At 60.0% G+C, this 57,671-nt stretch carries 48 protein-coding genes, 2 tRNA genes, 2 pseudogenes and 1 riboswitch (2 of these 53 cut by a window edge); of the genes and pseudogenes, 40 read left to right on the plus strand and 12 right to left on the minus strand.

The annotated features are described in order from the left end of the window. Together FQ182_RS05615 and waaA are read left to right on the plus strand one after the other, a co-directional pair. A protein-coding gene (locus tag FQ182_RS05615) for a LysR family transcriptional regulator (RefSeq protein WP_149411183.1) crosses the window boundary here: on the plus strand, nt 1-769 show its 3' portion. 122 nt of this gene lie to the left of the window's left edge; 769 of the gene's 891 nt are visible here — the last part of the coding sequence; its start codon lies off the left edge, out of view; it ends in the stop codon at nt 767-769. Nucleotides 770-792: 23 nt separating this feature from the next. Further along, complete coding sequence (gene waaA / locus FQ182_RS05620; RefSeq protein ID WP_149411182.1) at nt 793-2,070, plus strand: lipid IV(A) 3-deoxy-D-manno-octulosonic acid transferase; 1,278 nt, start codon at nt 793-795, stop codon at nt 2,068-2,070. A gap of 111 nt (nt 2,071-2,181) precedes the next feature. Here the strand turns inward: waaA and FQ182_RS05625 are convergent, their stop codons facing one another. Next, nucleotides 2,182-3,621, minus strand: a complete 1,440-nt coding sequence (locus FQ182_RS05625) for a TolC family outer membrane protein (RefSeq protein ID WP_149411181.1) — start codon at nt 3,619-3,621, stop codon at nt 2,182-2,184. A gap of 197 nt (nt 3,622-3,818) precedes the next feature. Beyond that, nucleotides 3,819-3,924, plus strand: a riboswitch (TPP riboswitch). A 151-nt stretch (nt 3,925-4,075) separates the two neighbouring features. Here FQ182_RS05625 and thiC point away from each other — a divergent pair. Together thiC and cytX are read left to right on the plus strand one after the other, a co-directional pair. After that, entirely contained in the window at nt 4,076-5,965 is a 1,890-nt protein-coding gene (gene thiC / locus FQ182_RS05630) for a phosphomethylpyrimidine synthase ThiC (protein ID WP_149411180.1), read from the plus strand. Nucleotides 5,966-6,060: 95 nt separating this feature from the next. Beyond that, entirely contained in the window at nt 6,061-7,350 is a 1,290-nt protein-coding gene (gene cytX, locus FQ182_RS05635; RefSeq protein ID WP_149411179.1) for a putative hydroxymethylpyrimidine transporter CytX, read from the plus strand. On the opposite strand, the gene FQ182_RS05640 is transcribed toward cytX, so the two are convergent. Beyond that, a complete protein-coding gene (locus tag FQ182_RS05640) occupies nt 7,319-8,065 on the minus strand; it encodes an RsiV family protein (RefSeq protein WP_149411178.1) in 747 nt (248 codons plus the stop codon). The genes cytX and FQ182_RS05640 overlap by 32 nt on opposite strands. A gap of 213 nt (nt 8,066-8,278) precedes the next feature. Between FQ182_RS05640 and FQ182_RS05645 the strand changes: the two genes are divergently transcribed. The 9 genes from FQ182_RS05645 (at nt 8,279) to FQ182_RS05685 (ending at nt 17,531) form a co-directional block, all read left to right on the plus strand. Continuing rightward, nucleotides 8,279-8,896, plus strand: coding sequence for an NUDIX domain-containing protein (locus tag FQ182_RS05645; protein ID WP_149411177.1), 618 nt, complete (start codon nt 8,279-8,281; stop codon nt 8,894-8,896). Further along, nucleotides 8,887-9,336, plus strand: a complete 450-nt coding sequence (locus tag FQ182_RS05650) for a DUF1249 domain-containing protein (RefSeq protein WP_133101399.1) — start codon at nt 8,887-8,889, stop codon at nt 9,334-9,336. The genes FQ182_RS05645 and FQ182_RS05650 overlap by 10 nt, the downstream gene beginning before the upstream one ends. Before the next feature lie 99 nt (nt 9,337-9,435). Further along, entirely contained in the window at nt 9,436-10,251 is an 816-nt protein-coding gene (gene cpdA / locus FQ182_RS05655) for a 3',5'-cyclic-AMP phosphodiesterase (RefSeq protein WP_149411176.1), read from the plus strand. Between the two features lie 49 nt (nt 10,252-10,300). Continuing rightward, nucleotides 10,301-10,909, plus strand: coding sequence for a YqiA/YcfP family alpha/beta fold hydrolase (locus FQ182_RS05660; protein ID WP_149411175.1), 609 nt, complete (start codon nt 10,301-10,303; stop codon nt 10,907-10,909). A 44-nt stretch (nt 10,910-10,953) separates the two neighbouring features. Next, complete coding sequence (parE, locus tag FQ182_RS05665) at nt 10,954-12,858, plus strand: DNA topoisomerase IV subunit B (protein WP_149411174.1); 1,905 nt, start codon at nt 10,954-10,956, stop codon at nt 12,856-12,858. Then, the gene (locus FQ182_RS05670) at nt 12,858-13,853 is read left to right on the plus strand and encodes an esterase-like activity of phytase family protein (protein WP_149411173.1); all 996 of its coding nucleotides are present in this window, start codon (nt 12,858-12,860) and stop codon (nt 13,851-13,853) included. Before parE ends, FQ182_RS05670 begins: the two co-directional genes overlap by 1 nt. After that, nucleotides 13,850-14,371: a TIGR02281 family clan AA aspartic protease gene (locus FQ182_RS05675; protein ID WP_149411172.1), complete on the plus strand. Its 522-nt coding sequence runs from the start codon at nt 13,850-13,852 to the stop codon at nt 14,369-14,371. The genes FQ182_RS05670 and FQ182_RS05675 overlap by 4 nt, the downstream gene beginning before the upstream one ends. 10 nt (nt 14,372-14,381) lie before the next feature. Continuing rightward, nucleotides 14,382-16,646: a DNA topoisomerase IV subunit A gene (parC, locus tag FQ182_RS05680; RefSeq protein ID WP_149411171.1), complete on the plus strand. Its 2,265-nt coding sequence runs from the start codon at nt 14,382-14,384 to the stop codon at nt 16,644-16,646. A gap of 177 nt (nt 16,647-16,823) precedes the next feature. Next, nucleotides 16,824-17,531 (plus strand): membrane integrity-associated transporter subunit PqiC, encoded by a 708-nt coding sequence (locus FQ182_RS05685; RefSeq protein WP_149411170.1) that lies wholly within the window; start codon nt 16,824-16,826, stop codon nt 17,529-17,531. A gap of 216 nt (nt 17,532-17,747) precedes the next feature. On the opposite strand, the gene FQ182_RS05690 is transcribed toward FQ182_RS05685, so the two are convergent. Further along, complete coding sequence (locus tag FQ182_RS05690) at nt 17,748-19,274, minus strand: AhpA/YtjB family protein (RefSeq protein WP_149411169.1); 1,527 nt, start codon at nt 19,272-19,274, stop codon at nt 17,748-17,750. A gap of 134 nt (nt 19,275-19,408) precedes the next feature. Here FQ182_RS05690 and serB point away from each other — a divergent pair, with 134 nt between their 5' ends. Continuing rightward, nucleotides 19,409-20,623 (plus strand): phosphoserine phosphatase SerB, encoded by a 1,215-nt coding sequence (gene serB, locus FQ182_RS05695; RefSeq protein ID WP_149411168.1) that lies wholly within the window; start codon nt 19,409-19,411, stop codon nt 20,621-20,623. Between the two features lie 67 nt (nt 20,624-20,690). On the opposite strand, the gene asd is transcribed toward serB, so the two are convergent. From asd to FQ182_RS05710, 3 genes are read right to left on the minus strand one after another with little or no spacing between them, the layout of a single operon-like run. Continuing rightward, a complete protein-coding gene (asd, locus tag FQ182_RS05700; RefSeq protein WP_149411167.1) occupies nt 20,691-21,551 on the minus strand; it encodes an archaetidylserine decarboxylase in 861 nt (286 codons plus the stop codon). A gap of 17 nt (nt 21,552-21,568) precedes the next feature. Continuing rightward, on the minus strand, nt 21,569-22,384 hold the full coding sequence (locus tag FQ182_RS05705) for a rhodanese-like domain-containing protein (protein ID WP_149411166.1): 816 nt from the start codon (nt 22,382-22,384) through the stop codon (nt 21,569-21,571). 58 nt (nt 22,385-22,442) lie between these two features. Beyond that, entirely contained in the window at nt 22,443-23,978 is a 1,536-nt protein-coding gene (locus FQ182_RS05710; RefSeq protein ID WP_149411165.1) for an HDOD domain-containing protein, read from the minus strand. Between the two features lie 166 nt (nt 23,979-24,144). Here FQ182_RS05710 and motA point away from each other — a divergent pair, with 166 nt between their 5' ends. Next, the gene (motA, locus tag FQ182_RS05715; RefSeq protein ID WP_057724293.1) at nt 24,145-24,996 is read left to right on the plus strand and encodes a flagellar motor stator protein MotA; all 852 of its coding nucleotides are present in this window, start codon (nt 24,145-24,147) and stop codon (nt 24,994-24,996) included. Between the two features lie 3 nt (nt 24,997-24,999). Next, nucleotides 25,000-26,025, plus strand: a complete 1,026-nt coding sequence (gene motB, locus FQ182_RS05720) for a flagellar motor protein MotB (RefSeq protein WP_149411164.1) — start codon at nt 25,000-25,002, stop codon at nt 26,023-26,025. Nucleotides 26,026-26,082: 57 nt separating this feature from the next. Here motB and rsgA read toward each other — a convergent pair whose 3' ends face one another. Further along, nucleotides 26,083-27,114: a small ribosomal subunit biogenesis GTPase RsgA gene (rsgA, locus tag FQ182_RS05725; RefSeq protein ID WP_149411163.1), complete on the minus strand. Its 1,032-nt coding sequence runs from the start codon at nt 27,112-27,114 to the stop codon at nt 26,083-26,085. Between the two features lie 106 nt (nt 27,115-27,220). On the opposite strand from rsgA, the gene orn reads away from it, so the two are divergent. Both orn and FQ182_RS05735 read left to right on the plus strand, forming a co-directional pair. Beyond that, a complete protein-coding gene (gene orn / locus FQ182_RS05730) occupies nt 27,221-27,763 on the plus strand; it encodes an oligoribonuclease (protein ID WP_149411162.1) in 543 nt (180 codons plus the stop codon). Between the two features lie 175 nt (nt 27,764-27,938). Further along, complete coding sequence (locus FQ182_RS05735; protein WP_149411161.1) at nt 27,939-28,550, plus strand: trimeric intracellular cation channel family protein; 612 nt, start codon at nt 27,939-27,941, stop codon at nt 28,548-28,550. Here FQ182_RS05735 and queG read toward each other — a convergent pair. Further along, nucleotides 28,532-29,611: a tRNA epoxyqueuosine(34) reductase QueG gene (queG, locus tag FQ182_RS05740; RefSeq protein WP_149411160.1), complete on the minus strand. Its 1,080-nt coding sequence runs from the start codon at nt 29,609-29,611 to the stop codon at nt 28,532-28,534. The genes FQ182_RS05735 and queG overlap by 19 nt on opposite strands. Nucleotides 29,612-29,673: 62 nt before the next feature. Between queG and FQ182_RS05745 the strand changes: the two genes are divergently transcribed. The 13 genes and pseudogenes from FQ182_RS05745 to FQ182_RS30855 all read left to right on the plus strand — a co-directional run. Next, nucleotides 29,674-30,534 (plus strand): NAD(P)H-hydrate dehydratase, encoded by an 861-nt coding sequence (locus FQ182_RS05745; protein ID WP_149411159.1) that lies wholly within the window; start codon nt 29,674-29,676, stop codon nt 30,532-30,534. Then, nucleotides 30,522-30,992, plus strand: coding sequence for a tRNA (adenosine(37)-N6)-threonylcarbamoyltransferase complex ATPase subunit type 1 TsaE (gene tsaE / locus FQ182_RS05750; protein ID WP_149411158.1), 471 nt, complete (start codon nt 30,522-30,524; stop codon nt 30,990-30,992). Before FQ182_RS05745 ends, tsaE begins: the two co-directional genes overlap by 13 nt. Nucleotides 30,993-30,995: 3 nt before the next feature. Continuing rightward, nucleotides 30,996-32,429, plus strand: a complete 1,434-nt coding sequence (locus FQ182_RS05755) for an N-acetylmuramoyl-L-alanine amidase (protein WP_218575085.1) — start codon at nt 30,996-30,998, stop codon at nt 32,427-32,429. A gap of 14 nt (nt 32,430-32,443) precedes the next feature. Next, nucleotides 32,444-34,336: a DNA mismatch repair endonuclease MutL gene (gene mutL / locus FQ182_RS05760; RefSeq protein ID WP_178114396.1), complete on the plus strand. Its 1,893-nt coding sequence runs from the start codon at nt 32,444-32,446 to the stop codon at nt 34,334-34,336. Continuing rightward, nucleotides 34,336-35,307, plus strand: coding sequence for a tRNA (adenosine(37)-N6)-dimethylallyltransferase MiaA (gene miaA, locus FQ182_RS05765; RefSeq protein WP_149411155.1), 972 nt, complete (start codon nt 34,336-34,338; stop codon nt 35,305-35,307). The genes mutL and miaA overlap by 1 nt, the downstream gene beginning before the upstream one ends. A 94-nt stretch (nt 35,308-35,401) precedes the next feature. Further along, nucleotides 35,402-35,662 carry an RNA chaperone Hfq gene (gene hfq, locus FQ182_RS05770; protein ID WP_133101422.1) on the plus strand — a complete coding sequence of 87 codons (261 nt, stop codon included), beginning with the start codon at nt 35,402-35,404 and terminating at the stop codon, nt 35,660-35,662. Between the two features lie 12 nt (nt 35,663-35,674). Beyond that, nucleotides 35,675-36,976, plus strand: a complete 1,302-nt coding sequence (hflX, locus tag FQ182_RS05775; protein WP_149411154.1) for a ribosome rescue GTPase HflX — start codon at nt 35,675-35,677, stop codon at nt 36,974-36,976. Between the two features lie 96 nt (nt 36,977-37,072). Then, entirely contained in the window at nt 37,073-38,248 is a 1,176-nt protein-coding gene (hflK, locus tag FQ182_RS05780) for an FtsH protease activity modulator HflK (RefSeq protein WP_149411153.1), read from the plus strand. After that, a complete protein-coding gene (gene hflC / locus FQ182_RS05785) occupies nt 38,248-39,117 on the plus strand; it encodes a protease modulator HflC (RefSeq protein ID WP_133101425.1) in 870 nt (289 codons plus the stop codon). Before hflK ends, hflC begins: the two co-directional genes overlap by 1 nt. Nucleotides 39,118-39,416: 299 nt before the next feature. Then, the gene (locus tag FQ182_RS05790; protein ID WP_149411152.1) at nt 39,417-40,604 is read left to right on the plus strand and encodes an ATP phosphoribosyltransferase regulatory subunit; all 1,188 of its coding nucleotides are present in this window, start codon (nt 39,417-39,419) and stop codon (nt 40,602-40,604) included. A 54-nt stretch (nt 40,605-40,658) separates the two neighbouring features. Beyond that, entirely contained in the window at nt 40,659-41,948 is a 1,290-nt protein-coding gene (locus tag FQ182_RS05795) for an adenylosuccinate synthase (protein ID WP_010213605.1), read from the plus strand. Nucleotides 41,949-43,062: 1,114 nt separating this feature from the next. Continuing rightward, nucleotides 43,063-43,116 (plus strand): annotated as a pseudogene (locus FQ182_RS30850) (hypothetical protein); the annotation flags it as partial. Between the two features lie 390 nt (nt 43,117-43,506). Beyond that, nucleotides 43,507-44,022 (plus strand): annotated as a pseudogene (locus tag FQ182_RS30855) (methyl-accepting chemotaxis protein); the annotation flags it as partial. Nucleotides 44,023-44,055: 33 nt separating this feature from the next. On the opposite strand, the gene FQ182_RS05805 reads toward FQ182_RS30855, so the two are convergent. The 4 genes from FQ182_RS05805 to FQ182_RS05820 all read right to left on the minus strand — a co-directional run bounded on the left by FQ182_RS05805 (nt 44,056) and on the right by FQ182_RS05820 (nt 47,207). Next, nucleotides 44,056-45,621, minus strand: a complete 1,566-nt coding sequence (locus tag FQ182_RS05805) for an iron ABC transporter permease (RefSeq protein WP_149411150.1) — start codon at nt 45,619-45,621, stop codon at nt 44,056-44,058. Further along, nucleotides 45,621-46,646: an extracellular solute-binding protein gene (locus FQ182_RS05810; protein ID WP_149411149.1), complete on the minus strand. Its 1,026-nt coding sequence runs from the start codon at nt 46,644-46,646 to the stop codon at nt 45,621-45,623. Before FQ182_RS05810 ends, FQ182_RS05805 begins: the two co-directional genes overlap by 1 nt. Before the next feature lie 204 nt (nt 46,647-46,850). Beyond that, nucleotides 46,851-46,937 (minus strand) — tRNA-Leu (locus FQ182_RS05815). Nucleotides 46,938-47,120: 183 nt separating this feature from the next. Beyond that, nucleotides 47,121-47,207 (minus strand) — tRNA-Leu (locus FQ182_RS05820). A 224-nt stretch (nt 47,208-47,431) separates the two neighbouring features. Between FQ182_RS05820 and rnr the strand changes: the two genes are divergently transcribed. The 9 genes from rnr to FQ182_RS05865 form a co-directional block, all read left to right on the plus strand. Further along, nucleotides 47,432-50,062, plus strand: coding sequence for a ribonuclease R (gene rnr / locus FQ182_RS05825; RefSeq protein ID WP_149411148.1), 2,631 nt, complete (start codon nt 47,432-47,434; stop codon nt 50,060-50,062). After that, nucleotides 50,059-50,817: a 23S rRNA (guanosine(2251)-2'-O)-methyltransferase RlmB gene (rlmB, locus tag FQ182_RS05830; protein ID WP_149411147.1), complete on the plus strand. Its 759-nt coding sequence runs from the start codon at nt 50,059-50,061 to the stop codon at nt 50,815-50,817. The genes rnr and rlmB overlap by 4 nt, the downstream gene beginning before the upstream one ends. Nucleotides 50,818-51,073: 256 nt before the next feature. Next, complete coding sequence (gene rpsF / locus FQ182_RS05835) at nt 51,074-51,499, plus strand: 30S ribosomal protein S6 (RefSeq protein WP_131428048.1); 426 nt, start codon at nt 51,074-51,076, stop codon at nt 51,497-51,499. Between the two features lie 28 nt (nt 51,500-51,527). Then, nucleotides 51,528-51,758, plus strand: coding sequence for a 30S ribosomal protein S18 (gene rpsR / locus FQ182_RS05840; RefSeq protein WP_003171373.1), 231 nt, complete (start codon nt 51,528-51,530; stop codon nt 51,756-51,758). A 36-nt stretch (nt 51,759-51,794) separates the two neighbouring features. Then, nucleotides 51,795-52,688 carry a hypothetical protein gene (locus tag FQ182_RS05845; RefSeq protein WP_133101433.1) on the plus strand — a complete coding sequence of 298 codons (894 nt, stop codon included), beginning with the start codon at nt 51,795-51,797 and terminating at the stop codon, nt 52,686-52,688. 18 nt (nt 52,689-52,706) lie between these two features. Next, nucleotides 52,707-53,153, plus strand: a complete 447-nt coding sequence (gene rplI, locus FQ182_RS05850) for a 50S ribosomal protein L9 (RefSeq protein WP_133101434.1) — start codon at nt 52,707-52,709, stop codon at nt 53,151-53,153. A gap of 110 nt (nt 53,154-53,263) precedes the next feature. Further along, nucleotides 53,264-54,658, plus strand: coding sequence for a replicative DNA helicase (dnaB, locus tag FQ182_RS05855; protein ID WP_149411146.1), 1,395 nt, complete (start codon nt 53,264-53,266; stop codon nt 54,656-54,658). Between the two features lie 130 nt (nt 54,659-54,788). Beyond that, on the plus strand, nt 54,789-57,092 hold the full coding sequence (locus FQ182_RS05860; protein WP_149411145.1) for a YgiQ family radical SAM protein: 2,304 nt from the start codon (nt 54,789-54,791) through the stop codon (nt 57,090-57,092). 394 nt (nt 57,093-57,486) lie between these two features. Continuing rightward, nucleotides 57,487-57,671, plus strand: partial view of a DUF2126 domain-containing protein gene (locus FQ182_RS05865; RefSeq protein ID WP_149411144.1) — the 5' end (the start) only. Its footprint extends 3,097 nt past the window's final position; 185 of the gene's 3,282 nt are visible here — the first part of the coding sequence; its start codon is at nt 57,487-57,489; its stop codon lies off the right edge, out of view.

Here is a 57,671-nt window from a genome sequence, read left to right on the forward strand (position 1 = left end):
GCTGTTGGAGGCGGACCTGGGGGTCAGTCTGTTCGATCGCAGCAGTGGTCGCCAGCCCCGGTTGACCGAAGCCGGAACGGTGTTGCTTGAAGAAGCGCGGGAAGTGTTGCGCCAGTGCGAACGCCTCAATGGTCGTGCCATGTCGTTAATGCGCGGGGAAGAAGCGTGCCTGCGCCTGGCTCAGGACGAGGCCATGCTCTATCAACCGGTACTGGATAGCCTTGAAATCCTGGCGGGAAAATTTCCCAACCTGGAAGTGCAATTGTCCAGCGTCGCCCAAGGTGACGTGGCGCGAAAGTTGGTTGAGCGCAAGGCGGATCTGGGTCTGCTGTTCTACCACGACCAAATCCCCGAAGCCCTTGAGCGGCGAGTAGTAGGCCGCGTGGAAATGGTCACTGTATGCGGCGTCGGACATCCTCTGGCGACGCAAAAGCATGTGCTTTGCCAGCATCTGGCGCAGTTTCGCCAGTTGCTGATGTCCACGCAAACCAGTGTCTACCCCGGCAGTGAGGCCGCAAGTCCTCAAGTGTGGCGCGCCGACAGCTTCTACGTCCTCGCCGAATGGCTGGTGCGTGGCCTGGGTTGGGCCTGGCTACCCCGGCATGTGGTGCAGTATCCGACGTATCAGGACCAGATGGTCGAACTGGACGGCGAATGGACCCCTCCGGCGCTGGTTGTGGAGCTTGTATGGCGCCGCGACGAGCCCCTTGGCCCCGCCGCACGCTTTCTCGCCGAACGTTTTACCGAGTGCTTGCAGGCGATCGACTGAAAAAGCCGATAAACTCCGCCGCCATGAATAGAACTCTCTACAGCTGTCTGTTTTACCTGGCGCTGCCGTTGGTGGCTTTACGTCTTTGGCTGCGGGCGCGCAAGGCCCCGGCCTATGCCAAGCGCGTCAGTGAACGCTTTTCCTATGGGTTGCCGGCGATGCAACCCGGTGGGATCTGGGTGCACGCGGTGTCGGTGGGCGAGAGCATCGCCGCTGCGCCAATGATCCGTGGCCTGCTGCAACGTTATCCACAGCTGCCGATCACCGTCACCTGCATGACGCCCACCGGTTCCGAGCGGATCCAGGCACTGTTTGCCAATGAGCCGCGCATCCAGCATTGCTATCTTCCCTATGACTTGCCGTGCGCCGCAAAGCGGTTTCTGGATCGGGTCCAGCCCAAGCTGGCAGTCATCATGGAAACCGAGTTGTGGCCCAACCATATCCACCAGTGTGCCAAGCGCGGTATCCCCGTGGCATTGGCCAATGCGCGGCTATCGGCCCGTTCGGCCAAGGGCTACGGGCGATTCGCCAAGTTGACTGCGCCGATGCTGGCAGAAATGAGCCTGTTCGCCGTACAGACCGAAACCGAGGCCGAGCGCTTTCGCAGCCTCGGCGCGCGGCCGCAAACCGTCGAAGTCACCGGCTCGATCAAGTTTGACCTGACCATCGATCCACAGCTGTTATTTCGCGCCGCAGAACTGCGCCAGCAATGGCAAACCAGCGAGCGCCCGGTATGGATTGCCGCCAGTACCCACGAAGGCGAGGATGAAGTGGTGCTCGCCGCCCATCGCCAATTGCTTGCCAGCCACCCCGATGCGCTGCTGATCCTGGTGCCGCGCCATCCGGAGCGCTTCAACGCGATGTTCGAGTTGTGCCAGCAGCAAGGCTTAGCCACGGTGCGTCGCTCCAGCGATCAGCCTGTTACGGCAGCCACTTCAGTGTTGCTCGGCGACACCATGGGGGAGTTGCTGTTTCTTTACGCGTTGGCCGATAGCGCTTTTGTCGGCGGTAGCCTGATGCCCAACGGCGGCCACAATCTGCTGGAACCGGCGGCGCTGGGCAAGCCTGTGATCTGTGGCCCGCACCTGTTCAACTTCCTTGAAATCGGGGCAATGATGCGCGAGGCCGGAGCGTTGCAGGAAGTGGATGATGCCGACGGTTTGGCGGTGGCGGTGCAGCGGCTGTTTGAGTTGCCGCGAGATTCACAGAGGATGGCGGAAGCGGGACTCAAGGTGATGCAGGCTAACCAAGGGGCTTTGAAGCGGTTGCTCGATGGGCTTGATCGACTGATCAATCGCTGACCTTGCAGGAGCGAGTTTGCTCGCGATAAACGTTAACGATTACGCGTTCAGTCTGAATAAACGCGGCGTCCTTAAGTTCTTCGCGAGCAAGCTCGCTCCAGGGGCAGTTGCTCAATAACCGGGATTAGCCTTCAATTGCTCGGCAGCCGCCTTGGCCAGATCCGGCGGCAAGAAGTCCTTGTCCGGGTTGTAGTCAGCCTTCAGATACCGCGCCAGGTCCTGCAAGTCCCCCGGATTCAACGTCCCTGCCGCCTGTTTCAGGCGCAGGTTGTCGAGGATGTAGTCATAGCGGCTGTTGTTGTAGTTGCGCACCGAGGTGTACAGCTGGCGCTGGGCATCCAGCACATCAACGATATTGCGCGTGCCCACCTGGTAACCGATTTCCGTAGCTTGCACCGCGCTCTGGTTGGAGATGATCGACTGGCGGCGTGCCTGTACCTGCTCCACATCGGTGTTCACCGCACGGTGCAGGTTGCGGGTGTTTTCTACTACCTGGCGGCGCAGGCCTTCGCGTTGTTGCTCGGTCTGGCCAAGGCGCGAATAGGATTCGCGCACTTGCGAGCTGGTGAGGCCGCCGCTGTACAACGGGATGCTCAGGCGCAGGCCGATGGTGCGTTGCGAGACATCGCCGCCGTAGGCAGTCGGCAGGTTGTTTGGGTTGCTCAGGCCCAGGGCGTCGTTGTCACCCTTCTCGTATTGCGCCACGGCATCGAGGGTCGGCGCGTGGCCGGCCTTGCGTTGCTTGAGGGTTTCTTCAGCGGCGGTGACTGCATAGTTGCTGGCCAGCAAATTCAGGTTCTGTCGGCCTGCGGTGTCGACCCAGGCTTTGGCGTCGTTGGGCAGCGGCGGTAACACCGGCAGCGTATGGACGATGCCCTGAATGGCGTTGTACTGACGGTTGGTCAGGGTGATCAGCGCTTCAAAGGCGTCGTCCACCTGGCGCTGGGCCAGAATCCGGTTGGCCCGCGCCGTGTCGTAGCTGGCCTGGGATTGCAGCACGTCGGTCTTGTCCGACAGGCCGACATCGAAGCGCTCGTTGGACTGGTCCAGTTGACGTTTGAAGGCGGCTTCTTCGGCCTTGGTCGAGGCCAGGTTGTCCTGGGCCCGCAGCACGGCGAAGTAGTTTTCGGCGCTTTGCAGGATCAGGTTCTGTTCGGTGGCCGAGAGTTGCAGCGCCGCCTGTTCGTTGACCGCTTCGGCGGCTTGCAGCTGGAACCAGCGGTCGGCACGGAACAGCGGCTGACTTAGGGTTGCCCGCCAGGAGTGGGCATCGCGATTGGCGGTGGTCGCAGGCTGGTCGATCTGGGTGCGCACATTATTGATGTCGGCGCCGGCCGACAGGTTCGGCAGCAAACCGGCACGGGCCTGGGGCACCACTTCTTTCTGCGCGCCGTATTGGGCGCGGGCGGCGGCCAGGTCGGCGTTGTTGTCCACTGCTTCCTGATAGACGCTGACCAGGTCGGTTTTGGTCGACAAGGGCGCTTCAGCTGCCCAGACCATTCCATTGGTCGCACAAGACACGGCAAGAGCCAGTGAGAGTTTGCGCAGCATGAGGCGATCCCTAGAGTAAATATTACGGCGATAATTTTGAGCCCAAGGCTACGACGAGCGATTCGCAGCGTCAAGGCGTTGAGACAGTAGCCGAGTGTAGTGGTCGCAACACCACGCAACAATCCTGTAATTGCGCCATTCATCACGCTGAATGCACCGCTATTGGTAATTTGCCTGCTCCATGGTCTAGACTGGCCGCGTTCTTGTCGGGGTGCCTTGCTATGAGGCTGAGATCGGTAAATACCGGATCCCGTTGAACCTGATCAGGTTAGCGCCTGCGTAGGGAACAAGATTTCTCGTCACCCGGCGAGTCCTCTTGTGCTTCGTCCGGGATGTTGTTCGACAATCGAACAGCCCTCGTGCGCCAAGCACAGCACTTATTTACAGTGCGCCCATCCGTCACAGGTTCACTCCGACAAAAATCCACTGCCTGGATGTGTCTGGAGAGCCCGTGATGAGTACAAAACTAAAAAACACCGTGCATTTGAGTGAATCGGCCAAGGTCGATCAGCAATCAGTACAGCCGTTTACCCGCTCGCAAAAAATCTACGTCCAGGGCACACGCCCGGACATTCGCGTGCCGATGCGCGAAGTCAGCCTCGACGTGACCCCCACCGACCTCGGCGGCGAAATCAATGCCCCCGTGGTGGTCTACGACACCTCCGGCCCCTACACCGACCCCAACGTCATCATCGATGTGCGCAAAGGCCTGTGCGACGTGCGCTCACCGTGGATCGAATCCCGTGGCGACACCGAGCGCCTGGCCGGCCTGAGTTCCAACTTCGGCCAGCAGCGCCTGAGCGATGCCGAGCTGACTGCCCTGCGCTTCGCCCACGTGAAGAACCCGCGCCGGGCCAAGGCCGGGGCCAATGTCACGCAGATGCACTACGCCCGCCAAGGCATCATCACCGCCGAGATGGAATACGTCGCCATCCGCGAAAACATGAAGCTGGAAGAAGCCCGTGCCGCAGGCCTTTTGGACCAGCAACACGCCGGCCACAGCTTCGGCGCCAGCGTGCCGAAAATCATCACACCTGAATTTGTGTGCGAAGAAATCGCCCGTGGCCGGGCAATTATTCCGGCGAACATCAATCACACTGAACTGGAACCGATGATCATCGGCCGTAACTTCCTGGTGAAGATCAACGGCAACATCGGCAACAGCGCTCTGGGTTCGTCAATCGAAGAAGAAGTGGCGAAATTGACCTGGGGCATTCGCTGGGGTTCGGACACGGTGATGGACCTGTCCACCGGCAAGCACATCCACGAAACCCGCGAGTGGATCATCCGCAACTCGCCGGTGCCGATCGGTACTGTGCCGATCTACCAGGCCCTGGAAAAAGTCGGCGGCGCGGCTGAAGACCTGACCTGGGAGCTGTTTCGCGACACCCTGATCGAACAGGCCGAGCAGGGCGTCGACTACTTCACCATCCACGCAGGCGTCTTGTTGCGCTATGTACCGCTGACCGCCAAACGCGTTACTGGCATTGTTTCCCGTGGCGGTTCGATCATGGCCAAGTGGTGTCTGGCCCACCACAAAGAGAACTTCACCTACACCCATTTCGACGAAATCTGCGAAATCATGAAGGCCTACGACGTCAGCTTCTCCCTCGGGGATGGCCTGCGTCCGGGCTCGATTGCCGACGCCAACGACGCCGCGCAATTTGGCGAGCTGGAAACCCTAGGCGAGCTGACCAAGATCGCCTGGAAGCACGACGTGCAAACCATGATCGAAGGCCCCGGCCACGTGCCGATGCAACTGATCAAGGAGAACATGGACAAGCAGCTGGAGTGCTGCGACGAGGCGCCGTTCTACACCCTCGGCCCGCTGACCACCGACATTGCACCGGGTTATGACCACATCACCTCCGGCATTGGTGCGGCGATGATCGGCTGGTTCGGTTGCGCCATGCTCTGCTACGTCACGCCCAAGGAACACCTGGGTTTGCCGAACAAGGATGACGTCAAGACAGGGATCATCACCTACAAGATCGCGGCCCACGCGGCGGACTTGGCCAAGGGGCATCCGGGAGCGCAGATCCGCGATAACGCGTTGAGCAAGGCGCGCTTCGAGTTCCGCTGGGAAGACCAGTTCAACCTGGGCCTGGACCCGGACACCGCGCGTTCGTACCACGATGAAACCCTGCCGAAGGATTCGGCCAAGGTCGCGCATTTCTGCTCGATGTGTGGGCCGAAATTCTGCTCGATGAAGATCACCCAGGAAGTGCGTGAGTACGCAGCTAACCAACTGATCGAGGCAGTGGATGTGGATGTCGCCAAAGGGTTGGCGGAGCAGGCGGAGCGGTTCAAGCAGGAAGGTAGTCAGCTGTACAAAAAGGTTTAAGCGCCAAGCTGCAAGTTAGAAGCAGGTGCAAACCCGTTTTTGCTTGCAGCTTAAGGCTTGCAGCTTGTAGCTATCATCCCTCTGAGATAACACCCTTGAGCATTCAACCCAGCACCTATTCCCCAGACATCGCAGTGCCGGCTGACAAGCGCGTCTTCGGTGCCCGCGATCTCTTTTCCCTATGGTTCTCCCTCGGCATCGGCCTGATGGTTCTGCAAACTGGCGCGCTGTTGGCGCCGGGCCTGGGATTGTCCGGTTCGCTGCTGGCCATTTTCCTCGGCACTCTGGTTGGCGTGCTGTTGCTGGCCGCCGTCGGCGTGATCGGCAGCGACACCGGCCTGTCCTCCATGGCCGCTCTCAAACTCAGCCTGGGCACAAAAGGCGCAAGCCTTCCGGCGCTGTTGAACCTGCTACAGCTGATCGGCTGGGGCTCGTTTGAAATTATCGTGATGCGCGATGCTGCGAGTCTGTTAGGCACTCGGGCGTTCAGCGAAGGCAGCCTGTTGGCTAGCCCGTTGCTCTGGACTCTATTCTTTGGCGGGCTCGCCACCTTGCTGGCCGTCTGCGGTCCGCTGACCTTCGTGCGGCAGATCCTGCGCAAGTGGGGCATCTGGCTACTGTTGGCCGCCTGCCTGTGGCTGACCTGGAACCTGTTCGCCAAAGCTGACCTGGCCACACTTTGGGCCCAGGTCGGCGACGGTTCGCTGCCGTTTGCCGTGGGCTTTGATATTGCCATCGCCATGCCGTTGTCCTGGCTGCCGCTGATCGCCGATTACTCGCGTTTCGGCAAGCGGGCGAAAAATGTCTTTGGCGGTACGGCCCTGGGCTTTTTTATCGGTAACTTCTGGCTGATGAGCCTGGGCGTGGCCTACACCCTGGCGTTCGCACCGAGTGGTGAAGTAAACGCCTTGTTGCTGGCCTTGGCCGGGGCAGGCCTGGGGATTCCGCTGTTGCTGATTCTTCTGGATGAATCGGAAAATGCCTTCGCTGATATTCACTCGGCGGCGGTGTCCAGCGGGATTCTGTTGCGCTTGAAAGTCGAGCACCTGGCGTTGGCCATCGGCGTCATCTGCACGCTGATCGCCTGCTTCGCGCCGCTGGCCCAGTACCAGAACTTCCTGCTGTTGATCGGCTCGGTATTCGCGCCGCTGTTTGGCGTGGTGCTGGTGGATCACTTCATCTTGCGTCGCCGAGGCTCAGCGGCGGTTGCAAGCCTGCGTTGGCCGGCGCTGCTGGCTTGGCTCGGCGGTATCAGCACCTATCACTTGCTGGCCAATCTCTATCCAGACATCGGCGCCACCCTGCCGGCGCTGGTGCTGGCAGGGCTGCTGCAATTTATCCTCGGCCGGGCCTTCAGTGGCGCACGGGCACCAGTTCGGGCTTGATGATGTCATCTAGGCGCGAGTAGGGGATTTGCAGTTCGACATGGCCCATGGCGTATGGGGCGATGGTGGTGGTGGGGTACTTGAGGATTACGCCACCATAGGTCAGCGCCACGTTCGGGGTTTTCTGGAATGGCCAGGTTTTCACGTAGTCCGGTTCCAGGCCCAGGCGGGTGCTGATCAGCCAACTGTTGTGGGCCACTTGTGCGGCCTTCCAGAACGCCTCTTCCTTGCCGGGTAACAGCATGTCCGGCAGGGTCAAGGCTTTCTGCTGCTGGCGCGAGTAGTTGATAAACCCACGGCCCGGGTCGCCATGGGCGCCGCCGGTGTCCAGGTAACTGGACAACTCGATGATCACCAAGCCGTCATGCTGCTCCCGTACCTTGGCTTGCAAATACATGCTGTTGCGTGGGCCGGATGTGCGCAGGAACTGCTCACGATAGGCCGCAAGGGTCGTTGGCAGCGCTGCGCCCGGCGTGGTGCGGGTCATCTCCAGTAAACGCTGCTCGATCAATCCATCCAACTTGGGCTCTTTGGCGAAATGCACCGTGTCGATGTTCACCAGCGGGCAGTCGGCAGTGGCGCAACCGGGTTGGGTTTGCTCAGAGGCGTCACGAGTGGTTTCCAGTGGCGCGCGATAGCTGGGCTGGAACAGGCTCTGGCAAGCGCCGAGGGTCAATGCAATACAGGCCACGGAGGCGACTTTTAAAAGCGACATGTGCGTCCTTCATAAATCGGAGAAGAGCGAAAGATATGGGGCTTCGACTGCCAACATTGCAGTCAGTTCGCCACTAAGCTGAATACAGTGAGTTTGACGCCAGCCGTCTATCCCGGCAACCGGAAAGGGGCTGCACCCATAGGCGCGAGCGCGTTAGGATGGCGCGATGCCGAGGCTAGCCTCGAAACCGCACGGCTATAAACGAGGGTTGATATGACGGACATTGCGAAATCGACGCCGAGCAAGATAGAGATCGTTCAGCGCGACAATGCCTACCAGGGCTTCTACAAGCTGGATCACGTGCAACTGCGCCATGAGCTATTCGAGGGTGGCATGAGCCGGGTGATCAGCCGTGAAGTCTTCGTCCGTCATGATGCGGTGTGCGTGCTGCCTTACGATCCGCAGCGCGATGAAGTGGTACTGATCGAGCAATTTCGTGTCGGCGCCATGGGTCGGACCAACAACCCGTGGCTGGTGGAGATGGTTGCCGGCCTGATCGACAAGGACGAGCAACCGGAGGAGGTTGCGCACCGCGAAGCCGAGGAGGAAGCTGGGTTGACCTTCTCCGCGCTGTGGCCGATCACTAAATATTTCCCGTCGCCGGGTGGCAGCACCGAATACGTTCACCTGTTCCTGGGACGTTGCGAGAGTGCTGGGGCCGGTGGCGTCCACGGGCTTGAAGAAGAAGCAGAGGACATCCGCGTCACTGTCTGGGCCTTCGAAAACGCTTTGCAAGCGGTACGTGACGGCAAAATTTCCAATGCAGCCAGCATTATCGCCCTGCAATGGCTTGCGCTTAATCGCGCAGAAGTGAGGGGGTTATGGCAGTAAAGGCACGAGAACGTTATCGAGTTGACCTGGTCGGGTTGCAAGCAGCTTGCGAGGCCAACTATGCACGGCTGATGCGGCTGCTCCCGGACATGCGTCACGCCCCCGAGGCGCGGCGCATTGCCGTGACCCACGGCGACCAGATGCTCGGCGTGCTGGCCCTGGAAGTGCTGCTGACCTGCCCGTACACCACCACCCTGCGGGTGCGCCAGGAACACAGCCTGCCGTGGTTGCCGGTGCCGCAACTGGAAGTTCAGGTGTATCACGATGCGCGAATGGCCGAAGTGGTCAGTGCCGAGCATGCGCGGCGCTTTCGCAGCATCTATCCTTACCCTAATGTGTTCATGCACCAGCCCGATGAGAAAGCACAGCTCAATGTGTTCCTCGGTGAATGGTTGAGCCACTGCCTAGCCCTGGGCCATGAGTTTGAAGTCGTTCGGTAGATGTGAACTGCGCCCTATTCACGGATTTCCTCTTTGTGTCCTGCCCCAGCATAATTGCGCCAAATGTCCATTCCTGTGATCACGCCCTGGGAGAACGCCTTGCCGAGCGTATCCGCCTTGAATCCTGACGCTTCGGCGTTGCTGGTGCAGTTGTCCGACAGCCATCTGTTTGCCGAGACCGATAGTACGCTGCTGGGCATGAACAGCCGCGACAGTCTGCAACGGGTGATCGACCTGGTGCGGGCTCAACAACCGCAGATTGATCTGTTGCTGGCTACCGGTGACCTGTCCCAGGACGGCACGCTGGAGTCTTACCAACAGTTTCGCGACATGACCCGGCAGGTTTCGGCGCCGGCGCGCTGGATTCCAGGCAATCACGACGAGCCGCACATCATGCTGCAGGCAACGGTGAACAGCGCGTTGCTGGAGCCGGTGGTGGATGTGGGCAACTGGCGTGTCACCTTGCTGGATTCGGCGGTGCCGGGCTCCGTGCCGGGTTACTTGCAGGATCGGCAGCTGCAATTGCTGGCGCGATCCTTGAGTGAAGCGCCGAGCCGCCATCACCTGGTGTGCTTGCACCATCACCCGGTGTCCATCGGCTGCGCGTGGATGGAGCCCATCGGGCTGCGTAATCCCGAGGCACTGTTTGCCGTGCTGGACCGTTTCCCTCAGGTGAAGGCGCTGCTTTGGGGTCATGTGCATCAGGAAATCGACCGCGAACGCAATGGCGTGCGCTTGCTGGCGTCGCCGTCCACCTGTATCCAATTCGCTCCCGGCAGCGAGGACTTCAAGGTCAGCGAAGAGGCGCCAGGCTATCGCTGGTTGCGCCTGCATGCCGACGGACGGCTTGAAACCGGCGTTGAACGCGTCGAAGGCTTTGAGTTTCAGGTGGATTACGGTAGCAACGGCTACTGAGGTTTCCCTGTAAACTGCGTCTCTTTGGCTGAAGCATGGAGAGCCTGGCATGCCCGCTTCGATCTTGTATATCCACGGCTTCAATAGCGCGCCTGCGTCCAACAAGGCCAGCCAACTGATCACCGTAATGGGCAGCCTCGGTCTGGCTGATCAGCTGCGGGTACCGGCCCTGCATCACCACCCCCGCCAGGCTATCGCCCAGCTGGAGCAGGCGATCAGCGAGCTGGGGCGGCCACTGCTGGTCGGCAGCTCACTCGGCGGCTACTATGCAACCCATCTTGCCGAACGCCATGGCCTCAACGCCTTGCTGGTCAACCCGGCCGTCAGCCCGCATCGGATGTTCGACGGTTACCTGGGCACCCAGAAGAACCTCTACACCGATGAGAGCTGGGAACTGACCCACGATCACGTGGCGGCCCTGGCCGAGCTGGAAGTCCCGGCGCCCCAGGATGCCCAGCGTTATCAGGTGTGGTTGCAGACCAGCGACGAAACTCTGGATTATCGCCACGCCCAGCAGTATTACCGGGCCTGTGCCTTGCGCATCCAGGCCGGTGGCGACCATGGTTACCAGGGTTTTGCCCAGCAGTTGCCGGCGCTGTTGAGTTTTGCCGGCATTGGCGCAGATCAGTATCAATCCTTCGATTTTTTAGCACTTTGAAATCGCAGGTTACTTTTTAATCGAACGACTCACTACGAGACCCCATGGCCACTCCCAGCGCTAGCTCTTATAACGCCGACGCCATCGAAGTCCTCTCGGGCCTCGACCCGGTGCGCAAACGTCCCGGTATGTACACCGACACCAGTCGGCCGAACCACCTTGCCCAGGAAGTCATCGACAACAGCGTCGACGAAGCCTTGGCCGGGCACGCCAAGTCGGTACAAGTCATCCTCCACGCCGACCACTCCCTGGAAGTCAGCGACGATGGTCGCGGCATGCCGGTGGACATTCACCCGGAAGAGGGAGTGTCGGGCGTCGAGCTGATCCTCACCAAGCTCCATGCTGGCGGCAAGTTCTCCAACAAAAACTACCAGTTCTCCGGCGGCTTGCACGGTGTGGGCATTTCCGTGGTCAACGCCCTGTCCCATCACGTACGGGTCAAGGTCAAGCGCGACGGCAACGAATACCAGATGACCTTCGCCGATGGCTACAAGGCCACCGACCTGGAAGTGATCGGCACCGTCGGCAAGCGCAACACCGGGACCAGCGTGTACTTCGTTCCGGACCCGAAATACTTCGATTCACCCAAATTCTCTATCAGCCGCCTCAAGCACGTACTCAAGGCCAAGGCTGTTCTGTGCCCGGGCCTGCTGGTCAGCTTCGAAGACAAAGGCACCGGCGAGAAAATCGAGTGGCACTACGAAGACGGCCTGCGCTCCTACCTGGAAGATTCGGTCTGCGAGTTCGAACGCCTGCCCAACGAGCCGTTCTGCGGCAGCCTGTCTGGTAATAAAGAGGCCGTGGATTGGGCCTTGCTGTGGTTGCCCGAAGGCGGTGACAGCGTTCAGGAAAGCTACGTCAACCTGATCCCTACCGCTCAAGGCGGCACCCACGTCAATGGTTTGCGCCAAGGCCTGCTGGATGCCATGCGCGAGTTCTGCGAATACCGCAGCCTGTTGCCGCGGGGCGTGAAGCTGGCACCAGAAGACGTCTGGGAGCGGATCGCTTTCGTCCTGTCGATGAAAATGCAGGAGCCGCAATTCTCCGGCCAAACCAAGGAGCGTCTGTCGTCCCGTGAAGCCGCAGCGTTTGTCTCTGGTGTGGTCAAGGACGCCTTCAGCCTGTGGCTCAACGAGCACCCGGAACTGGGCCTGGCCCTGGCGGAACTGGCGATCAACAACGCGGGCCGTCGTCTCAAGGCCAGCAAAAAGGTCGAACGCAAGCGCATCACCCAGGGGCCGGCACTGCCCGGCAAACTGGCTGATTGTGCCGGGCAAGACCCTATGCGTTCCGAGCTGTTCCTGGTGGAAGGTGATTCCGCCGGCGGTTCGGCCAAGCAGGCGCGGGACAAGGAGTTCCAGGCGATCCTGCCGCTGCGGGGCAAGATCCTCAACACCTGGGAAGTCGACGGCAGCGAAGTGCTGGCCAGCCAGGAAGTACACAACATTGCCGTGGCCATCGGTGTCGATCCTGGCTCGGCGGACATTGCCCAACTGCGCTATGGCAAGATCTGCATCCTCGCCGATGCCGACTCCGACGGCCTGCACATCGCCACGCTGCTGTGTGCGCTGTTCGTCCAGCATTTCCGCCCGCTGGTGGATGCCGGTCACATCTATGTCGCCATGCCGCCGCTGTACCGCATCGACCAGGGTAAGGAGATTTTCTACGCGCTGGACGAATCCGAGCGCGATGGCATCCTTGATCGCCTGGTGGCCGAGAAAAAACGCGGCAAACCACAGGTCACCCGATTCAAGGGCTTGGGTGAAATGAACCCGCCGCAACTGCGGGAAACCACCATGGACCCCAATACCCGGCGCCTGGTGCAGTTGACCCTGGAAGACTTCGCTGCCACGTCGGAAATGATGGACATGCTACTGGCGAAGAAACGCGCGCCGGACCGCAAGAGCTGGCTGGAGTCCAAGGGCAACCTCGCCGAGGTACTGGGCTGATGCGCAGCGGTTTCGCCCTGGCGATACTGTTGTTGAGCGGGTTGGCGGCAACGATGGTGGTCGCGGCGCCTGTGGCTGAGCTCAAACTGTTGTCCGAACACCCGGTGGAGGGCATGCGCGGCGGTAACCTGTCGGGCCTGGCCTTGTGCGGCCAGGAGTTGTGGACGGTATCCGATCGCGACGATGAGCAAATCTACCGGCTCGATACCCGCACCGATGTCTGGCAGGCCGAAACGGTAAAGATCGACGTACCGCCAGTGCCCGAATCTGGATTGCCCTGGGGCCTGCGCTCACGTACCAAGGCCGTGTCGTTCATTCGCGGTGGCGACCTGGATTTTGAAGGCATTAGCTGCGATGCCGCCGGCAATCGCTACATTGTCAGCGAAGCCCATGCGGCGGTGCTGCAAGTACCTGCGAGCGGCGCCTCCGAATGGTTGAAAATCGCCCCTGGCATGGTTCGTGAAGCCCGCGCCAGCGGTATGTTGCTGCACTTCAATGCGTTGTTCGAAGGCCTGGCGGTTAACCCCGAAGGCAATCAGATCTGGCTGGCGGCCGAGCGTGAGCGCCGGGGTTTGATCTCGATCAAGCGCCCGCAAAGCCTTTGGGATTGTGATGGGCCTTGTGTGTTGTTGAGCGAGGCCGGCCAGGAAATGCAACCGGCTCAGTTCCCGGGTGCCAAGGCGGTGTCCAAGGACTTTGCCGATCTGGCGCTGTTCAATGGCAAGCTGTTTACCCTGGAGCGCAATGCGTTCCAGATCTGCCGCCGGGATGCGGTGACCGCCCAGGTCGAGTTGTGCTGGTCGTTTGCCGACGAAACCCTCACGCCGAGTCGGCGTTATGCACAGGCCTATGGCTTGGCGGAGGCTTTGTTGGTGGACGCCGACGGCGCATGGGTTGGCATCGACAATAATTTCGGCGCCCGCGCCGATGGTGAAAAGAGGCCGATGGTCTATCGTTTTTCCGCCCCAGTCGGTGGCTGGAGTGCCAAGCCATGAGCCAGCAGCCCCCCGGCAAGCGTGCCGGACGTGTGTTGATGTTTGTGGCCTGGGGTGCCGGGCTGTTTTTGGCGACACGGTTTTTTGGGCAGTGGGAAGCGCGTCAGGAAAACCCCAATGCCGTGGTCACCTCCGAGCAACATGAGGGTTATATAGAAGTGAAACTGGTCGGCAACGGCCAGGGGCATTTCGTTGCCAGCGGTCAGATCAACGGCCAGCCGGTGAATTTCATGCTCGACACCGGCGCCACTGATGTGGCGGTGCCGGCCGAACTGGCTGAGCGCTTGGGGTTGAAGCGGGGCTTGTCGGTGACCTTGAGCACTGCCAACGGTCGCAGCCAGGGCTATCGCACCCACCTCGATCGCCTGCAGTTGGGCGATATCGTCCTGCGGGACGTCCGCGCACTGGTGGCGCCGGGGCTGGGTGGCGAGCAAGTGTTGTTGGGCATGAGCGCATTGAAACAACTTGAATTTACCCAGCGTGGCGGCACCTTGCTGCTGCGCCAGACCAAACAATGATGAGGCCCGCATGAGTGACATCCTTGCAGACAGCTTAGATGGCGTAGAACGCCGGTCGCTGGCTGACTTCACCGAAAATGCCTACCTCAACTACTCCATGTACGTGATCATGGACCGTGCCTTGCCGCATATCGGCGACGGCCTGAAGCCTGTACAGCGGCGCATTATCTACGCCATGAGTGAGTTGGGCCTGGACGCCGACTCCAAGCACAAGAAGTCGGCGCGTACCGTCGGTGACGTGCTCGGCAAGTTCCACCCCCACGGCGACTCGGCGTGCTACGAAGCCATGGTGCTGATGGCCCAGCCGTTCAGCTACCGCTACACCCTGGTAGACGGCCAGGGCAACTGGGGTGCGCCGGATGACCCCAAGTCCTTCGCTGCCATGCGTTATACCGAAGCGCGGCTGTCGCGCTATTCCGAAGTGCTGCTCAGCGAGCTGGGCCAGGGCACTGCCAACTGGGGCCCGAACTTCGACGGAACCCTCGATGAGCCGCTGGTGTTGCCAGCGCGTTTGCCGAATATCCTGCTCAATGGCACCACCGGCATCGCTGTGGGTATGGCCACCGACGTGCCGCCGCACAACCTGCGGGAAGTCGCCACCGCCTGCGTGCGCTTGCTGGATGAACCCAAGGCCACGGTCGAGCAGCTTTGCGAACATATCCAGGGCCCAGACTACCCGACCGAAGCGGAAATCATCACGCCGCGCGCCGACCTGCTGAAAATGTACGAAACCGGTAAGGGGTCGGTGCGCATGCGCGCCGTGTACCACATCGAAGACGGCGACATTATTGTCACCGCACTGCCGCACCAGGTGTCCGGCGCCAAGGTGCTGGAGCAGATCGCCGCGCTGATGCAGTCCAAACCGTCGAAGCTGCCGCAAGTCGCTGACCTGCGTGACGAGTCCGACCACGAAAACCCATGCCGCATCGTGATCATCCCGACCAACAACCGGGTTGACCACGAAGTGCTGATGCAGCACCTGTTTGCCAGCACCGAGTTGGAATCCAGCTACCGGGTCAACATCAATATCATCGGTCTGGACGGCAAGCCACAGCTCAAGAACCTGCGGGCGCTGCTGGTGGAATGGCTGGAGTTCCGCGTGCAGACCGTGCGCCGCCGCCTGCAATACCGGCTGGACAAGGTCGAGCGTCGCCTGCATCTGTTGGACGGTTTGCTGATTGCCTACCTCAACCTGGATGACGTCATTCATATCATCCGCACCGCCGAGCATCCGAAGGCCGAGCTGATCGCGCGTTTCGAGTTGAGCGAGATGCAGGCTGACTACATCCTCGACACCCGCTTGCGTCAGTTGGCGCGACTGGAAGAGATGAAGCTGCGGGACGAACAGGACGCGCTGCTCAAGGAACAAGCCAAGCTGCAGGCCTTGCTGGGCAGCGAAGCCAAGTTGAAGAAGCTGGTGCGTACAGAGCTGATAAAAGACGCCGAAACCTATGGCGATGACCGCCGCTCGCCAATTGTCCAGCGTGCCGAAGCCAAGGCCCTGACCGAAACCGAGTTGCTGCCCAACGAGAAAATTACCGTCGTTCTGTCGGAAAAGGGTTGGGTTCGTTCAGCCAAGGGGCATGATATTGACGCCACTGGTTTGTCCTATAAGGCTGGCGACGGGTTCAAGACCTCTGCAGCCGGGCGTTCCAATCAGTTTGCGGTGTTTATCGACTCCACCGGTCGCAGTTATTCGGTACCGGCTCATACCTTGCCTTCGGCGCGGGGGCAGGGCGAGCCGTTGACTGGGCGTCTGACGCCGCCGCCAGGGGCGAATTTCGAATGCGTGTTGGTGCCGGAAGATGATTCGCTGTACGTCATTGCCTCCGACGCCGGTTATGGATTCGTGGTCAAGGGTGAAGACCTGCAGGCCAAGAACAAGGCTGGCAAGGCTTTGCTGAGCTTACCGAACAACGCCAAGGTGATCCTGCCGCGCCCGGTCAGTGACCGTGAAGGTAATTGGCTGGCATCGGTGACCACCGAAGGCCGGTTGCTGATCTTCAAGATCAGCGATCTGCCACAGTTGGGTAAAGGCAAGGGCAACAAAATTATCGGTATTCCCGGTGAGCGTGTGGCCAGTCGCGAAGAGTACGTGACCGATATTGCAGTGATCCCGGAAGGCTCTACCCTGGTGCTGCAGGCCGGCAAGCGCACGCTGTCATTGCGCCCTGACGACCTGGAACACTACAAGGGCGAGCGCGGCCGTCGCGGAAACAAATTGCCCCGCGGCTTCCAGCGAGTGGACGCATTGCTGGTGGAAACGCCCGCTTAAGGCGATATAGAGCACTCGATCTACGATTTAACCCGTAGATCGACGCTTTCGCGCTGGAGTCATGGCGCATATTCACGGATGATATGGCCTTTCCAGCGCCGGCGTGGCTGAGCGCGTACAGGTTATTTTTAGGTATTACATTGTGGTTTGCCTTGTGGCCGCCACTTGGATGGGATGATGACTGCTCCGCGCCTTCCTTTTATTTTGTTGCTTGCTGGCCTTTTGGGCCTGGCGGGTTGCAGCACACACCAACCTGTGTCGCTGTATCAGTTGGACAGTGGAAGCCCAGCCCAGCCTGCACAAAGTGCTGGTATGGCGGTATTGCTCGGCCCGGTCGTCGTGGCTGACTACCTGCAACGCGAGACCCTGCTGCAACGTCAGAACGATGGCAGCCTGCAAGGCTCCACAGATGGTCGCTGGGCGGGTAGCCTGTCATCGGACATCAATCAGTTGATGCTGCGCCAGGTAGCCGGTCATCTGGACAGTCAGCGGGTGGTGCTGTCACCTGCCCCCACAGGTTTTGCCCCGGATGTGCAGGTATTGCTGACCATCACGCGCCTGGATTCTGGTGTTTCGCAACCGGCAATCCTCGATGCGCAGTGGCGCTTGATCGACCGTCGCGGCCAGGTGCGGGATAACCGTATCGTGCATCTGCAGGAAGAACACGTCGGCAGCACCGCCTCCCAGGTTCAGGCCCAGGGTGTGTTGTTGCAGCGTCTGGCTGAGCAGTTGTCGGTAGCACTCAGGCCGTTGGCCAATCAGCCAGCTGTCGCCGAAGCACCGCGCAAGTCGGCCCCGGCACCTGCCAAGCCGGCCGTGCAGGACAAGCCGAAAATCCCGATGGCCTCGCCGATTCGCACCGACATGGAAGTGTTCAGGTTCTGAATTGAACGCAGACAAGACAAGGCCCGCTGATAGCGGGCCTTGTTGTATGTGGGGTATTTATGGCGAAAGTTGCTGTTGTGGCGAGTGGGCTTGCCCGCATTGTACTGCGCAGCAGCCCCGATAAAGGTTATCGCAGCTTTCCAGGAAGACCGTAGTGGCTTTCAGGGCCGCTTCGCGCCCCAACGCGGGCAAGCCCGCTCGCCACAGGAGTGGGGTTTAGCTCTTCGCCCGCCTCTCATGCATTCGCGCCAACTGCCGCTCCAGCATCGATGGATACGGCTCCATCAAGCGCTCCACACAACTGGCGCCCTCTGGGCTGGCGATGGGCCTGATCCGCGCACGTTGGCGGATCAGGGCGTCATCACTGATCTTGCGTTCCACCAGCAGCAAGTTGCGGCTGTGTTGCGACAAGGCCAGCGCATCCTGGGCGATTTCGGTCAGCAGCAGATCAATCTGGCTCATGCCATACAGGTCGTCACCCACCGTCAGCCCCAGTTGCAGCTGCAAGGTGATGCCGCTGTCGGCGACTTCGATTTGCAGTGCATGGCCCAGGGCTCGCAGCAGCTCGCCGCAGCAGATGGCATTGGTCAGGTAGTCTTCGCCGCTGTCTTCACTGTGGAACAGCATCAAGGTACTGCCGTCGTTCAGGGTGTGCAGTTCGCTCTGGTACAGCGATGCCGCCTGGTCGAGGCAATCGCGGTAGCGCTCCAGCAGTTCGGTCAGGCGTGCGCGCGGCAAGCGACGTAGTTGATCCTGCGCGCCCAGTTGCACCGCCAGTACAGCGCTGTGTTGCGGCTCGGTGTTTTGCGCGGGTGCCGGCTTGGGTGCGACTACCTGCGCTGATTGCGACTGGTCGCGAAGATCGGCGAACGGGTCTTCATCATCCAGTTCGTCGTCTTCTTCTGCCTTGATCGTCTGACGGGATACCGGCTTGAGCCCGGCCACCGGCGCGCGTTCGTCGAAGTCAGGGTCGCGCCCAAAGGCAGGTTTGTCTTCTTCGTAGTCGGTGTCGCCGTACTCAGGCTCTGGTTCAACCTCGGGCACTACTGGTTCCGGGGCGAAGCTGGTGTGCAACTGGCGGGCGAGGTCGCCAATTTCATCCTGGCGGTCGGTGGCCGGGGTGTGTTCGTCGATGTCCCGCAGCCAAATGCGCAGTTGCATCAGGGGCGTGGAGATATTCCGCCCCAGGCGCAGGCTCAAGGCCAGGGACAGGGCCAGCAGGATCGCACTCAAAATGCCCATGCTTTGCAGGCTGATGGTCATCGGCTGCTGGAACTGCTGCATGTCCAGGCTGATGCGCAGTTGGCCGGCCTTCACGTCCTGAAAGGTGATATTGCTCTGGTACAAGCCTTCGGCTTCACCCAATAGGCCGTTTTTCGGGCGTTGCCCGGCTTCGGCCATGATCCGGTTGTCTACGCTGTAGATAGCCGCGTGGGCCACCAGCGGGTTCTTGGTCAGATTATTGAGCAGCACGTTGAGGCTGAGGATGTCGTTGGACACCAACAGCTCGGTCGCCGAGGTGGCGGTCTGGGTGGTCAAGCTTTCGCCCAGAGCGTCGGCTTGCTCGTGCATGGCCTGCTTGAATTGCAATCCCATCACGCAGGCGTAGATCACCAGAGCCAGGGCGACCAGGATCACGTTATGGCTGGCGATGCGTAATGCGATCGGTACACGGCGATGGCGCAGTGCCCGGAAGATCAGCAGGAAGAAGTTATCGGTTTTTACTGGCGTGGGCCGGTTCACTTAAGCTCGGCTCTTTAGTCCGTGAAGTTGACGCGCAGTATAGCGACAGGCCCAAGACCGGCAAAGCGCTGGCTGTGCCCGATGGTCACTGAAAGTGGGTAGAATGCGGTTTTTTTCCACCTCGGGGGTGCGCTTTGCGCGAAATTGTCCTGATAAACATCACAGGTGAGGACCGTCCGGGTCTCACCGCAGCCATTACCGGTGTTCTGGCCCAGGGTGGTGTGAACATTCTCGACATCGGCCAGGCGGTGATCCACGACACTTTGTCGTTTGGCATCCTGGTGGAGATTCCGAGTACCGAGCAAGCGTCGTCGGTGCTCAAGGACATCCTGTTTACGGCCTACAAGCTCGATCAGCAGGTGCGTTTCACCCCGGTGTCCGAAGAGGATTACCGCCAGTGGGTCGCCGGTCAGGGCAAAAAACGCCATATCGTCACTCTGCTGACCCGCAAGGTGACGGCTGAGCAATTGCAACGCGTCAGCTCGATCACCGCTCAATACGGTTTGAACATCGACCATATCGACCGTCTGTCGGGGCGTATGCCGTTGGACACGCCGGCCGACCAGGGCAAGGGCTGCATCGAGTTTTCCGTACGCGGTGAGCCGGCGGACCCTCAGGCCTTGCGCGCTGAGTTTCTGAGCGTCGCCCAGGAACTGAACGTCGACATCGCCTTTCAGGAAGATTCGCTGTTTCGACGCAACCGCCGGCTGGCGGTGTTCGACATGGACTCCACGCTAATTGAAGCCGAAGTCATCGACGAACTGGCCAAGGCTGCTGGCGTGGGTGAGCAAGTCTCGGCCATTACCGAGCGTGCCATGTCCGGCGAGCTGGATTTCCGTGCTAGTTTCAAGGAGCGCCTGGCGTTGCTTAAAGGCCTGGACGTCAGCGTGCTGGACTCCATCGGTGCGTCGCTGCGCCTGACCGAAGGTGCCGAAACTCTGTTCGCCGAACTCAAACGCCTGGGCTACAAGACCGCCATCCTGTCGGGTGGCTTCACCTACTTCGCCAAGCAATTGCAGGCCAAGCTGGGCATCGACTACGTGTTCGCCAACGAGCTGGAAGTGGTGGACGGCAAGGTGACTGGCGTGGCGGTGGAGCCGATTGTCGACGCCCAGCGTAAAGCCGATCTGCTGCGGGAGTTGGCACACAAGGAAGGTTTGCGTCTGGAGCAGACCATTGCGGTCGGTGACGGCGCCAATGACTTGCCGATGCTGGCGATTGCCGGGTTGGGCGTGGCGTTTCGTGCTAAACCACTAGTCAAGCAATCGGCCAAGCAGGCGATTTCGACGTTGGGGCTGGATGGAGTGTTGTACCTGTTGGGCTTCCGTGACCGCGACGGTCAGCTCTAGCCCCGCAAAACAACTGTAGGAGCGAGGGGTATCTAGTCCTTGCTCGCTCCTACAAGTAGTGCGTCGATCAGGCCTTTGGTAAGCCCATGCCTTGACCCATCTGCACCGGCGAACCCGCCAGCAATTCTTCCGACCATTTCACCTGATCCGGCCCAAACAGCACGATGGCGGTCGAACCCAGCTTGAAGCGTCCCAGTTCTGCACCTTTTTCCAGATAAATCGGTGCGCGTGCCGCTTCGTCGTAACGCACGGTTTTCAGCTCACGTTTCGGCGGCGTGACCAGCCCGGCCCAGACTGTTTCAATCGACGCCACAATCATCGCGCCTACCAGAACCACGGCCATCGGGCCGCGTTCGGTGTCGAATATGCAGGCAACACGCTCGTTACGGGCAAACAGTTCCGGCACATTTTCTGCCGTGGTTTGGTTCACCGAGAAGATTCGGCCCGGGATGTAGACCATTTCCCGTAGGGTGCCGGCCAATGGCATGTGCACCCGGTGGTAGTCCTTCGGCGACAGATAAACAGTGGCGAAGTCGCCGCCCATGAACGGCGCGGCTACAGCGGCATCACCCCCGAGCAATTCCAGTACGCTGAAACTGTGGCCCTTGGCCTGGAACACCCGGCCGTGCTCAATCGGGCCGAGTTGGCTGACCGCACCATCGGCCGGGCTCAGTACCGCGCCCGGGGTTTGATCCAGTGGGCGTGCGCCGTCTTTCAAGGCGCGGGTGAAGAAGGCATTGAAGTGCTCGTAAGCGGTCACGTCCTCCACCAAGGCCTGGGACATATCCACTTGATAGCGCTTGGCGAACCAGGTGGTGAAGGCATTCTTGAACCAGCGCACGCGGCATTCGGCAATGCAGCCGGCCAGCCGTGACAGCAGGTGGTGGGGCAGCAGGTACTGGCTGAGGATAAACAAACGCTTTTTCATTAACTGTCCTTAAAATCTTAAATCTCAACGGGGGTGTCGGGGTGGTTGCCCCATTCGCCCCAGGAACCGGCATAACCTTTGACTCGCGGATAACCGAGCGCCTTGGCCACCAGATAGGTGAAGCCAGAACGGTGGTGAGTCTGGCAGTGGGTGATGATTTCTTTGTCGCGGGTAAGTCCGAGGTCTTCGAGGATCTGCGGCATGTCGCGACGGATGCGCAGGTTGCGCGCCTTGTCCATGCCAGCGGTCCATTCGAAGTTCACCGCGCCGGGGATGTGCCCGGCCTTGGCGGCGAGGACTTTCTCTCCCGAATACTCCAGCGGGCCACGGGCATCCCAGATGCCCAGGTCGGCGGAGCCCAGACGACTTTGCAAGTATTCGCGGGTGGCGGTGGGCTCGTCGTGCAGCGTCAGGCTGACCGGGCCGCCGGCACTGGCCAGCACGTTGGTGGAAACAGGCTGTTTTTCATCCAGCCACGCCAGCAGGCCGCCGTCGAGGTAGTGATACTTCTTGTGGCCGATAACATCGAGCAGCCAGATAAAACGCCCGGCCCAGCCGCCGCCTTCGTCGTCATAGACCACGTAGGTGGCGCCCGGCGTATGGCCCAGTTCACCGAACAGCGTTTCCAGGGAGGCTTTGGCTGGCAGCAAGCCTGGAGCAGGCAGTTGGCCCAGTTGGGTGCGTTTGGGATCGACGAATCGTGCGCCGGGGATATGCCCGGTGGCGTAGCGTTCGGCGCTGGTGAGGTCCACCAGAATCAGGGTTTCTGCGTCGAGGCGACCGAGCAGGTCGCTGGGCTCGATCACCAGCGGCAAGCCAGAGAAGTCAGGCATGTGAGGTCTCCTGGGCACAAGTTTAGGGCTGTAAAGGAGGGCGATTGTAGCGCAAGCATCAAGCGCTGCGGTTGGTAAAGCTGTGCAGGGCCTTCTCAATGCATTGAGCGGTTTTGCCGAAGGCTTGTACGGTGGTTTCCGAGAACGGCCCGCCGCCCTGGTCGGCAATCATCAGCATCGCCACCCGTCCATTGCAACTCAGGGAGCGCAACAGCAGGTGCTCGCCGATAAACAGGCGGCGCAACGAGGCGGGTAGCAGTGCCGAGAACTGTACATGGTTGTCGGGCGTCAGGCGCACCTGGGCGGACTTCTCCAGCAAGCGCTGCAACAGCGTGCTTTGCGCGACGTCCAGGCTCATGTGGGCAGCGTCCTTGGGCAGGCCGTCGACCTGATGCACGCGCAAGGTGCTCAAGGTACGGTCGGCCATCAACAGCATGACCCGTTGCATGCCGCTGGCCACCAGGGCCTCCTTGGCGCAGGTGGTCAGGTGCATGGCGTTGGCAAAACGATTCGGCTCCACCAGCAATTCGCTGCAGTGTTTGCGCCAAACAGCCAGGGCTTCGGCGGTCGGCGGCGGTGCCGGCAGCAGGCCGCGATGGACCCGTTGCACGTTCCACGGCCAGATCAGCGCAAGTGCCGGGTGCCAAAGATCGGCCGCCAGCGTATTGCGGGCGCTGATCACTGCTTGTTGGTGAACCTGCTGCTGTACCTCGCCCAAGGGGTGTTGCAGGTACAGCGCGGTCAAGTATTGCCAGCGCCGGGTGTGCGGGCAACTCCAGGACTCTTGCGCTGCCAGGGCCATGCCGTTGGCCAGCAGCACGGTGTTGGCCGGCTGGTTCAGCCAGCGCCGCAGCGCCGGATCGTCATCGAGCTGTTGCTGTTGACGCAGCGGATCTTCATTGCGGGCGATGCGCAGCGCCTTGATCAGTAGGCGACGTTCATTCTGCAACAAGTGATAGCCCTGGGAGACCCAGATCGGCAGGCGCCAGGCCTCGGTCAGTCCCAGGCACAAATCCAGCAGGCGTACGCCAAACAACTCCTGCTCGACCTTGCGTGCCGATTGGCCTTTGTGGATCACTCGTAGTTCCCACTCCTCCAGCAGCTTGGGATAGGCAATCGCCATTGGCCACAGCGGCGAAAGAAACAACAGGCTGCCCCAATGGATGTCTTGCCATAGCCGTGCCAGGCGACTGGCAAACAGGCCGCTGGCTTGTTGCGAGGCGTGCTGGCTGACCAGTTGCAGTTGGCGCAGCGCCACGGGGATTTCATTGAGGGGGACTGAAGGCAGGCGGGCGAGCAGTTCTTCGGTGCGTTTTAAACCGAGGCGGTTGATCGCCACCTCAAGGTTTTCCGCAGGCTCTGCAAGGCTGCCGTGAGCATGGTTGTTGGCTTCGCGCATCATACTGAGCACCAGCGCGGGGCTGTTTTGCATCAGATCTGCAATATCTCGCAACGATCGGCGGTTGTCGCCGATGGCTTTGCATACCGCGTCATAGCTGGCTTGTGGGACGGGCAGCAGAACCTCATCCAGGCGCTTTATCCAGCCAGAAATGGTGTTGGGTCTTGAGGTTGGGACTGTCGTTTCATTTGCCATGATTGGGGCGCGATCATCACTTGCGGTCAACACGCCCAGAGCGGGCCGAACTGGCTTTTCGCCTTAACGGGCTATAGTCTGGCGCAGTTTTGCCGATAAGTAGAAGAAGAGTTTTTAGATCTTCTGAATATGTCCATGAACCCGACGGCGCAAGTACTCATCCCCTATGGCTAAAATTATCGGCATCATCGTCGTCATCGCGAGCGTGCTCGGCGGATACGTCCTGTCCCACGGTAAAATTGCGGCGCTGATCCAGCCTTTCGAAGTGCTGATCATCGGTGGTGCGGCGTTTGGTGCATTCCTGCAGGCCAACCCTGGCTACATGACCATGCACGTGATCAAGAAGTCGTTGGGCATGTTCAGCTCGCGCTTCTCCCACACCTTCTACCTGGAAGTGCTGGGCCTGGTCTACGAGATCCTCAACAAGAGCCGCCGCGAAGGCATGATGGCCATTGAGGGCGACATCGAGGACGCGGCAGCGAGCCCGATTTTCGCCAAGTACCCGGCCGTACTCAAGGATGAGCGTATGACCGCCTACATCTGCGATTACCTGCGCATCATGTCCTCCGGCAACATGGCCCCCCATGAGCTGGAAGGCCTGTTCGACATGGAGTTGTTCAGCTTGAAGGAAGAGCTTGAGCACCCCTCCCATGCGGTGACTGGCATCGCCGACGGCATGCCCGGTTTCGGTATTGTGGCAGCGGTACTCGGGATCGTGGTGACCATGGCCTCCCTCGGCGAGGGCGACCAGGCGGCCATCGGCATGCACGTAGGTGCGGCCCTGGTCGGTACCTTCTTCGGTATTCTCGCCGCCTACGGTTTCTTTGGTCCGCTGGCCACCTCCCTGGCCCATGACGCCAAGGAAGAGATCAATCTTTACGAGGCGATCAAGGCTTCCCTGGTGGCTTCGGCCTCCGGCATGCCGCCGTCACTGGCAGTGGAATTCGGCCGCAAAGTGCTCTATCCCAAGCACCGTCCGAGCTTTGCCGAGCTGGAACAAGCGGTTCGCGGTCGCTAAGTCATGGAAAACAACCAGCCGATCATCATCAAGCGCGTCAAGCGCTTCGCTGCCGGGCACCACGGCGGCGCCTGGAAAATCGCCTTCGCTGACTTTGCCACGGCAATGATGGCGTTCTTCCTGGTGCTGTGGCTGATGTCCACTGCCACGCCGGAACAGAAGATCGCCATCGCTGGTTACTTCAAGGACCCCATCGGGTTTTCCGAGAGCGGCACACCTTTTGTGATCGACCTGGGCGGCTCGCCGCAACTGGCGCCCGAGCGCACTATCAACCCGGAAGTGAAGACCGAGTCGCCCCAGGAAAATATTCCCATCGAGCGTGAAACCGTCGAAAGTATGGCCGAACAGGTCGAGCAGGAACGCCTGGAATTGCTCCTGCAAGAACTGCAGAACAAGGTCGATGAGAATCCGCAACTGCAAAAATTCAAGGACCAGATCCTGTTCCAGATCACTCCGGATGGCTTGCGCATCCAGATCATGGACGCCGCGAATCGGCCGATGTTTGACTCAGGCAGTGCGCGCTTGAAGCCGTATTTCGAAGATATTCTGCTGGCCATGGCCGACACCATCAAAGCGGTGCCGAATAAGATCAGCGTCAGTGGTCATACCGATGCCAAACCTTATTCGGGCCTGGGTGACTTTGGTAACTGGGAGTTGTCGGCCAACCGTGCCAACGCTGCACGTCGTGCCTTGATCGCGGGTAGCTACCCGGACGCGCAAGTGGCACGGGTAGTGGGTTTTGCTTCCTCGGCACTGTTTGATGCCAAGGACCCGTTCAACCCGGTCAACCGCCGAATCGATATCGTCGTGCTGACCAAAAAGGCCCAGCGTGCGATTGAAGGTGAGCAAAGTGCGCCTCAACCGGCGGTGCCGACTCAAGGTGAGGGTGCGCCAGGGGAAGTGCCGGTGGACCCGAATGCACTGCCACCAGAACAGCAGCCATTACCGGCCCATGAGTTGCGGCAGAAGCTGAACCTGTTTGATGACGGTGGGGTGAAAGACCCGACTCAGCCGGCTACGGGGTCATAAGCAGGGCGCAATTGTGGCGAGGGGGCAAGCCCCTCACCACAATGTTGCATCGACCAGTCAGTAACTGGTTTCGGGCAAGCTGGCGATGATCGAGCGATAGCTGTTCATCCGCTGCTGTTGCACGCGACCGTCTTCCAGGGCCTTGAGCAGAGCGCAGCCCGGCTCGCGGTCGTGCTTGCAGTCGCGAAAGCGGCAGGTGCCGATCAAGTCGTTGAACTCGATAAAGCCCGCTTCGACATCGGCGCGGCTGACGTGGCCCAGGCCGAATTCACGAATCCCTGGGGAGTCGATCAGCTCACCGCCACCTGGGAAGTGGAACAACCGCGCGGTGGTGGTGGTGTGAGTACCCTGGCCGGACAGCTCCGACAGCGGGCCGACACGGGCTTCGACTTCCGGCAGCAGGCTGTTGACCAGCGACGACTTGCCGACGCCCGACTGGCCGACGAACACACTGATGCGCCCGTCCAACTGCTCCTGGAGCAACTCCATGCCGTTGCCGTGATGGGCCGAGACTTCCAACACCGGGTAACCCAGGGTGCGGTAGACCGCCAGCAACGCATTGAGCGCCGGGGCGTTCTGCTCGTCGATCAGGTCGAATTTGTTCAGCAGCAGCAACGGCCGAATGCCCGCATGTTCGGCGGCTACCAGGTAGCGGTCGATCAGGTTGGCATGGGGCTCGGGCAGTGGCGCGAAGACAATGACGATCATGTCGACGTTAGCCGCCACCGGCTTGAGCTGGCCACGGCTGTCCGGGCGGCGCAGTTCGGTGGTGCGCGGCAGTTGCGCCACGATCACACCGATGCCTTGGTTGCCGGCACGCCAGACCACTTGGTCGCCGGTCACCAACGCCGGCAGGTTGGCGCGCAAGTGGCAACGGAACACATTGCCAGCTTGTTCGCCGTCCTGGGCCTCGACCTCGACCTGCACACCGAAGTGCGCGATCACCAGGCCCGTTTGCTCGGGGCCAAGGTCGCCACCCTCAAGCGCTTCCACGGCGGAGGATTCACGTTTGGCGGCGCGGGCAGCGCGTTCACCCTGAATCTTTTCGATGCGCCAGTTTTGGCGACGGTTGAGCTGGCGTTTGGCCATTGGTGTTCCGTGTCGATAATGCAAAGGTTAGGTAAAACGGTCGCGAGTCTAGCATGCCTCGCCTGCTAAACTGCGCAGCTACGCCAAGGTGCCAAGGAACCAAGACATGCAAAACCCACAGAACCTGATTTGGATCGATCTGGAAATGACCGGTCTGAACCCTGACACCGACGTCATCATTGAGATGGCGACCATCGTCACGGACAGCAACCTCAATACCTTGGCTGAAGGCCCGGTGATCGCCATCCACCACAGCGACGAAGTCCTCGCCACGATGGATGAGTGGAACACCCGCACCCACGGCGGCACGGGCCTGACCCAGCGAGTGCGCGAGAGCCGTATCAGCATGGCCGAGGCCGAAGCGCAAACCATCACCTTTCTGGAAAAATGGGTGCCCAAGGGCAAGTCGCCGATCTGCGGTAATAGCATTTGTCAGGACCGACGTTTTCTTTATACCCACATGAAGGCGCTGGAAAACTACTTTCACTACCGCAACCTGGATGTGTCGACCTTGAAAGAGCTGGCGGCGCGCTGGGCGCCGGAGGTGAAGGACAGCTTCCACAAAGGCAGCACCCACCTGGCGCTGGATGATATTCGCGAGTCGATTGCCGAGCTGCAGCATTACCGCAAGCATTTCATCAAGTTCTGATTTGGGCGGGTGAGCTGTTGTGGCGAGGTGGCTTGCCCTCGTTGGGCTGCGAAGCGGCCCTGAAGCCTGACATCCCGGTCTACCTGAAAAACCTCGATGCCTTTATATATAAAGGGGCTGCTTCGCACCCCAACGGGGGCAAGCCCCCTCGCCACAATTTGTAAGGATCGCCCTCATGCTGCTGATGCTCTATCTCATCGCCATCACCGCTGAAGCCATGACCGGCGCGTTGTCTGCCGGTCGGCGTGGCATGGATTGGTTTGGCGTGGTATTGATCGCCTGCGTGACGGCGCTCGGCGGTGGTTCGGTGCGCGACGTGTTGCTTGGCCACTACCCACTGACCTGGGTCAAGCACCCGGAATACCTGGTGCTGACCTCTGCCGCCGCCCTGGTGACGATCTTCATTGCCCCGCTGATGCGCCACCTGCGCTCGCTGTTCCTGGCGCTGGATGCCGTGGGGCTGGTGGCGTTCACCCTTATCGGCTGCATGACCGCCCTGGAAATGGGCCACGGTATGTTGGTGGCGTCGGTCAGCGGTGTGATCACTGGCGTATTCGGCGGCATCCTGCGGGATATCTTCTGCAACGACATCCCGCTGATTTTCCGGCGGGAGTTGTATGCCAGCGTGTCGTTCCTCGCAGCCTGGTGCTACATGCTGTGCATCTACCTGCAACTGCCCAGTGAACAAGCGATCCTGCTGACCCTGTTCAGTGGCTTTCTATTGCGCCTGCTGGCGATCCGTTTTCGCTGGGAAATGCCCAAGTTCGTCTACAGCGACGAACATTGACGCTCGGCGTGTTGCTTCAGCGCCCACTCCACATGTTCGCGCACCAACTCCGAAGGGTATTCTCGGCGCGCCTTCAAGGCTTCCAACACCGGAATGCTAGAAGGCGCGTTGCCCAGGCCCACGGCCAGATTGCGCAGCCAACGCTCATAACCGGCGCGGCGAAGGGGTGAACCTTCGGTGTTGCTGAGAAATTTATCCTCATCCCACATGAATAGTTCGGCCAGTTCTGCGTTATCCAGATTGTGCCGAGGCTTGAAATCGCCTTCGGCTGTGGATCGTGCGAAACGATTCCACGGGCAAACGATCTGACAGTCATCGCAGCCAAACACCCGGTTGCCGATCAAGGGGCGCAGGTCTTCGGGGATCGCGGTTTTCAGTTCGATGGTCAGGTAGGAAATACAGCGCCGGGCGTCCAGCACGTATGGCCCGACGAAGGCATTGGTAGGGCAGATGTCCAGGCAGGCGGTGCAGCGACCACAGTGTTCGGTGGCGTGGGGTGGGTCGACCGGCAATGGCAGGTCGACAAACAGTTCGCTCAAGAAGAAGTAACTGCCGGCCTTGCGATTGAGCACCAAGGTGTTTTTGCCGATCCAGCCCAGCCCGGCTTGTTCAGCAATGGCTTTTTCCAGCACCGGGGCGCTGTCGACAAAGGCGCGAAAGCCGAACGGGCCGATCTGCGCCTGAATCCTGTCCGCCAGTTGCTGGACGCGTTTGCGGATCAGCTTGTGGTAGTCGCGGCCCAGGGCGTAGCGGGAGACATAGGCTTTTTCAGGTTGGGCCAGTAGATGCGCCATGTGGGTGTCGCCGGGCAGGTAATCCATGCGCAGGGACACCACGCGCAAGGTGCCGGGCACCAGCTCTTCGGGGTGGGAGCGCTTGCTGCCATGGGCGCCCATGTAGTCCATCTCGCCGTGGTAGCCGGCGTCGAGCCAGCGTTGCAGGTGCTGCTCTGCCTCGGCCAGGTCCAGGCCGCTGATGCCAACTTGTTGAAAGCCAAGCTCCTGGCCCCAGTCTTTGATCGATTGGGCGAGGGCGGGCAGATCGGAAGTAATAGCAGGCATGAACAAGAGAAACCGCAGGTTAGATGCGTATAATTCTGCCAGACATCGGAGCTTGAAGACGCATGCCTCAGACAAAACACCCAATAACCGACGTTCAGCACCTGTTGCCCGGCCAATTGCCGCAACTGCCTGCTCGTTCCCAGGATGCCCATAAAGGCCAGTTTGGCCATGTATTGCTGATGGGTGGCGACCGTGGTTTTGGCGGCGCCGTACTGCTCAGCGCCGAAAGCGCCCTGCGCAGCGGTGCTGGCATGGTGTCCCTGGCGACCCGCAGCGAGCACGTCTCGGCGGCCCTGGCGCGTTTGCCGGAAGTCATGACCGTTGGTGTGCATTCCGCCAATCAATTGATGGGCTTGCTGGAAAAAATTTCAGTGATCGTCATCGGCCCGGGTTTGGGCGAAGCGTCTTGGGGCAAAAGCCTGCTGTCGGTGGCCGCCAATGCCAAGCAGCCGCAAGTGTGGGACGCCGATGCGCTGAACCTGCTGGCGGCAGGCAGCGTCAGCCTGCCAGCCAACTGCGTGATAACGCCGCATCCCGGTGAAGCCGCGAGGCTGATGGGGATTTCGACAGTCGAGGTTCAGGCAGATCGTCTTAAAGTTGCGCGCGGATTGAGCCAAAAATTCAAGACGGTGGCGATCCTCAAGGGCGCAGGCAGTTTGATCGCCAGTCCGGACGGACGGGTGTCGCAATGTGATCAGGGCCATCCGGCCATGGCCACCGCAGGTCTTGGCGATGTCCTGGCCGGTCTGGTGGGTGCATTGCTGGCCCAGGGTATGCCAGCGTTTGAGGCGGCCAGCCTGGCCGTCTGGTTGCACGCCACGGCGGGAGATCGCCAAGGCACCTTTGGTCGCGGGCTGGCTGCCAGTGATTTGATTCCCGCCATTCGTCAGTTGCTGGAGGAGCAGTCACCGTGTCTGAAGTAACCCTGTATCTGGCCGATGAAGAGGCCATGGTCGCGTTTGGCAAGCGGATTGCCGTTGTCACGAAGGGCTCGGGGCTGATTTTTCTGGAAGGCGACCTGGGGGCGGGGAAGACCACTTTGTCGCGGGGCATCATTCGCGGGCTGGGGCATGAAGGAGCAGTGAAGAGTCCTACTTTTACCCTGGTGGAACCTTACGAAATCGGCGATGTGCGAGCGTTCCATTTCGACCTCTATCGTTTGGTTGATCCTGAGGAGTTGGAGTACATGGGCATTCGCGATTACTTCGATGAAGACGCCTTGTGCCTGATCGAATGGCCAGATAAAGGCACAGGCTTTTTGCCAAAGCCTGACCTGACCATTACCATTACCCCGCATGAGCATGGACGTCAGCTGAAGTTGTTGTCCCAGAGCGTGCGCAGTGAGTCGTGGTGCGCCGCCTTGGCATTGGAATTCAAATAATTAATGGGGTTAGGTATGCGCTTTCGCGCGTTGGTTACTGTCGTAGGGGTGTTGCTTGCGGCAATGACTGTCAATGCTCTGGCTGCTTCACAGGTGCGCAGTGTTCGCCTGTGGCGGGCACCGGATAACACGCGACTGGTATTTGATCTGTCTGGGCCGGTTCAGCACAGCGTCTTCACCCTGACGGCGCCTGACCGCCTGGTGATCGACATCAACGGTGCGACCCTGGCCGCGCCGTTGAAAGTGTCCACCGCCAATACCCCGATTACCGCCATGCGCTCGGCCCAACGCACGCCGACGGATTTGCGGGTGGTCATCGACCTGAAAAAGGCCGTCACCCCGAAAAGCTTCTCCCTGGCACCTAACGCTCAATACGGTAACCGACTGGTGGTCGACCTGTTCGACAACGCCGCCGATGCCGCGCCGCCGCCCGTGCCAACGCCGAGTGTCGCGACGGTGCCTGCGGTGCCGGCTTCTACGGCGCAACCCCAGGTCAAGCTGCCACCGATGCCACCGGCTCCGGCGGGCAAGCGTGACATCATCGTCGTCATCGATGCCGGTCACGGTGGCGAAGACCCTGGCGCCTCCGGCTCGCGCGGCCAGCGTGAGAAAGACGTGGTGCTGGCCATCGCCCGTGAACTGCAACGCCAGATCAACGGCATGAAAGGCTACCGCGCCGAGTTGACCCGCACCGGTGACTACTTCATTCCGTTGCGTGGTCGTACCGAAATCGCCCGCAAGAAGGGTGCTGACCTGTTTGTTTCGATCCATGCCGACGCCGCGCCCTCAAGTGCGGCCTTTGGTGCGTCAGTGTTCGCCCTGTCTGACCGTGGCGCTACCTCCGAAACCGCCCGCTGGCTGGCGGACAGTGAAAACCGTTCCGACTTGATCGGCGGCGCTGGCAACGTGTCCCTGGATGACAAGGACCGCATGCTCGCCGGTGTGTTGCTCGATTTGTCGATGACCGCCTCGCTGACGTCCAGCCTGAATGTCGGGCAGAAGGTATTGAGCAATATCGGCCGCGTCACGCCGTTGCACAAACAGCGGGTGGAGCAGGCCGGGTTCATGGTGCTCAAGTCGCCGGATATTCCGTCGATCCTGGTGGAAACCGGGTTTATTTCCAACGCCAACGAAGCCTCCAAGCTGTCGGCGGCCAGCCACCAGCAGGCGCTGGCACGCTCCATCAGCTCCGGAATTCGCCAGTTCTTCCAGCAGAATCCGCCACCGGGAAGCTACGTCGCCTGGTTACGTGATTCCGGGAAAATCGCCCAAGGGCCTCGCGACCATCGTGTACAGCCCGGCGACACTGTAGCGATGCTGGCGGTGCGTTTTCAGGTTTCGGCCGCGACGTTGCGTAGCGCCAACAACCTGAAAAGCGATGAATTGAAAATTGGCCAGATGTTGACCATCCCTGGCACTGAATTGGCGGCGCAGTAATGAGCGAATCGGTATTGAGCAACACCTCACGCATCGAATTGCTCAGCCCGCGCCTTGCCAACCAGATTGCTGCTGGCGAGGTGGTAGAACGGCCGGCTTCTGTGATCAAGGAGTTGCTGGAAAACAGCCTGGACTCCGGCGCCAAGCGTATCGACGTCGACGTCGAGCAGGGCGGCGTCAAGCTGCTGCGGGTACGTGACGATGGCAGTGGCATCTCCTCCGATGACCTGCCGCTGGCTCTGGCCCGTCACGCCACCAGCAAAATTCGCGACCTTGAAGACCTTGAACGGGTGATGAGCCTGGGCTTTCGCGGTGAGGCCCTGGCCTCTATCAGTTCCGTGGCCCGCCTGACCCTGACGTCCCGCACCCGTGGCGCCGAGCAAGCCTGGCAAGTGGAAACCGAGGGTCGCGACATGGCGCCTAGGGTCCAGCCGGCCGCCCACCCGGTGGGCACGTCGGTGGAAGTGCGCGACCTGTTCTTCAATACCCCGGCGCGTCGCAAATTTCTCAAGGCCGAAAAAACCGAATTCGATCACCTGCAAGAAGTCATCAAGCGCCTGGCCCTGGCTCGCTTCGATGTGGCCTTTCATCTGCGCCACAACGGCAAGACCATCCTCAGCCTGCACGAAGCCTGTGACGATGCGGCACGCGCTCGGCGTGTGGCGGCAGTTTGTGGCGCAGGCTTCCTGGAGCAGGCGCTGCCCATTGAGGTGGAGCGTAATGGCTTGCACCTGTGGGGCTGGGTCGGTTTGCCGACCTTCTCCCGTAGCCAGGCGGATTTGCAGTATTTCTACGTGAACGGCCGTGCGGTGCGCGACAAACTGGTGGCCCACGCGGTGCGCCAGGCTTATCGCGACGTGCTGTTCAACGGTCGGCATCCGACCTTTGTGCTGTTTTTTGAGGTCGATCCTTCTGTGGTCGACGTCAACGTGCACCCGACCAAACACGAAGTGCGCTTCCGTGATGGGCGCATGGTCCACGATTTCCTCTACGGCACCTTGCACCGTGCCTTGGGCGATGTACGTCCGGACGATCACCAGTCGGCGCCGATTGCCACGGCCATGGTTCGCCCGACGGGGCCGGAAGCCGGTGAGTTCGGCCCCCAGGGCGAAATGCGCCTGGCTGCCAACCTGCTGGAACAGCCGCAAACCCAGCCGAGCTACGCCGCGCCGGGGTCGGGTGCTGGCGCCGGATATCAGTATCAATACACGCCCCGGCCGCAATTGGCGGTGCCTGTGGCTGAAGCCCAGGCAGCCTATCGCGAGTTCTTCGCGCCGCTGCCCGAAGCGGGAGCGGCGGCGTTGCCGGAAGGTCAGGGTGATGTCCCGCCTTTGGGTTACGCTCTGGCCCAGCTCAAGGGTATCTACATTCTTGCGGAAAACGCCCACGGCCTGGTACTGGTGGACATGCACGCCGCCCACGAGCGGATCATGTACGAGCGCCTGAAAATCGCCATGGCCAGCGAAGGCCTGAGCGGCCAGCCGCTGCTGGTGCCGGAATCCCTGGCGGTCAGCCAGCGCGAAGCCGATTGTGCCGAAGAGCACGTCAGCGTGTTTCAGAAGCTGGGTTTTGAACTGCAGCGCCTCGGCCCGGAAACCCTGGCGATCCGGCAAATCCCGGCGCTGCTCAAGCAGGCCGAAGCTAACCGGCTGGTGGCTGACGTGCTGGCAGACCTGATGGAGTACGGCACCAGCGATCGTATCCAGGCGCACATCAACGAACTGCTCGGCACCATGGCCTGTCACGGCGCGATCCGCGCCAATCGGCGCCTGGCCCTGCCGGAAATGAACGGTTTGCTGCGGGACATGGAAAACACCGAACGCAGCGGCCAATGCAACCATGGCCGACCGACCTGGACCCAGATGGGGCTAGACGATCTGGACAAACTGTTCTTGCGTGGTCGTTGATGAGCGCTCTTCCTCCCGCCATCTTCCTGATGGGCCCGACGGCCGCCGGCAAGACCGACTTGGCCATCGAGCTGACCAAAGTCCTGCCCTGCGAGCTGATCAGCGTCGACTCCGCCCTGGTTTACCGGGGAATGGATATCGGCACTGCCAAGCCTTCGAAAGAGTTGCTGGCCCTGCATCCCCACCGGTTGATCGACATCATTGACCCGTCTGAGAGCTACTCGGCGGCTGATTTTCGCACTGACGCCCTGGTTGCCATGGCCGAAATTACCGCGCGGGGCAATATTCCGCTGCTGGTGGGCGGCACGATGCTCTACTACAAGGCTTTGCAGGAAGGTCTGGCTGATATGCCCCCAGCCGATCCCCAGGTGCGCGCCGAGCTTGAAGAAGAGGCTGTGCGCCTTGGCTGGCAAGCCCTGCATGACCAACTGGCGGCAGTTGATCCGGTGTCTGCAGCGCGGATTCATCCCAATGACCCTCAGCGCCTTTCACGAGCTCTGGAAGTCTGGCGGGTCAGCGGGCAGACCATGACCGCCCACAGACTGAGACAATCTGCGCAAAGTACTGATGCAGGCGCTTCGGGGCAGCCACAATTACCCTATACTGTCGCAAATCTGGGCATCGCTCCGGCTAATCGTCAGGTTCTGCATGAGCGAATTGCACAAAGATTCACAATTATGTTGGAACAGGGGTTCGTGGAGGAGGTCGTAGCATTGCGTTCAAGAGGTGATCTGCATCCAGGATTGCCTTCGATACGTGCTGTAGGCTACCGCCAAGTCTGGGATCATCTGGATGGCAAGCTGACGTCAGCCGAAATGCAGGAGCGAGGCATCATTGCCACGCGCCAGTTGGCAAAGCGCCAGTTCACTTGGCTGCGCAGTTGGACTGAGTTGCATTGGCTGGACAGTCTGGATTGCGACAATCTGTCACGCGCCTTGAAATACTTGGGAACGGTCTCCATATTGAGCTGAGTCCTTGCAATTGCCGTCTATCCTTGGGGGTGTGACGGCTACGAGCTATCTATTTTCCGATTTTTTATTATTGATCCTTAAAGGAGTGCGGCACATGTCAAAAGGGCATTCGCTACAAGACCCTTACTTGAATACTTTACGTAAAGAGAAAGTTGGGGTTTCCATCTATCTGGTCAACGGTATCAAGCTGCAAGGGACGATCGAGTCTTTCGACCAGTTCGTCATCCTGCTGAAAAATACCGTTAGCCAAATGGTTTACAAGCACGCTATCTCAACAGTAGTGCCGGTTCGTCCAATTCGTCTGCCTAGCGCAACCGAAACCGAACTGGGTGACGCTGAGCCAGGTAACGCCTGATAGGAGTCTCCTTTGTTCTTTGAGCGCCACGGTGGTGGTGAGCGGGCAATCCTCGTTCACTTAGATGGTCAGGACCCTGAGGCGCGCGAAGATCCGCAGGAGTTTCAGGAGTTGGCAATTTCGGCTGGCGCCGAGACTGTCGCGTTTATTAACGTGCCGCGTCATCGTCCAACCGCCAAATACCTGATTGGCAGCGGCAAGGTCGAGGAATTGCGCGACCTGGTCAAAGCCGAACAGGTAGATCTGGTTATTTTCAATCACACCCTTACGCCCAGTCAGGAACGTAACCTCGAACGTGTTTTCGAGTGTCGCGTGATTGACCGCACGGGTCTGATTCTCGATATTTTCGCCCAACGCGCCCGTACCCATGAAGGCAAGCTCCAGGTCGAATTGGCCCAGCTTGAGCACATGAGTACCCGGCTGGTTCGCGGCTGGACTCACCTTGAACGCCAGAAAGGCGGTATTGGCCTGCGTGGCCCGGGTGAAACCCAGTTGGAGACCGACCGTCGTTTGCTGCGGGTTCGCCTGAAGCAGATCAAGGCTCGGCTTGAGAAGGTTCGCAGCCAGCGTGAGCAATCGCGTCGTGGCCGCAAGCGCGCCGATATCCCGACCGTTTCACTGGTGGGATACACCAACGCCGGCAAATCCACACTGTTCAATTCGGTGACGGAATCCGACGTTTACGCCGCTGACCAACTGTTCGCCACCCTCGACCCGACCCTGCGCCGTTTGGATATCGACGACCTGGGGCCGATCGTGCTGGCCGATACCGTAGGTTTCATTCGTCACTTGCCCCACAAGCTGGTCGAGGCGTTTCGAGCTACGCTCGAAGAGTCGAGCAACTCCGACCTGCTGTTGCATGTGATCGATGCTGCCGAACCTGACCGGATGTTGCAGATTGAACAAGTAATGCTGGTACTGGGCGAGATTGGGGCCCAGGACTTGCCGATCCTTGAGGTCTATAACAAACTCGATTTGCTTGAGGGCGTGGAGCCGCAAATCCAGCGTGACGAAGACGGCAGGCCCCAGCGGGTATGGCTTTCGGCGCGGGATGGCTGCGGGTTGGACTTGCTCAAACAGGCGGTTGCCGAGTTGCTGGGCAACGATTTGTTTGTTGGCACCTTGCGCTTGCCTCAGCGTTTTGCTCGACTGCGTGCACAGTTTTTCGAAATGGGCGCGGTCCAGAAAGAAGAACACGACGAAGAAGGTGTCAGTCTGCTGGCGGTTCGATTGCCACGGGCCGAGCTGAATCGGTTGGTTAGCCGTGAAGGCATACCGCCGATGGACTTTATCGAGCAACACACTTTGCAATAAAAGCCTGAGAAAGCGGTTGTGCCGCTGTAGCAGGCATTCTGTAGCATTGGTCGGCGCGCCGTGGGTGCGTCTTTGCTTTATCAGATGGAGATCGCTATGGCTTGGAATGAGCCGGGTGGCAACTCGAATAATCAGGATCCTTGGGGTGGTAAACGCCGCAATAATGGCGACCGCAAGGGGCCACCAGATCTCGACGAGGCCTTCCGAAAGCTGCAGGAAAGCCTGAATGGGTTGTTCGGTGGTGGAAAAAAACGTGGTGGTGACGAAGGTGGTCGTGCCGGTAAAGGGGGTGCTTATGGCATGCTCGGTATCGGCCTCGTCGTGCTGGCCGCCGCCTGGCTGTACAGCGCGGTATACGTAGTGGATGAGCAGGAGCAGGCCGTCGTGCTGCGCTTCGGCAAATACTACGAGACCGTCGGCCCCGGCCTGAACATCTACTTCCCGCCGATCGACAAGAAGTACATGGAAAACGTCACGCGTGAGCGTGCGTATACCAAGCAGGGCCAGATGCTCACCGAAGACGAGAACATCCTCGAAGTGCCGCTGACCGTGCAGTACAAGATCAGCAACCTGCAGGATTTCGTTCTGAACGTCGATCAGCCGGAAATCAGTCTGCAACAAGCGACCGAAAGCGCCCTGCGCCATGTGGTGGGTTCCACCGCGATGGATCAGGTGCTGACCGAAGGTCGTGAGTTGATGGCCAGCGAGATCAAGGAGCGCCTGCAACGGTTCCTCGATACGTATCGCACCGGTATCACCGTCACCCAGGTCAACATACAGAGCGCAGCCGCACCGCGTGAAGTGCAGGAAGCCTTCGATGATGTGATCCGCGCCCGTGAAGACGAGCAGCGTTCGCGCAACCAGGCTGAAACCTACGCCAACGGCGTGGTGCCGGAAGCCCGTGGTCAGGCCCAGCGCATCCTTGAAGATGCCAACGGTTACCGCGACGAAGTGGTCTCTCGCGCCAAGGGTGAGGCGGATCGCTTCACCAAACTGGTGGCCGAGTACCGCAAGGCACCGGAAGTCACCCGCGAGCGTCTGTACCTGGACACCATGCAGGAAGTCTTCACCAACACCAGCAAGGTTCTCGTGACCGGCAACAAGGGCGGGCAGAATAATCTGCTTTACCTGCCGCTGGACAAGATGATCGAAGGTGGTCGTAGCGGTACCAGTGCTCCGGCAACCGGTTCGACTGCCGCTGCCAACGAAGCGAGTGCCCGTGCGGCCGCTGACTTGCAGCAACAGCAAACACGTACCAGGGAGAGTCGTTGATGAGCAATAAATCGCTGACCGCCCTGATTGTGGGCGTCGTCGTGGTCATCGCTGCCTGGAACTGCTTCTATATCGTGGCTCAGACCGAGCGTGCGGTGTTGCTGCAATTCGGTCGCGTGGTCCAGGCAGATGTCCAGCCAGGCCTGCATGTGAAAGTCCCCTACGTCAACCAGGTGCGCAAGTTTGATGCGCGCCTGATGACGCTGGATGCACCGACACAGCGCTTCCTGACCCTGGAAAAGAAAGCCGTGATGGTTGACGCCTACGCCAAGTGGCGCGTCAAGGATGCCGAGCGCTTCTACACTGCGACTTCCGGCCTCAAGCAGATTGCCGACGAGCGTTTGTCGCGCCGTCTGGAATCGGGCCTGCGTGACCAGTTTGGTAAGCGCACCCTGCACGAGGTGGTATCCGGTGAGCGTGATGCGCTGATGGCGGATATCACGGCTTCGCTGAACAAGATGGCTGAAAAAGAGCTGGGCATCGAGGTTGTCGATGTTCGGGTCAAGGCCATTGATCTGCCGAAGGAAGTGAACCGCAGCGTGTTCGAGCGCATGAGCACTGAGCGTGAGCGTGAGGCTCGTGAGCACCGCGCCAAGGGTAACGAACTGGCTGAAGGTATCCGTGCGGATGCTGACCGTCAGCGTCGAGTGCTGTTGGCAGAAGCCTATCGCGAGTCTGAAGAGTCCCGTGGTGATGGTGATGCTCAAGCCGCGTCGATCTACGCCAAGGCTTATGGCCAGGACCAGGAGTTCTACGCGTTCTATCGCAGCCTGCGCGCCTACCGTGAAAGTTTCGCGAACAAAACCGACGTCATGGTTCTGGATCCGAGCAGCGACTTCTTCCGTTACCTGGAAAAGTCCAAGCCCTGATCCCACGTTGACTTGAAGGGCACTCCGTCGGGCTAAAATGCTTGGCGGGGTGATCCTTTGGGAAAACGGGTGTATGATGCGGCAGCCGGGAAATTCCCGGCTTTTTTGCGTCTGCATGTTTGATTGTCGTTTGTTGTATCGACACGACAGGTTTTTCGAGGAAGGTGCCCGACGAGGCCGATTGCTGGCCATTCGTCACGTTGTTCATGCGCGTGGTTTATGCAAATGGACCGGGCATTTTCTGCTTCACTCAAGGCTCGCCTGACGGCTTGCCGCCCGGATCATAGGGGAATGGCGTAATGGCAACGGTAGACCGCTGGCTGCTGCCAGATGGCATCGAAGAAGTACTGCCACCAGAAGCTGCGCGCATTGAAGTAGCGCGTCGCCAGGTGTTGGATCTGTTCCAGAGCTGGGGTTACGAGTTTGTCGTGACTCCCCATATCGAGTACCTGGAATCCCTGCTGACCGGCGCGGGCCAGGACCTGGATCTGCGCACCTTCAAGGTCATCGACCCGCAGTCGGGCCGGCAAATGGGCTTTCGCGCCGACATCACGCCGCAAGTAGCGCGCATCGATGCGCACACCCTGCGCCGTGAAGGGCCGAGCCGCCTGTGCTACGCCGGCAGCGTCCTGCATGCTCAGCCGCGTGCGTTGTCGTCTTCCCGTAGCCCGATACAGCTGGGCGCCGAGTTGTACGGTGATGCCAGCCCGAGCAGTGACGTGGAAGTTATCAGCCTGATGCTGGCGATGCTGCAACTGGCCGATGTGCCGGATGTCCACATGGACCTGGGTCATGTCGGTATCTACCGCGGCCTGTCCCGTGCGGCTGGTTTGTCCGGTGAAGTGGAGCAACAGTTGTTCGATGCCCTGCAGCGCAAGGCTATCGATGAAGTCATCGCCCTGACCGAGGCTGTACCCGCTGATCTGGCTGGCATGCTGCGTGCGCTGGTGGACCTGTGTGGTGGCCCTGAAGTGTTGGTTGCCGCCAAGGACCTTCTGGCGAACGCGCCGGCCCCTGTTTTGGCGGCCCTGGACGATGTGCTGGCGATTGCCGAGCGCCTGTCGGCGCGGTTCCCGCAGTTACCGCTGTATTTCGACCTGGGTGAGTTGCGCGGTTACCACTACCACACCGGTGTGGTGTTCGCGGTGTTTGTTCCGGGTGTTGGCCAGGCCATCGCCCAGGGTGGTCGTTATGACGACATTGGCGCCGACTTCGGTCGTGCCCGTCCAGCGACCGGTTTTTCCACCGATTTGAAAACCCTGGTGACCCTGGGGCGTGCTGAGGTCGAGTTACCGTCTGGCGGTATCTGGATGCCCGACAGTACGGATGCAGCACTCTGGCAGCAGGTTTGCCAGTTGCGCAGTGAGGGTCAGCGTGTCGTCCAGGCATTGCCTGGGCAGCCATTGGCCGCCGCCCGTGAAGTGGACTGCGACCGGCAATTGATTCTGCAGAACGGGCTTTGGCAAGTATCGCCACTGGCTTCTTGAGTTTTCCTGCCGGCCGCTGCCGGTACCAAGTTTGCGCGAATGAGGACAAGTGTTATGGGTAAGAATGTCGTAGTCCTGGGCACCCAATGGGGTGATGAGGGCAAAGGCAAGATCGTTGATCTGCTGACCGAACATGCTGCCGCCGTAGTGCGCTACCAAGGTGGCCACAACGCTGGTCACACCCTGGTCATCGATGGCGAAAAAACCGTCTTGCACCTGATTCCGTCGGGCGTATTGCGCGAAGGCGTGCAGTGCCTGATCGGCAACGGCGTGGTGGTTGCACCTGACGCCCTGCTGCGCGAGATCACCAAGCTGGAAGAGAAAGGCGTACCAGTGCGCGAGCGCCTGCGCATCAGCCCTTCCTGTCCGCTGATCCTGTCCTTCCACGTTGCGCTGGATCAGGCCCGTGAAAAGGCCCGTGGCGAGCTGAAGATCGGTACTACCGGTCGCGGCATCGGCCCGGCCTACGAAGACAAGGTTGCACGTCGTGGCCTGCGTGTTGGCGACCTGCTCAACATGCCGCGCTTTGAAGACAAACTGCGTGAACTGGTGGATTACCACAACTTCATGCTGGTTGGTTACTACAAAGAGCCCGCCATCGAATTTGAAAAGACCCTGGCTGAGTGCAAGGAATATGCTGAGCTGCTCAAGCCACTGATGCTGGATGTGACTGCCGAGCTGCACGACCTGCGTCGCGCTGGCAAAGACATCATGTTCGAAGGCGCCCAGGGTTCGTTGCTGGACATCGACCACGGCACCTACCCGTACGTAACCAGTTCCAACACCACCGCTGGCGGCGTTGCGACCGGTTCGGGCGTTGGCCCGATGTTCCTGGACTACATCCTCGGCATCACCAAGGCGTACACCACGCGTGTAGGTTCGGGTCCATTCCCGACTGAGCTATTCGACGAAGTCGGTGCGCACCTGGCTAAACAAGGTCACGAGTTTGGCGCGACTACTGGCCGCGCACGCCGTTGTGGCTGGTTTGACGCCGTTATCCTGCGTCGCGCTATTGATGTGAACAGCATCTCGGGCATTTGCCTGACCAAGCTAGACGTACTCGACGGCCTGGAAACCATCAACATCTGCATCGGCTACAAAGATGCGGAAGGTAAGGATGTTGCCCCAACTGACGCTGACAGCTACGTGGGCCTGCAGCCTGTGTACGAAGAAGTGCCGGGCTGGACTGAGTCGACCGTGGGTGCCAAGACTCTGGAAGAGCTGCCAGCCAACGCCCGTGCTTACATCAAGCGCGTTGAAGAGCTGATCGGCGCGCCGATTGACATTATTTCGACGGGCCCGGACCGCAACGAGACCATCGTTCTGCGTCATCCGTTCGCTTAATAAGCTGTTGATGTAAAAAGCAAAGGGTCCCTTCGGGGACCCTTTGTCGTTTCTGTCTTGCGTACGGCACGACCCTTGCTGTGTTTCTTTCTTTCGCGGTGCTATCAAATTAATGGCACCCGTGATGGAGGGATTCCCGATGTCTGCCGTTCTCTCATTGTTACAAAGCCGTCTGTTGCGGCCGGTGTTCGTTACCCTTGGTATCGCTCTTTTGGTGCAAGTGCTGGTGGCCGTCGCTCTGACTCGGAGCACAGTCACTGCCCTGGAAGCCGATTTGGGTAATCGCTTGGGGGTGGATAGCCAAAAACTCTCCTTTGAGTTGGCGCAAGCCGGGAAAGAGGTCACTTCCAGTCTGGACAGTCTGTCTTCCAGCACTCGTCAGCGTCTGACAGCCGGACTTTCGACCCGTCTGCAGGAAGAGCAGAAGCAGCTGCGTGCGACCCTGGAAAAAGACCTGAAGGACTCCGCCAATGACATGGCGCAGTTGCTGGCCTCGGTGGCGCCCCGCGCCATGTGGGACAGCGATGTGCCGACGCTGTCGGAGTTTGCCCGGCGCGCCCAGCGCAATCCCAATGTGCTGTTCGTGGTCTATGACGACGCTACCGGTCAACACCTGACTCGCTATCTGAACCGGGAAAACCCGATCAACAAGGCGTTGCTGGAAAAGGGTCGGGGCGACCGTGCCCTGGATAAAGTACTGGATGCGGCGAAGAACGATCCGTCGGTTTACTACCTTGAATCCTCCATCAGCCCCAACGGCGTGGAGATCGGTAAAGTCATCATGGGGGTTTCTACTGCATCGGTAGAAACCGACCTTGCAGCCCTGGATGCACGGTTTGCAGCGCTGATCGCCAGCAGTGATCAGTTGGTGGGTGACAGCCTCAAGGGTGCAGCGGCGGATAGCGCGGCAGCCATGGGGGCGCGGTTGCAGTCGGCGCAAGCGACCGCGACCCAAATGACCGCCAACACCACCGGCGCCGTGCAGGAGGCCGCTGGTACCTTGCGCTGGCGCATCGGTATGGGCTTAGCAGTGGTGGGGTTTGGCGTGCTGCTGTTGATTGCCGTCGTGCTTGGGCGTCGGGTGGTCAATCGCCTGAAGTTGCTGATCGCCGCTATGGACGATTTGGCGGCGGGCGAGGGCGATCTGACCAAGCGTGTACAAATCAGCAGCAAGGACGAAATTGGCGACATGGCCGCGGCCGTCAATCGCTTTGTCGATAAGTTGCAGCCTATCGTCCGTGAGGCGGGCGATGTGGCCCAGCGTACCGGCGTGGAAATCGGCGCGATGACCTTGCGTAACGCTGGCGCCGATGCGGCCGCCGGCTTGCAGCGCGATGAAGTGGCCGAAAGCCTGCGAGCGTTGTCGCAAATGGCTGATGAGGCCCAGGCGGAAAGCCATGCCATGCAGGCGGCTTTGCAGCAGGTGGTGGATATTCGCCAGGCTACCGACGAAAACTCCCGCACTTCGGCCGAGGTCGGCAGCCTGATCGAGGCGTTGGCGGGGCAGGTTGAAACTGGCGCCAAGGTCATCGAACGCCTGGCACAGCAGAGCGAGCAGATTGAAGTGGTGTTGACGGTGATCCACGGGATTGCCGAGCAGACCAACCTACTGGCGCTGAACGCGGCTATCGAGGCGGCGCGTGCCGGCGAGACCGGTCGTGGCTTTGCGGTGGTGGCAGATGAGGTGCGGGCCCTGGCCAGTAAGACGCAAAGCTCCACCGGTGATATTCAGGCTCATATCGTTGCGTTGCAGCAGGGCGCTCGTGAGGCCGTGGCAACCATCGGCAAGGCCGGGCGCCAGGCCAGCGAAGGTTTGCTGGTGCTGCGCGACAGCGTGCGCTTGCAGCAGTCGGTGCAGGCCTCGGTGGAGCAGGTGCATGCGGCGATTGGCCTGGCGACTCGGGCGGCGGAGCATCAGGCGCAAGGGGCTCATGCCGTGCGTGGGCGGGTTGAGATCATTCATGCCCAGGCCGAACGGGCGGCCCAGGCAGTGGTGGAGACCACCGCTAGCGGCAAGGTGCTGGATGGGCTAGCTGCGCAGTTGAAGGCGAGCCTGGGGCAGTTCAGGGCTTGAGGTGTTGTGGTGAGGGAGTGAAGCTCCCTCATTTCACCGGCTCAAATACATCCGCGTTGTAAGCAGGTAAACCGGCAACCCCGACACTAGAATCAACAGCGCCGCATAAGGCGCCGCCGCTGCGAACTCGACATTTGAGGTGTGCGCCCACACGGCCGTTGCCAGAGTATTCAGCCCGGTGGGGCTGAGCAGCAACGTCGCCGTCAATTCCTTCATGGCATCCAGAAATACCAGCGCAAACGCCGCCCCCAGTGCCGGGAAGATAATCGGTAGGGTCACCCGACAAAACGCACTGAACGACGACGCGCCCAGCGTGCGCGCGGCTTCTTCCAATTGCGGTGCGGCCTTGTTCAGCGCCGTGCGGATCGGCGCCTGGGCCAGCGGCAGAAACAGCAGTGCATAGGCAATCAGCAATAGCGCCGAGGTCTGATACAGCGCCGGCACATAATGCAGGGCGAAATACACCAGCGTCAGCGCAATCACCAAGCCGGGCAGCGCATGCAGTAAATACGGCAAGCGTTCGGCCCACATCGCCAACTGGCCCTTGTGGCGCACCACCAGCAACCCGACCGGTACCGCCAGTGCCAGGCACAGGGCAGCGCCGCCGAGGGACAGCGCCAGGGAGGAGAGCAGGGCTTCGCTGATCGCGGCCACCGGAAAGGCCGCCGAAGAGCCAACGGCCAGCCAGTAGCCGAGCATGCCCAAGGGAATGCCGCTGCCTATGATCGCCAGCAGCAGGCAATACAGTTGTCCCGGCGTCGTCCATTTGCCGAGATGTACCTGTTCGGCATGTCGCGCGGCGCCTTGACCGGTGCGCACGTGTCGGCCTTTACCGCGTACCCGCAGCTCAAGCCACAGTAGCGTCAGGCACATTACCAATAGCACCGCTGACAGCATCGCCGCGTTGGCATTGCTGAACTCCAGCTCGAATTGCTGATAGATCGCAGTGGTAAAGGTTTGCAGGCCGATGATCGACAGGGCGCCGAACTCCACCAGCATATGCAGGGCAATCAACAGCGCCCCAGCCAGCAGTGACGGCCACAGCAGTGGCAAGGTGATGCGAAAGAAGACGCCCCAGCGATTGAGCCCCAGAGTGCGGGCTGATTCCTCCAGGGACGGATCAAGATTGCGCAAGGTCGCCGCCACGGGCAAAAATACCAGTGGGTACTTGGAAAGGGTCATCACCAGGATTGCACCGCCTAATCCTTCAAAGTTGGCGCTCAGGGACACCCAGGTAAAACTGCTGACAAACGCCGGCACCGCAAACGGCAGGCACAGGATCACTCCCCAGATCCGTCGCCCTGGCAGGTTGCTGCGTTCCAGCAGCCAAGCGAGGGACAGGCCGATCACCGCGCAGGCCACCGTCACGCCCACCATCAACGCCAGGGTATTGCGCAGTAGCCCGAATACATACGGTCGCCACAGCAAATGTACGGCCTCGGCCCAGCCGGCCTGCCAGGCCTTGAGGCCGACATAGACCAGTGGTAACAGGCTCAGGCCCACCAGCAGTAAAACCGGCAGCAGCAGCCAGATCGAAGGGCGTTTGCGTCTTGGCGTAAACGCCCCGCGCAAGGCGGGGGCGGGTAGCGATGGGTTCATCAGTTCAAGCCAACGTCACGTTCCAGTTCCAGGGCTTCTTCGGCGTTGCCCAGGTCGGCGGGGGTAACTTTCGGCGGTTGCAGCTCGCTGAAAGGCTTGAGGCCGCGATTGGACTCCATACCCTTGCGCAGGGGGTACTCGGCGGAGGTGTTGGTGATCACCCGCTGGCCTTCTTCGCTGACCATGAATGCCAGCAATTGCTGGGCTTCTTTCGGGTGTTTGCTGGATTTCAATGCGGCCGCGGCAGACACGGTGATCAGGCCGCCCGCATCGCCATCGGTGAAGTAGTGCAGTTGCGAATCCAGATTGGTTTTTTCTTTCTTCAGGGCAAACCAGTAGTAGTTGTTCACCAGCACAGTGGCGACTTCGCCATTTTCCACTGCTTTAAGGGCGACCATATTGTTGCTGTAGACCTTGCCGAACGCACGCAAGCCGGTCAGCCATTCCTCGGCAGCTTCGCGTCCGTGCATCTTGATGATGGCCACGGCCTGCTCCTGGAAAGCGCCGCTGGTAGGCACAAAGCCGACCTTGCCTTGCCACTGGGGCTCGGCAAATTCCAGCACCGATTTGGGCAGGTCTTTCTCGTCAATCAGTTTCGGGTTGAAAGCCACGACGCGGGTGCGCGCCGTCACGCCCATCCAGGCGCTGTTGCCGGCCACGTATTCCTTGGGCAGCACGTCAAGGGTGCTGGCGTCGATGGTGGCGAGCAAGCCTTGTTCGCCGAGTTTGTTCAGCGGCGGCGACTCTTCGGTGTAGATCACGTCGGCAGGGGAGCGGTCACCTTCTTCGACGACCTGGCTGGCCAGCTGGTTGCTGCTGCCCTTGCGCACATTGACGTGGATGCCGGTCTTGGCTTCGAAGGCCTTGGCGAGTTCATCGCCGACCTCCTTGTGTTGGCCGTTGTACAAGGTCAGTGCGACCTTGTCGGCGGAATAAGCGGCGGGCGACAGCAGTGTCAGGCCGAGCAGAGTGATGGTCAAGCCACGCAGAAGGGATGTCTTGAGACGGGTATCGCGGATCATCATTCGCAGGGTTCCTCACTTGAATTGCAACAAATCGTGAGAATGATAAACGATCGTAGGAGCGGATGTAGGAGCTGTCGAGTGAAACGAGGCTGCGATCTTTCAAGAACGCCGCAAAACCAGCATGAATTTCGGTAGGCCAGAAACGCAAAAACCCGCTTTCGCGGGTTTTTGTGAGACTTAAGGTTAAAGCCTCAAGTTTTGAATTGGTGCCCAGAAGAAGACTCGAACTTCCACGACCTTGCGGTCACCAGCACCTGAAGCTGGCGTGTCTACCAATTTCACCATCTGGGCAGCATCAGCAACGTTGCCGCTGTTGATGGAGCGAACTATACGGAGCGGTTTTTGATCTGTAAACCCCTGATTTGATTTTATAAATCAAGTTTGTCGTTAAAAATCAAAGGTCTGTAACGCAAAAACCCGCTTTCGCGGGTTTTTGTGAGAGTCTTGTGATCGTTTGGATCTCAAGCTCGAAATTGGTGCCCAGAAGAAGACTCGAACTTCCACGACCTTGCGGTCACCAGCACCTGAAGCTGGCGTGTCTACCAATTTCACCATCTGGGCAGTATCGGCAACGTTGCCGTCGTCGATGGCGCGCACTATACGGACCACCTTTTAAACTGTAAACCCCTGTCATCAAAAAAGCCTGGAAAATTTCCCGGGCGGTCGCGCAAGGTGCGTTCCAGGGGCTACAAAGTGTTTTTACGAGCTTGTTGATGTCTGAAATTTCCCGTTTCAATACGCGTATGCCAAACTAACCCGCATATAGACAAGGTGAAAACTCTCTAATGGCCGATTGGCAGTCCCTCGATCCCGAGGCCGCTCGTGAAGCGGAAAAATATGAAAACCCTATTCCTAGCCGCGAACTGATTCTGGCGCATCTCGCCGATCGGGGTTCGCCTGCTAGCCGCGAGCAGTTGGTTGAAGAATTCGGTCTGACCACCGAAGACCAACTCGAAGCCCTGCGCCGCCGCTTGCGCGCCATGGAGCGCGATGCTCAGTTGATCTACACCCGCCGTGGCACGTACGCGCCCGTGGACAAGCTCGACCTGATCCTTGGTCGCATTGCCGGCCACCGTGATGGTTTCGGTTTCCTGATCCCGGACGACGGCAGCGACGACCTGTTCATGAGCCCGGCGCAAATGCGCTTGGTGTTCGATGGCGATCGTGCTCTGGCACGCGTGTCGGGTCTGGACCGTCGCGGTCGTCGCGAAGGCGTGATCGTCGAGGTGGTATCGCGCGCCCACGAGTCTATCGTCGGCCGGTACTTCGAAGAGGGTGGCATCGGCTTCGTGATTCCGGATAACCCGAAGATCCAGCAGGAAGTGCTGGTCACGCCGGGCCGTAACGGCGCCGCGAAGGTCGGTCAGTTTGTCGAGGTGAAAATCACCCATTGGCCAACTCCACGCTTCCAGCCTCAGGGCGATATCGTTGAAGTGGTCGGCAACTACATGGCGCCGGGCATGGAAATCGATGTTGCGTTGCGCACCTACGATATTCCTCACGTCTGGCCTGAAGCTGTGCTGAAAGAGGCTGCCAAGCTCAAGCCGGTAGTCGAAGAAAAAGACAAAGAGAAACGCATCGACCTGCGCCATCTGCCGTTCGTCACCATTGACGGCGAAGATGCTCGTGACTTCGACGATGCGGTCTATTGCGAAGCCAAGCCTGGCAAGCTGCGCCTGTTCTCCGGCGGCTGGAAATTGTTCGTCGCCATTGCCGACGTGTCCAGCTACGTGAAGATCGGTTCGGCCCTGGACAATGAAGCCCAGGTGCGCGGCAACTCGGTGTATTTCCCCGAGCGCGTAATTCCGATGCTGCCTGAGCAGTTGTCCAACGGCTTGTGCTCGCTGAACCCGAAAGTCGACCGCTTGGCCATGGTCTGCGAGATGACTATCTCGAAAACCGGCGAAATGACCGATTACCAGTTTTACGAGGCAGTGATCCACTCCCAGGCGCGCCTGACCTACAACAAGGTCAGCACCATCCTGGAGCAGCCGAAAACCAGCGAAGCCAAGACTCTGCGTGATGAGTACGGCCATGTCGTGCCGCACCTCAAGCAGCTTTATGCGCTGTACAAGGTATTGCTGGACGCACGTCATATACGTGGCGCGATCGATTTTGAAACCCAGGAAACCCGGATCATCTTCGGTTCCGAGCGCAAGATCGCCGAAATCACTCCGACTACCCGTAACGATGCGCACAAGCTGATCGAGGAATGCATGCTGGCCGCCAACGTGGCCACCGCCGAATTCCTGAAGAAACACGAGATTCCTGCGCTGTATCGGGTTCACGATGGTCCGCCGCCGGAGCGTCTGGAAAAACTGCGCGCCTTCCTCGGTGAGCTTGGCCTGTCCCTGCACAAAGGCAAGGACGGCCCGTCGCCGAAGGATTACCAGGCCTTGTTGGCGAGCATCAAGGACCGTCCGGATTTCCATCTGATCCAGACCGTCATGCTGCGTTCCTTGAGCCAGGCGGTGTACAGCGCTGATAACCAGGGTCACTTTGGCCTGAATTACGAGGCGTACACCCACTTCACCTCGCCGATTCGCCGTTATCCGGACTTGCTCACGCACCGGGCGATCCGTAGCGTGATCCATTCCAAGCAGAACACCCCGCACGTCCAGCGCGCCGGTGCCATGACCATTCCGAAGGCGCGGATTTATCCGTACGACGAAGCGGCCCTGGAACAGTTGGGCGAACAATGCTCCATGAGCGAGCGTCGCGCCGACGAAGCCACCCGCGACGTGGTGAATTGGCTCAAGTGCGAGTTCATGAAAGACCGTGTTGGCGAGTCGTTCCCTGGTGTGATCACTGCGGTGACCGGTTTTGGCTTGTTCGTCGAGCTGACTGACATCTACGTCGAAGGCCTGGTGCACGTCACCGCCTTGCCGGGTGACTACTACCACTTCGACCCTGTGCATCACCGTCTGGCGGGCGAGCGCACCGGTCGCAGCTTCCGCTTGGGCGACACCGTGGAAGTACGGGTCATGCGCGTCGACCTCGACGAACGCAAGATCGACTTCGAAATGGCGGAAAAAACCATTGCCGCACCGATTGGCCGCAAGAAGCGTGGCGCTGAAGCCACTGCTCCTGCTGGCAAGGGCGTCCCTGCGAAAGCCGCTGTCGAGTCTGCACCGGCCAAGGCTGCTGGTCGTCGCACGTCGACCAAGGAAAAAGCCCCTGAGGTTTACCGTCCAGGCGATGCTGCGGCGAAAAACGCCGAGCTGCGCAAGAGCCGTGAGTTGAAGCAGGCATTGCTCAACGAAGCGAAAAGCGGTGGTAAAGCGGCGTCTGCGGGAAAGTCCCAGGGGGCGGAAAAGCCGTCGAGCAAGCCGAGTAAACACCGTAAAGGCCCGCCAAAAGCGGGTTCGGCTCCCGCGAAAAGCGGCGGGTCGCGCAAACCTAAGGCCAAGTCATGAGTCTGGAAAAAATCTATGGCGTACACGCCGTAGAAGCGTTGCTGCGTCACCACCCAAAACGCGTCAAGCAGGTTTGGCTGGCGGAAGGTCGCAATGATCCGCGGGTACAAACGCTGATCGAACTGGCTAACGAAAATCGCGTGGCCGTGGGCCAGGCCGAGCGTCGCGAAATGGACGTCTGGGTTGAAGGCGTGCACCAGGGTGTGGTGGCGGACGTGAGTCCGAGCCAGGTCTGGGGCGAGGCGATGCTCGATGAGTTGCTCGATCGCACTGAAGGTGCGCCGTTGCTGTTGGTGCTCGACGGCGTGACCGATCCCCACAACCTCGGCGCCTGCTTGCGTTCGGCGGATGCTGCCGGTGCGCTGGCGGTGATCGTTCCCAAGGACAAGTCGGCCACCTTGACGCCTACCGTGCGCAAAGTGGCCTGTGGTGCGGCGGAAGTAATTCCGCTGGTGGCGGTGACCAACCTGGCGCGCACCCTGGAGAAGCTCCAGCAGCGCGGCTTGTGGGTTGTCGGCACAGCGGGGGAGGCCGAGGTCAGCATTTATGACCAAGACCTCACCGGTCCTACCATCCTGATCATGGGGGCCGAGGGTAAGGGCATGCGTCGCCTGACCCGCGAGCATTGTGATTACCTGGTGAACCTGCCGATGGCGGGTAGCGTCAGCAGCCTCAACGTGTCGGTAGCGACGGGCGTGTGCCTGTTCGAAGCGCTGCGTCAGCGCGGCGCCAAGGCCAAAGCCAAGAAGTCCTGATTCGCGCACTATCTACTGTAGGGGTGAGCAAGCTCGCTCCTACAGCGTTAGGGCCAGGCTCACATTTTTCGCAGTGTCTGTGATTGTTCAAATAATCACCAATTGCCTTGCGCCCTTTCTTTCCCTTCTCTACAATTGCGCCCCTTGCCTACCTGGCAGGCACACATGTGCCTACCCTGCGGCAAGATCCATAAGTGTCATTCACTCCTTGTCTGACCGTTTTTTAGCGGCAGGCTACAACCCGTAAGGAGCATTCATGCGTCATTACGAAATCATCTTTTTGGTCCACCCGGATCAAAGCGAGCAAGTCGGCGGCATGGTTGAGCGTTACACCAAGCTGATCGAAGAAGACGGCGGCAAAATCCACCGTCTGGAAGATTGGGGCCGTCGTCAACTGGCCTATGCAATCAACAATGTTCACAAGGCTCACTACGTGATGCTGAACGTTGAGTGCACCGGCAAGGCTCTGTCCGAGCTGGAAGACAACTTCCGCTACAACGATGCAGTGATCCGTAACCTGGTCATCCGTCGCGAAGAAGCCGTTATCGGCCAATCCGAGATGCTCAAGGCTGAAGAAAACCGCAGTGAGCGCCGTGAGCGTCGCGACCGTCCTGAGCACTCCGACAGCGCCGATGGCGTTGATGGTGATGACAGCGACGCCAGCGATAACGCTGACGAGTAATCCACGGACCTTTTAAGGAGCCAATTACATGGCACGTTTCTTCCGTCGTCGTAAGTTCTGCCGCTTCACCGCTGAAGAAGTGAAGGAGATCGATTACAAAGATCTCAACACTCTGAAAGCCTACGTATCCGAGACCGGCAAAATTGTTCCAAGCCGCATCACCGGTACCAAAGCTCGTTATCAGCGTCAGCTGGCCACCGCTATCAAGCGCGCCCGCTTCCTGGCCCTGCTGGCCTACACCGACAGCCACGGCCGCTGAGACCGGGCAGTCGACAAGTAGTAAGGGATTGAATGCATGCGCGCCTTAGCTGAGTTCATCATGCGCGGTCGTGTGCAGGCCACTCTAGTAGTGGCTGGATGTGCAGCATTGCCGTTGTTGTATTGGTTGGGTGCTGCCGCTGGATGCCTTGTGCTCCTGCGGCGCGGTTTGAAGGACGCCTTGGGTGTTGTTGCCCTGGGACTGCTGCCAGCCTTGGTCTGGTGGCTGCAATTCGATGATCCACGGGTACTTCTGGTGCTGCTGGGGTCATCGGGACTTGCGTTGGTTTTACGCGCAAGTGAGTCCTGGAGCCGTACGCTGCTGGTCAGCGTGGCATTGGGGTTGGTGTATTCGGTATCGTTAGGCGCGGCTTTCCACCCGCAAATCGAGGCGCTGGCGCAGGAAATCGTCAAGATCCTGCCCTTGGCCCTCGGGGAGCTCTACCAGCAGTTATCGGTAGAGGAGCGAGCGCGCTTTGCTTCACTGGTTGCACCGGTTCTTACCGGCCTGATTGCGGCATTGTTGCAGGTCGTCAGTGTGCTGAGCCTGATTCTTGGGCGCTACTGGCAGGCGTTGTTGTACAACCCGGGTGGTTTTGGTCGCGAGTTTCGTAGTATCAGAATCCCAGCAGGACCGGCGATGTTGCTGCTGGCGTGCATGCTTGTCGGACCGAACTTCGGTCCGCAAATGGCCATGTTAACGCCGTTGTGCAGCGTACCGTTGGTGTTCGCCGGGCTGGCCTTGATTCATGGGCTGGTGGCGCAAAAGCGACTGGCCAGGTTCTGGCTGGTGGGGTTGTACGTGACGCTGTTGCTGTTCATGCAGCTGATCTATCCGTTACTCGTGGTTTTGGCCATTGTCGACGGCCTGATTGATTTTCGCGGTCGTCTGGCGCCGAAAGACGCCGACAACGCGAACGGTGAAGGTTAAAAGTTAGAGGATTTTCACATGCAACTGATCCTTCTGGAAAAAGTCGCCAACCTGGGCAACCTGGGCGACAAAGTGAACGTTAAGGCCGGTTACGGTCGTAACTACCTGCTGCCATACGGCAAAGCCACCGCTGCAACCGCTGCCAACCTGGCTGCGTTTGAAGAGCGTCGTGCAGAGCTTGAAAAAGCAGCAGCAGACAAAAAAGCTTCGGCCGAAACTCGCGCTGCCCAACTGGCTGAGCTGGAAGTGACTATCACTGCCACCGCCGGTGACGAAGGCAAGCTGTTCGGTTCGATCGGCACCCACGACATCGCTGACGCACTGACCGCCTCCGGCGTTGAAGTGTCGAAAAGCGAAATTCGTCTGCCGAACGGCACCATCCGCAACGTTGGCGAATTCGATGTAGCCGTGCACCTGCACGCTGAAGTCGAAGCAACCGTACGCGTTGTTGTGGTAGCAGCTTAAGCAGCACCTAACTGACTGGCACCTCGCGTGCCAGACGGTTAACATCGGGCACGATCCTGTTCACAGGTCGTGCCTTTTGTTTTTCTACAGCCCCCTAATTTCAAGTGGCCATGAACGATATCTCCGCTCCTGAGCAATACGATCTGCAAACCGCGTCCCTGAAGGTGCCACCGCACTCCATCGAGGCCGAACAGGCCGTGCTCGGTGGTCTGATGCTGGACAACAACGCCTGGGAGCGCGTGCTTGATCAAGTCTCGGACGGTGATTTCTATCGACATGACCACCGCCTGATCTTCCGCGCCATCGCCAAACTGGCTGATCTGAATTCCCCCATCGACGTCGTGACCCTTGCCGAGCAATTGGACAAGGAAGGTCAGACCTCGCAAGTGGGCGGTCTTGGATACCTGGGCGAGTTGGCGAAGAACACCCCGTCCGTCGCCAACATCAAGGCCTATGCGCAAATCGTGCGTGCGCGGGCGACGCTGCGGCAATTGATCGGTATCGCTGCCGAGATCGCTGACAGCGCCTTTAACCCGGAAGGGCGTACGGCCGAAGAGATCCTCGACGAAGCAGAGCGGCAGATCTTCCAGATCGCCGAAGCGCGGCCGAAAACCGGAGGCCCGGTGAGCGTTAACGACCTGTTGACCAAGGCTATCGACCGCATCGATACCCTGTTCAATACCGATAACGCCATCACCGGCTTATCTACGGGTTATACCGACCTCGATGGCATGACCAGTGGCTTGCAGCCGTCTGACCTGATCATTGTCGCCGGCCGTCCGTCCATGGGTAAGACCACCTTCGCCATGAATCTGGTGGAGAACGCCGTACTGCGTAGCGAGAAGTGCGTCCTGGTCTACTCGCTGGAGATGCCAGGTGAATCGCTGATCATGCGGATGCTCTCGTCTCTGGGCCGCATCGACCAGACCAAGGTCCGCGCCGGCCGCCTGGAAGATGACGACTGGCCGCGCCTGACCTCGGCGGTCAACCTGCTCAACGATCGCAAGCTGTTCATTGATGACACTGCGGGTATCAGTCCCTCGGAAATGCGTGCGCGGACCCGTCGTCTGGTGCGTGAGCACGGCGAGGTTGGCCTGATCATGATCGACTACCTGCAACTGATGCAGATCCCCGGTTCCAGCGGCGACAATCGGACCAACGAGATTTCCGAGATTTCCCGTTCGTTGAAGTCCTTGGCCAAGGAATTCAACTGCCCGGTGGTTGCCCTGTCCCAGCTCAACCGCTCCCTGGAACAACGCCCGAACAAGCGCCCGATCAACTCTGACTTGCGCGAATCCGGAGCGATCGAACAGGATGCTGACGTAATCATGTTCGTTTACCGGGACGAGGTTTATCACCCGGAGACCGAGCACAAGGGCATCGCCGAAATCATCATCGGTAAACAGCGGAACGGTCCAATCGGCACCACACGCTTGGCGTTTATCGGTAAATACACCCGTTTTGAAAACCTCGCGCCGGGCAGTTATAACTTCGACGACGAATAATTCGTCGCTGGCCAGCAAGCGTTCACGGGCTAATAGAGGCTGATAATTTCCGAGCGTTATAGTCGGAATTGGTCAAATTTTGTGCTATATTCCGCGCCCGCGATTTTTCATCTCAACACCGGTCATCGTCATGCAAACAGCCAAGCCGTTATTTGACTATCCCAAGTACTGGGCCGAATGTTTCGGTCCTGCGCCATTCCTGCCGATGAGCAGGGAGGAGATGGATCAGCTTGGCTGGGATTCGTGCGACATCATCATCGTCACCGGTGATGCCTACGTCGACCACCCATCGTTCGGTATGGCAATCATCGGCCGGCTGCTGGAGTCCCAGGGCTTTCGCGTCGGGATCATTGCCCAGCCCAACTGGCAGTCCAAAGACGACTTCATGAAGCTCGGCGAGCCGAACCTGTTCTTCGGTGTCGCGGCCGGCAACATGGACTCAATGATCAACCGCTACACCGCCGACAAGAAAATCCGGTCCGACGACGCCTATACCCCTGGCGGCATGGCTGGCAAACGCCCGGACCGTGCGAGCCTGGTCTACAGCCAGCGCTGCAAGGAAGCCTACAAGAATGTGCCGATCGTACTCGGTGGTATCGAGGCTTCCCTGCGCCGCATCGCCCACTACGACTACTGGCAGGACCGCGTACGCAACTCGATCCTGATCGACGCCTGCGCCGACATCCTGCTGTATGGCAACGCCGAACGGGCCATTGTCGAAGTCGCCCAGCGCCTGTCCTACGGTCACAAGATCGAAGACATCACCGACGTGCGCGGCACCGCGTTCATTCGTCGTGACACGCCAAAAGACTGGTACGAAGTCGATTCCACACGCATCGACCGTCCGGGCAAGATCGACAAGATCATCAACCCGTACGTCAACACTCAGGACACCCAGGCCTGCGCCATCGAGCAGGAAAAGGGCCCGTCTGAAGACCCGCAGGAAGCCAAGGTCGTACAGATCCTGGCCAGCCCGCGCATGACTCGCGACAAGACCGTGATCCGTCTGCCATCGGTAGAAAAAGTCCGTGGTGACTCGGTGCTTTATGCCCACGCCAACCGCGTACTTCACCTGGAAACCAACCCCGGCAACGCCCGCGCCCTGGTGCAGAAGCACGGTGAAGTGGACGTGTGGTTCAATCCGCCGCCCATTCCCATGACCACCGAAGAAATGGACTACGTGTTTGGCATGCCTTACGCACGGGTTCCGCACCCGGTATATGGCAAGGAAAAAATTCCGGCCTACGACATGATCCGCTTCTCGGTGAACATCATGCGTGGCTGCTTCGGTGGCTGCACCTTCTGCTCGATCACCGAGCACGAAGGCAGGATCATCCAGAACCGTTCCGAAGAGTCGATCATTCGCGAAATCGAAGAGATCCGCGACAAGGTTCCGGGCTTCACCGGCGTCATCTCCGACCTCGGCGGGCCGACCGCGAACATGTACCGCATTGCCTGCAAGAGCCCGGAAATTGAATCCGCGTGCCGCAAGCCATCCTGCGTGTTCCCTGGCATCTGCCCGAACCTGAATACCGACCACTCGGCGCTGATCCAGCTGTACCGCAGCGCCCGTGCGTTGCCGGGTGTGAAGAAGATCCTGATCGCATCTGGCCTGCGTTACGACCTCGCGGTCGAGTCGCCGGAATACGTCAAGGAACTGGTGACCCACCACGTCGGTGGTTACCTGAAGATCGCCCCGGAACACACCGAGGAAGGTCCGCTCAACCAGATGATGAAACCGGGCATCGGCAGCTATGACAAGTTCAAGCGCATGTTCGAGAAGTACACCAAGGAAGCGGGCAAGGAGCAGTACCTGATCCCGTACTTCATCGCCGCCCACCCCGGCACCACCGATGAAGACATGATGAACCTGGCCCTGTGGCTCAAGGGCAACGGCTTCCGTGCCGACCAGGTGCAAGCGTTCTACCCCTCGCCAATGGCCACCGCCACGGCGATGTACCACTCGGGCAAGAACCCGCTGCGCAAAGTCACCTACAAGAGTGACTCGGTGACCATCGTCAAGAGCGAAGAGCAGCGCCGCCTGCACAAGGCCTTCCTGCGCTACCACGACCCGAAAGGCTGGCCGATGCTGCGTGAAGCACTGACCCGCATGGGCCGCGCCGAGCTGATCGGGTCGGGCAAGGATCAACTGATCCCGCTGCACCAGCCTGCCACCGACAGCTATCAGAGCGCCCGTCGCAAAAACTCGACGCCGGCTGGTAGCCATAAGGTTGCCAAGGAAACCACCACCAAGATCCTCACCCAGCACACCGGCTTGCCGCCGCGTGCCAGTGATGGTGCTAACCCGTGGGACAAGCGTGAACAGGCCAAGGCTGCGGCGTTTGCCCGCAATAAGCAGGCCGCCAAAGAGCGCACCGATGCGGCCAAGGGCAAAGGCAATAAGCCAGCCCGCAAACCGGTCGTGCCGCGTTGATCGCAGCCTGAATCACAAAACGCCAGCCTTCGTGCTGGCGTTTTGCTTTCTAGCGCCCGGCATGGGCGCAATCTTGTGGATGAACGTCCCGCCGTAAGCTGACCACAGCGAACGAAGTGAAGCGCAACTGCATGAGGGCGACCGAGTGTGGGGAGGAAGCGTGAATCGACGCCAGGGCAGATCACGGCGCCGGGTAATCCCACTCCACCTGGGTAGATTCACCACCCGCCCTCACGCTCTTGGCACAAATCTGTGCAACCCTCGCACCACGACGGCAGCCATCGCGCCGTTTTGGTGCTGTACTGCACCGGGTCCCACGATAAAGCGCAATGACCGCCGCACTGGCATAAGTCTTGCGCGCTTTGTTTCATGCCCTGGCTCGCAGGAGGCCGCCGTGTCGATTCATGTCGCGTTGCACCACGTTACGCATTACCGCTACGACCGCGCGGTCGAACTGGGCCCTCAGATTGTGCGTTTGCGTCCGGCGGCCCATAGCCGCACGCGGATTTTGTCCTACGCGCTGAAAGTGCTGCCGCAGCAACACTTCATCAATTGGCAGCAAGACCCCCAGGGCAATTA

It is taken from the genome of Pseudomonas sp. ANT_H4, from assembly GCF_008369295.1.
In the GTDB taxonomy this organism is placed as follows: domain Bacteria; phylum Pseudomonadota; class Gammaproteobacteria; order Pseudomonadales; family Pseudomonadaceae; genus Aquipseudomonas.

What these genes read in the sequence shown, in the direction of transcription:
- FQ182_RS05860 (WP_149411145.1), top strand. Translation starts at nt 54,789, where the DNA reads ATGCAAACAGCCAAGCCGTTATTTGACTATCCCAAGTACTGGGCCGAA.
- FQ182_RS05795 (WP_010213605.1), top strand. Translation starts at nt 40,659, where the DNA reads ATGGGTAAGAATGTCGTAGTCCTGGGCACCCAATGGGGTGATGAGGGC.
- FQ182_RS05755 (WP_218575085.1), top strand. Translation starts at nt 30,996, where the DNA reads ATGGGGTTAGGTATGCGCTTTCGCGCGTTGGTTACTGTCGTAGGGGTG.
- FQ182_RS05645 (WP_149411177.1), top strand. Translation starts at nt 8,279, where the DNA reads ATGACGGACATTGCGAAATCGACGCCGAGCAAGATAGAGATCGTTCAG.
- parE (WP_149411174.1), top strand. Translation starts at nt 10,954, where the DNA reads ATGGCCACTCCCAGCGCTAGCTCTTATAACGCCGACGCCATCGAAGTC.
- queG (WP_149411160.1), bottom strand. Translation starts at nt 29,611, where the DNA reads ATGCCTGCTATTACTTCCGATCTGCCCGCCCTCGCCCAATCGATCAAA.
- FQ182_RS05670 (WP_149411173.1), top strand. Translation starts at nt 12,858, where the DNA reads ATGCGCAGCGGTTTCGCCCTGGCGATACTGTTGTTGAGCGGGTTGGCG.
- asd (WP_149411167.1), bottom strand. Translation starts at nt 21,551, where the DNA reads ATGAAAAAGCGTTTGTTTATCCTCAGCCAGTACCTGCTGCCCCACCAC.
- rnr (WP_149411148.1), top strand. Translation starts at nt 47,432, where the DNA reads ATGGCCGATTGGCAGTCCCTCGATCCCGAGGCCGCTCGTGAAGCGGAA.
- FQ182_RS05810 (WP_149411149.1), bottom strand. Translation starts at nt 46,646, where the DNA reads ATGATGATCCGCGATACCCGTCTCAAGACATCCCTTCTGCGTGGCTTG.
- hfq (WP_133101422.1), top strand. Translation starts at nt 35,402, where the DNA reads ATGTCAAAAGGGCATTCGCTACAAGACCCTTACTTGAATACTTTACGT.
- rpsR (WP_003171373.1), top strand. Translation starts at nt 51,528, where the DNA reads ATGGCACGTTTCTTCCGTCGTCGTAAGTTCTGCCGCTTCACCGCTGAA.
- FQ182_RS05805 (WP_149411150.1), bottom strand. Translation starts at nt 45,621, where the DNA reads ATGAACCCATCGCTACCCGCCCCCGCCTTGCGCGGGGCGTTTACGCCA.
- FQ182_RS05675 (WP_149411172.1), top strand. Translation starts at nt 13,850, where the DNA reads ATGAGCCAGCAGCCCCCCGGCAAGCGTGCCGGACGTGTGTTGATGTTT.
- dnaB (WP_149411146.1), top strand. Translation starts at nt 53,264, where the DNA reads ATGAACGATATCTCCGCTCCTGAGCAATACGATCTGCAAACCGCGTCC.
- FQ182_RS05625 (WP_149411181.1), bottom strand. Translation starts at nt 3,621, where the DNA reads ATGCTGCGCAAACTCTCACTGGCTCTTGCCGTGTCTTGTGCGACCAAT.
- FQ182_RS05790 (WP_149411152.1), top strand. Translation starts at nt 39,417, where the DNA reads ATGGCAACGGTAGACCGCTGGCTGCTGCCAGATGGCATCGAAGAAGTA.
- parC (WP_149411171.1), top strand. Translation starts at nt 14,382, where the DNA reads ATGAGTGACATCCTTGCAGACAGCTTAGATGGCGTAGAACGCCGGTCG.
- FQ182_RS05705 (WP_149411166.1), bottom strand. Translation starts at nt 22,384, where the DNA reads ATGCCTGACTTCTCTGGCTTGCCGCTGGTGATCGAGCCCAGCGACCTG.
- FQ182_RS05735 (WP_149411161.1), top strand. Translation starts at nt 27,939, where the DNA reads ATGCTGCTGATGCTCTATCTCATCGCCATCACCGCTGAAGCCATGACC.
- miaA (WP_149411155.1), top strand. Translation starts at nt 34,336, where the DNA reads ATGAGCGCTCTTCCTCCCGCCATCTTCCTGATGGGCCCGACGGCCGCC.
- FQ182_RS05640 (WP_149411178.1), bottom strand. Translation starts at nt 8,065, where the DNA reads ATGTCGCTTTTAAAAGTCGCCTCCGTGGCCTGTATTGCATTGACCCTC.
- rplI (WP_133101434.1), top strand. Translation starts at nt 52,707, where the DNA reads ATGCAACTGATCCTTCTGGAAAAAGTCGCCAACCTGGGCAACCTGGGC.
- motA (WP_057724293.1), top strand. Translation starts at nt 24,145, where the DNA reads ATGGCTAAAATTATCGGCATCATCGTCGTCATCGCGAGCGTGCTCGGC.
- FQ182_RS05660 (WP_149411175.1), top strand. Translation starts at nt 10,301, where the DNA reads ATGCCCGCTTCGATCTTGTATATCCACGGCTTCAATAGCGCGCCTGCG.
- rpsF (WP_131428048.1), top strand. Translation starts at nt 51,074, where the DNA reads ATGCGTCATTACGAAATCATCTTTTTGGTCCACCCGGATCAAAGCGAG.
- rlmB (WP_149411147.1), top strand. Translation starts at nt 50,059, where the DNA reads ATGAGTCTGGAAAAAATCTATGGCGTACACGCCGTAGAAGCGTTGCTG.
- hflK (WP_149411153.1), top strand. Translation starts at nt 37,073, where the DNA reads ATGGCTTGGAATGAGCCGGGTGGCAACTCGAATAATCAGGATCCTTGG.
- FQ182_RS05685 (WP_149411170.1), top strand. Translation starts at nt 16,824, where the DNA reads ATGACTGCTCCGCGCCTTCCTTTTATTTTGTTGCTTGCTGGCCTTTTG.
- motB (WP_149411164.1), top strand. Translation starts at nt 25,000, where the DNA reads ATGGAAAACAACCAGCCGATCATCATCAAGCGCGTCAAGCGCTTCGCT.
- orn (WP_149411162.1), top strand. Translation starts at nt 27,221, where the DNA reads ATGCAAAACCCACAGAACCTGATTTGGATCGATCTGGAAATGACCGGT.
- FQ182_RS05745 (WP_149411159.1), top strand. Translation starts at nt 29,674, where the DNA reads ATGCCTCAGACAAAACACCCAATAACCGACGTTCAGCACCTGTTGCCC.
- FQ182_RS05650 (WP_133101399.1), top strand. Translation starts at nt 8,887, where the DNA reads ATGGCAGTAAAGGCACGAGAACGTTATCGAGTTGACCTGGTCGGGTTG.
- rsgA (WP_149411163.1), bottom strand. Translation starts at nt 27,114, where the DNA reads ATGGCCAAACGCCAGCTCAACCGTCGCCAAAACTGGCGCATCGAAAAG.
- thiC (WP_149411180.1), top strand. Translation starts at nt 4,076, where the DNA reads ATGAGTACAAAACTAAAAAACACCGTGCATTTGAGTGAATCGGCCAAG.
- waaA (WP_149411182.1), top strand. Translation starts at nt 793, where the DNA reads ATGAATAGAACTCTCTACAGCTGTCTGTTTTACCTGGCGCTGCCGTTG.
- FQ182_RS05710 (WP_149411165.1), bottom strand. Translation starts at nt 23,978, where the DNA reads ATGGCAAATGAAACGACAGTCCCAACCTCAAGACCCAACACCATTTCT.
- FQ182_RS05845 (WP_133101433.1), top strand. Translation starts at nt 51,795, where the DNA reads ATGCGCGCCTTAGCTGAGTTCATCATGCGCGGTCGTGTGCAGGCCACT.
- hflC (WP_133101425.1), top strand. Translation starts at nt 38,248, where the DNA reads ATGAGCAATAAATCGCTGACCGCCCTGATTGTGGGCGTCGTCGTGGTC.